We start from the raw sequence: 56,286 nt of genomic DNA, 5'->3' as shown, positions 1-56,286 counted from the left end.
GGGGGCGGGGGCGGGTTGCGCTTCTGCTCGATGACCGTCTTCATCGCGGCGTCGATGGCGGGGTGCTGCTTCACCCCCGGCTGGTCACCCCAGCCGGCGCGCAGCGCCTGGTCCTGGCCGCTGAGCTTGTCCTCGGCGTGCCAGTCCTGCTCGAACAGGCGCTGGTTGACGATGCCCACCTCGTACTGGCCCATGGCCGCGGGACGCGGCGGCGGCCCATCCGGCTGGATGTCGGCCATGGTCCGATCCTGGATGTAGTAGGCCCAGACGATGCCCACCGCGAAGATGGCGAGCGAACCCACGCCGATGCCCACCACCTTGCCCATGACCAGGTGGTCTTCTTCGGCCGCCACACCGTGCGCGCCGACGATGACGCGCGACTCGAGCTCAACCTGGGTCTTCTTCATGGCTGCACGTACCTCAAGGACTCGGCGATGTAGGGGTCCTTCACCGTCAGCGTGTACTGGCCACGCGCCAGGAGGAGGGCCGTGCCCACCGCGATGCCGCCCACCCCGAAGAAGGCCGTGAGCAGCGACCAGTGGAATGTCGGGCCGGCGTCACCCGTCAAGGCCGGCCACACCAGCCAGTACAGGTCCACCGCGTGGATGACGAGCAGGTACACCGCCACCACGGCCAGCTTCCGGGGCTGCAGCTTCAGGTTGCGCGACAGCAGGATGAAGAAGGGCAACAGGAAGTGCAGGAAGAACAGGGAGATGGACAGCGGCCGCCACGCGCCGAAGATGCGCAGGCCGTACCAGGGCGCCTCTTCCGGGATGTTCGCGATCCACACCAGCATGAACTGGGAGAAGGCGATGTAGGCCCAGAACGCGGTGAAGGCGAGCATCAGCTTGCCGAGGTTGTGGAAGTGGTCCAGCTTCACGACGCTGCCGTAGAGGTCCTTGCCCTGAGCGTTCACCGTGACGATGGTCAGGATGCAGAAGGCCGCCAGGAAGCTTCCGGCGAAGTAATAGACGCCGAAGATGGTGGACTGCCAGAGCGGCGTGAGGCTCATCAGCCAGTCGAAAGAAGCGAACGTGATGGTGAGGGCAAGGAAAGGCAGCACACCCGGGGAGAACTTGCGCTGCTTCACCGTGAAGTCGAGCCCGCCCAGGGTGTCCTGCTTCAGGCTCCAGGTCCGCAGCCGCCAGGCCGCGAACGTCCACAGGCCGAAGTAGATGATGTGGCGGACGCCGATGCCAATGGGCAGGTGGTTGTTCAGGTAGCCGTGCTGCTTGTGGCTCAGGTGCTCCAACTCCAGGCCGGAGTAGCCCTTCGTCAGCTCGGAGCCGGGCCACCAGGGGTAGAGGTAGGCGGCCATGGCCAGCAGCGGCAGGGCCAGCACGAAGAACACCGGAATCACCGCGGAGGCCGTCTCCATCGTCCGGCGCAGCACGATGAGCCACTTGGCCTTCGCCGTGTGGAAGATGGCCTGCATGATGAGGAAGGCGACGCTGATGCCCACCCAGTAGGTGAAGCCAATCAGGTAGGCGTGGGCCGTCTCACCCTTGGCGTCCGTGGCGAAGAAGCCGCCCAGCGTGGCCAGCAGGCCGAGCACGCCCACGGCGAACGCGGGCACCATCAGCTTCGGCGTGCCGTTGTAGGGCTCGAAGCTCGTGTGCGAGTTGGTGACGGGGGGACTCATCGGTTCTCCTGCGGAACGGGCTGCTGGCCGTCCGTGCGGGTATTGCGGGCCGTCTGGAGCGCGCGGACGTAGGCGACCACGGCCCAGCGCTCGCGCAGGTCGAGCTCACCGGAGAAGGACGGCATCACGCCGTAGCCCTCGTTGATGGCCATGTAGAAGTGGCCGTCCGGCTTGCTCTCCAGGTCCAGCAGCGAGGGAGGCAGGCGCAGGGCCATGTTCTCCGCGACGATGCTGTTTCCATCACCGAGCACGCCGTGACACTGCGAGCAGACGATGTTGTACTTCTTCTGACCCAGGGTCAGCAGGTTCTGGTCCACCGTGACGGGCAGGTGGGCCACCGGCTGGCCGTCGCTGCGGCCGGTGAGGGCCACCTGGCGCTGCATGGGGTCCTTGAGCTCGGGGAGCCTGTCGAAGCGCTCACGCGGAACCGTGCCCGCGGGAGGCGTGCGCATGGCGCGGCCGTCCGCCCAGAAGTCGGACGCTTCGTAGACCTCGTACTTCGCCTGGTGCTCCATGCGCTGGAGGAACTCCGAGCTGACGTTGCAGCCCGTGAGCGCGGCGAGTCCGGCGGCGGGGATGAGCCACCTCATTCCTTCTCTCCCGTGACGAGGGTCACCTGGGTCGCGCCCAGGGCCTTGAGCTGATCCATGACCGGCGCCGCGTCCGTGCCCGTCGCCTGGGGAACGCTCAGCCAGTAGCCGTGCGTGGAGGCGGTGCGGAAGTCCTCGGACTCGAAGACGGGGTGGTACGGCTGGGGCAGGCGGCTGAGCCCCAGCAGACCGAAGAAGATGCCGAAGGCGGCGAACAGCACCCCCAGCTCGAACGTGATGGGGACCCACGCCGGCAGCGACAGCAGCGGTCGGCCGCCGATGTTGAGCGGGTAGTCGATGGTGTTCATCCAGGTCTGCATGGCCAGCGCCGTGGCCACGCCCGTCAGGCCGCCGCACAGGGCGATGAAGGGCACGCGCGAGGGCGGCAGACCCAGGGCCTCCGAGCCGCCGTGAAGCGGGTACGGAGAGTAGGTGTCCATTCCCTCGAAGCCCTTCTCCCGCATCTGGCGGGTGGCATCCACGAGGGCGTCCGGCGTCGGGAACTCGGCCAGGACCCAGGATTCGAGAACGGTGGCTTCCATGGCTCTAGTGCGCTCCGTGGGTGTCGGCGCCGTGGTGGGCGTGAGCGGCGTGCTTGAGCTCCAACTGCAGCTCCTTCACCTCGCTGATGGCGACCGCGGGCACGAACTTCAGGAAGAGGAGGAACAACGTGCCGAACAGACCCAGGGTGCCCACGTAGATGCACCAGTCGACCCACGTCGGCGTGTAGATGCCCCAGGAGGACGGCAGGAAGTCCTGGCTCAGCGAGGTGACGATGATGATGAACCGCTCACACCACATGCCGATGTTCACCGCGATGGACGCGACCCACATGATGGCGATGTTGGTGCGGGCCTTCTTGAACCAGAAGATGTTCGGGGTGATGACGTTGCACGCAATCATCAGCCAGTACACCCCGGCGTAGGGGCCGGTGGCGCGGTTCACGTAGAAGGTCCACATCTCGTACTGGTTCTGCGAGTACCAGGCGACGAAGTGCTCCATCAGGTACCCGTAGGAGACGAGCAGGCCCGTCGCCAGGATGACCTTGTTCATGTTCTCCAGGTGCCGGTCCGTAATCACGTCCCGCAGGCCGAGGTACTTGCGGGCGGGGACGATGAGCGTGATGACCATCGCGAAGCCGCTGAACACGGCGCCGGCCACGAAGTAGGGCGGGAAGACGGTGGTGTGCCAGCCGGGCAGCAGGGAGACGGCGAAGTCGAACGAAACGATGGTGTGCACCGACACCACCAGCGGCGTGGAGAGGCCGGCTAGCAGCAGGTACGCGATCTTGTAGTTGTGCCAGTGCCGCCCGGAGCCGCGCCAGCCGAGCGCGAACAGGCCGTAGAGGGTCCGCTGCAGCTTCGTCTTGGACGAGTCACGCAGCGCCGCCAGGTCCGGGATGAGGCCCACGAACCAGAAGAGCGCGGACACCGTGAGGTACGTGGAGATGGCGAACACGTCCCACACCAGCGGCGAGCGGAACTGCGGCCACGCGCCCAGGGTGCTGGGGTAGGGGAACAGCCAGAAGGCGAACCAGGGGCGACCGGTGTGCAGCAGGGGGAAGAGACCGGCGCACATGACGGCGAACAGCGTCATGGCTTCGGCGAACCGGTTGATGCTCGTGCGCCACTTCTGCTGGAAGAGCAGGAGGATGGCGGAGATGAGCGTACCGGCGTGGCCGATACCGACCCACCAGACGAAGTTGATGATGTCGAACGCCCAGCCGACGGGCTGGTTGTTGCCCCACACGCCGATACCGCGGGCCAGCGTGTAGGTGACACCGATGACGAGCAGGCCCAGGGCGCTGAGCGACAGGCCGAAGAGCATGAACCAGCCCTTGCCCGGCTTGCGCCAGACATGGTCCAGCAGCGTCTCGTTCAGGGACGCGTCGTCATGGTGCGGCGCGACGAGGGGCCGCGGCTCGAGCGGATCGAGGGCAGCGTTGGCAGCGGTTTCAGCCATGGCTCAGTGGCTCCCTTGGTTCGCGGCGGCGGACGCGGCGGGCTCGAGGGCGGGGTTGGGATTTCGGACGCGGATGAGGTGCGCGGTGCGCGGGCGGGTGCCCAGCTCGTGGAGCAGCTTGTACGCGCGCTCATCTTCGTGGAGCTGCGTGACGCGCTGCTGCTTGTCGTTGAGGGAACCGAAGGTGATGGCCTGCGTCGGGCAGGTCTGCTGGCAGGCGGTCTGCAGTTCCTTCTCGTTGATGACGCGCTTCTCCACGCGGGCGTCGATGCGCACGCGCTCGATGCGCTGGACGCAGTACGTGCACTTCTCCATCACGCCGCGGTTGCGGACGGTGACGTCCGGGTTCATCAGCATCTTCTCGGTGGCCGTCTTGTCCGCCGTGTAGTGCAGGTAGTTGAACCGGCGCACCTTGTACGGGCAGTTGTTCGAGCAGTACCGGGTGCCGACGCAGCGGTTGTACACCATGTCGTTGAGGCCCTCGTCCGAGTGCACGGTGGCGTTCACCGGGCAGACGTACTCGCAGGGGGCCTTCTCGCAGTGCACGCACATCACCGGCTGCATCACCATCCGGGGGTCGCTCTCGCTGCCCTCGAAGTAGCGGTCGATGCGCAGCCACTGCATCTCACGGCTGACGGAGACCTGCTGCTTGCCCACGACGGGGATGTTGTTCTCCGCCTGGCAGGCAATCACACACGCGCTGCACCCGGTGCAGCGGGACAGGTCGATGGCCATGCCCCACTTGTAGCCCTGGGGGTTGCTGGGGCCCTTGTCGTAGTCGAAGGCCGGCAGGTTGTCCTGGACGCCGAACTTCAGCTCGCCCTTGACGCGGTGGAGCGTGTGCTCCGTCGCGGTGGACGGGTTCTTCAGCTCGGACAGCGGCATGTCCAGCGCCAGCGGGCGGTTCTCCATCCGCCAGTGCGTCTGGGTCAGGCTGAACTTGTAGCTGCCGCGCACCTTGGTGAGCGTGGCGCCGCCGTCGAACCAGGGCGCCTTCAGGGTGCGCACGGCGTTGGCGTTGAAGCCCACCGCCTTGGCCACCTGCTCGTGCAGGCCGTCGCGGCCGTAACCCAGCGACATCGTCACGGTGTCGTTGGCGTGGCCCGGCGTAATCCACACCGGCACGGTCAGCTTGCGGCCGCCGTAGCTCAGCTCCGCCAGGTCACCGGGCTCCAGGCCCAGGCCCTTGGCGGTCTCCGGGCTCAGCAGCGCGGCGTTGTCCCAGGTCATCTTGGTGATGGGGTCCGGGAGCTCCTGCAGCCAGGAGTTGTTGCCGAAGCGGCCGTCGAAGATCTTGTAGTCGTAGACGAAGTTGATCTCGAGCTCGCCCGCGGCGGGAGCCGAGTAGCCCGTCACCAGCGCGGAGGCGGCGCCGAAGTCCGGAGCGCCCTGCACCGGGGCGGCCTGCGTGCCGGGGATGGCGCCATCCGACACCCAGCTCTCCCAGCGGGCCTCGAAGTCACCCTGTCCTTCGGCCTGACCCTGCCAGTAGTCGCGCAGCATCTGGTACGCGGGGCGGTAGGGCTCGTCGAGGAACATCGCCAGCAGCTCGGACTCCGCCACGCCGTTGTAGAGCGGCTGGATGAGCGGCTGGGCAATGGCCACGGTGCCGTCGAACGAACGGCCGTCGCTCCACGTCTCCAGCGGGTGCGCCGCGGGGACGAACCAGTCGACGTACTGGCTGGTCTCGTCCTCGTAGAGGCCCGTATAGAGGACGGTGAGGTTGCCACGGTTGGGGTTGGTCGCCGGGTCCAGCAGCTCCTTCAGGCCCGTGTCCGCCGGAACCGAGAACACCGGGTTCCAGCTGGTGATGACCAGCGTGTCCACGCGGCCGGCCGTGAGGTCCTCCACCAGCGCGCGGACCTGGCTCAGGCCCTCCTGCTCCGCGATGGACGACTGCACGTACTTCACCGTGGTGCCGGTGTTGCCCAGCGCGGCGTTGATGGCGTGGGCCAGCGCGTGGACCGCAGCCGGCTGACGCTCACCCGCGACCACCAGGCTGCGGCCAGGACGCGCACCGCGCAGGTCCGCGACGACCGCCTGCACCCACTTGTCGTGGTCCGCCTTCAGCGACGCCTTGCTGGCGGCGGCGCCAGCCAGCGAAGCGGCGGGGCCCCCCACGGCCTGCGCCACCGCGGCGGCGACCGCGAGCACTTCCTGCGACTTCACGCGCAGGCGGTGGTCGGCCATGCCGCCGGTGATGGAGAAGCGGGCCTCGGCCACGTAGAGCCGGTTGAGCGGGCCGTTGTTCGGGTCGCGGCGGTTGGCGAACTGGCGCGCATAGGCCAGGTTCTCCGGGCGGCTCTCCAGGAAGTCCGCGTCCAGCGCCAGGACGATGTCCGCCTGGGCGAAGTCGTAGATGGCCGTGACGGGCTGTCCGCCGAAGAGCGCGCGGGCCGCCTCTGCCTGCGTGTCGTGCGTCTGCGCGGTGTAGCTGTGGAAGCGCGCGTTCGGCAGCTTCTTCAAAATGCGGTTGCGCAGGTCGCCGGTCAGCGGCGAGTTGCCGGGCTCGGACAGGAAGCGCACGCGGCTGCCACCGTCCCCGGCGGAGGCCTTGTTGGCGCGGTTGGCCAGCTCCTCGCGCAGGACGCGAAGGGCGCGGGGGCTCTTGCCCTGACGGAGCACGCGGGCGCGGCTCGGGTCGTACAGGGACAGCAGGAACGCCTGCTCCCAGGGGCCCGCGGCGCCCTGGTTGACCGGGTGGTCCGGGTTGCCCTCGATCTTCACGGGGCGACCCTCACGGGCGGTGATGAGCAGGCCGGAGGTGTGACCGGCCAGCGTCATGCCGGACGCGTAGTGGAGCGGGTTGCCCGGGACGAGCTCGGGAGGCGTCTTGGTGTACGGCAGGAGGCGCTCATCCACCGGACGGGTGCTGCACGCGGTGGCGCCGGCCAGGGCCAGCGAGGCACCCAGCAGGTGCATGAACTCGCGGCGGGCGAAGCCGGTGGGCGCCAGGTCCGCGCCGGCGGGGAACTCCGGCCGCGTCTCTTCCAGGTAGTCGGGCGCGCCGAGCTTCTCCTCCAGGCTGCGCCAGTACGTCTGGCCATAGCCGGGCTCGGAGGAGGAGGCATTGGCGGCCGCGTGCTCGAGCGCCTCGCCGACAACGTCGGACGCGGCGGCGGGCCGGTCCGTGACGACCGGGAGCGCGAAGGAGGAGGGGGTGTCCTGCGACGGGGCGCCGTCGCGCTTCGTGTTCATCGGTGGCATGTGGAGCAGCTCTCGCGCGAGTGGACGTCGTACGCTTCTGCCAACTGGCGGCCAAGCTCAGCGGCCTTGGCCTTGTCTTCGGGCGGGGTCCACGTCATGGACGTGATGAACTCCGCAGGACGCAGGTGGGGCTCCGGATTGCGGTGGCAATCCAGGCACCAGGCCATGGTGAGCGGCGCGGCCTGCTCCACGGCGGCCATCTGGTCGACGCGGCCGTGGCAGGTGGCGCAGCCGACGCCCTTGGCCACGTGGATGGAGTGGTTGAAGTAGACGAAGTCCGGCAGGTTGTGCACGCGGACCCAGGGGATGGGCTGGTCGGAGAAGAACGCCTTGCGGACCTCGGTGAGGTACGGGCTCTTGTTCCAGACCTGTGCGTGGCAGGACATGCACACCGTGGTGGAGGGGATGCCCGCGGAGGGCGACTCCTCGACCGTCCAATGGCAGTACCGACAGTCAATCTGCTCATCACCCGCGTGGTGGCGGTGATCGAACTCGATCGGCTGTTCAACGGGCCGCTGCTGGCCAGTGACGTACGGCGAGCGCACGTAGGCCATGAGACCGCCGATGCCGATGGCGGGCACGGCAAGGAGCGCCGCGGCTGACAGCCGCGACACCGTGTTCGTCCAACGTGGGAAGAGAGGGCCGCTCATACCAGGACCATGGGCAAGGGGGCTTCGACAGAAGCAGTGACGGGAACGAAAGGCGAGGCGTGGGCGTTGCCGGGCGCGGGGAGCGGAGGGGCGTTCCCGGCCCCAACGGGGCGGGTGGGCGGTGGCTCCTGGCGCACTGAAGGCGAAGCGGACACGTCCAACGAGACCTCTATTAGTAATGCCGTGGGCGGGGCCCTCCTTCTCTCCCTGCCCTAATGCGGCGCGGGACCATCGGGCATCGACACGGCAGTGTCAACCATTCAGATGTGGCGGTGCGGGGATACCACTTCCACGCGCGAGGGCGGAAAGTCGCCGTCGCGCGGTGATGAATCTCTCTTCTGGCGGGAGGTAGGGGTGATTGAGCAAAGCACCCGCCGGAGTGGATCACTCCGGGTGTTTCACGGCGCGTCGTCGGTCTCCGGCTGCCGCCAGCGCGCGAGGCGCCGGGCCAGCAGCCGTTCCACCAACTCCCGGGCGCGGGCGTCCCGGTGATAACGGGCGTCATGCCGGGAGCCCTTGCCTTGGTTGCACCGGGCGCAGGCCAGGCCCAGGTTGGTCAGCGCCTCGGTGCCCCCGGCCGTCTTCGGGAGGATGTGCTCGATGGTGGCGCGGCTGATCGGCTCGCCATCCAAGCCGACCCATAAGTGCGCGTTGCAGTGCAGGCACTTGCCGAGCCACGCCTCGCGGCCCCGGTGGTCGGCGCGCTCGAAGGTATTATCCGTTTCGATGATACCCAGTATCTTGCGACGCTTGGCGTAGCTCATCCTACACCTCGACGACTGCGGGGCCGGCGACGGCGAAGATGCGATCGCCCGCGCGGCGGGAGACGTTGGGTCCACCGGTGAAGGCACTGAAGGCCGGGAGCACGCCCACGCCGTGTCCCACCTGAAAGCAGGGAAGTCGCAGTGTGTCGCGCTTCCCACCCAGCCGCACCATGGGGTGGAGGTGACCTGCCCATACATAGCGGCCGGACACGGGCTCCGGATGGTGGGCGAAGTGGAACGGGCCTTCGTCGATGGCGGCCTCGCGGACGTCCAGGCGCCAGCGCTCGGGCAGCGTCTTCATGTGCCGGTCATGGTTGCCCCGCACCAGGACGCACGCCACGGAGGCGTGGGACTCCCGCCACACGGCCAGCCGCTCGACCACGGCGGGGGTGAGCCCCTGGCGGGAGTGGATGAGGTCGCCCAGCAGGAGCAGGCGGCGGGCACCGGTGGAGGTGAGCGCCGCGGACAGGCGGGTCAGGTCGTCCTCCAGCACGCCCGTGGGCAGGGGGATGCCGTGCTGCTGGAAGCTCTCCGTCTTGCCCCAGTGGAGGTCCGCCACGGCCAGGGTGCCGGTGTCGGGCCAGTACAGGGCGCGCTCCGGGAGCAGCTCCAGCAGGGTGCCCGCTATGCGGACCTGGCATCTTCGCGAGTCCATCGCTCCTTCAACCGCTCCACCCGCTCCAGCAGGGACTCGCTGGACAGGCTCGCGCTGATGCGCTCGACGACGAGGGGGAAGCCCAACGGCGTGGGCCGGCGGACCTGGATGAGCTCCAGGGGCGCGGCCTGAAGCCGCTCCAGGGTCCGCGCCAGGCGCCCCTCCTCGAACTGTTGCTCCAGCACCTCCCGGCGGGCCTGGACGAGCAGGAGGTTGTCCGGGTCGTATTTGATGAAGACGTCGTGCAGCAGCGACGCGCTGGCCTGGACCTGTCGCGAGGACTTGCGCGCGCCGGGCAGGCCCGGCGGCACCAGCCCGGCGATGCGGGCGATGTCTCGGAACTGGCGCTTCGACAGCTCGCCGACGTTGACGCTCTCCAGGACGTCCGCCTCCAGCCGCTCGCGGGTGAAGAGGGCGGGGCGCAGCGCCTCCTCGAAGGGGAAGGGCGTGGGCGTGAGCAGCTCCAGGCCGTAGTCATTCACCGACAGGGTGAAGGTGGCCTTGCGCAGGCGCGTCAGCCGCAGCGCGAGCAGCGCCGCCAGTCCCTCGTGCACCCGCCGTCCTTCAAAGGGGTAGAGGAAGAGGTGGTGCCCGTCGCGCGTCTGGCACGCCTCCGCCAGCAGGAGGTCCGCCGCGGGGATGCGGGACAGGCGGGCCTGCGCGTCCAGCACGGGCCAGGCCGCGGCCAGCTCGTCCGAGGTGACGTCGCCATGGCGCGCGGTGTCCAGCGTGCGCCGAACGGCGGCGGCCAGTGAGCTGGACAAGGGCAGGCGGCTGCCGCCCCAGCGCGGCGTCTGGGTGACCTTCGTCTTCGCGGGCCGCACGTAGGCGGTCATGTCCTGGAGGCGGCTGAACTCCAGCTTCTTCCCCGCGAAGATGAAGGTGTCGCCCGGCTTGAGGCGGCTGACGTAGGACTCCTCCACGCTGCCCAGGCGCCCGCCGCTCCAGTAGCGCAGCTGCACCACGGCGTCGGAGGTGATGGTGCCGATGTTGAGGCGGTGCATGCGGGCCACGCGCGCGTCCGCGACGACGCAGCGTCCCTCCTGCTCCACCACGCGGCGGAACTCCGGGTAGGCGCGCAGCGTGGGGCTGCCCTCGCGGACCAGGGACAGGGTCCACGCGAACGCCTCGTCAGTGAGGCTGGCGAAGGCCGCCGCGGTGCGCACCTCGTCACGCAGGGCATCGGGCGTGAAGCCGCCGCCCATGGCGCACGTCACCAGGTGCTGCGCCAGGACGTCCAGCGGCTTGCTCGGAGGCGTGCGGGCCTCCACCTCGCGGCGCAGGAGCGCGTCCTTGGCGGCGGCCATCTCCACCAGCTCCAGCGCGTGCGTGGGGACGAAGAGGATGTGGCAGGTGGCGCCGGGACGGTGGGCGCCGCGGCCCGCGCGCTGCATCGTCCGGCCAATGCCCTTGGGGCTGCCCACCTGCACCACGCGCTCCACCGGGCCGAAGTCCACGCCCAAATCCAGCGACGAGGTGCACACCACGATGCGCAGCGAGCCTTCCTTGAGGCCGCTCTCCACGCGCTCGCGCTCCTCGCGGTCGATGGAGCCATGGTGGAGCGCGATGAGGTGCTCCCACTCTGGACGGACGAAGCGCAGGCCCTCGAACCAGCGCTCGGCCTGGGAGCGCGTGTTGGTGAAGATGAGCGTGGAGCGCTCCGGGTCCAGCCACGCGCCCACGCGGGCGAGCATGGAGAAGCCCAGGTGGCCCGCCCAGGGGAACGCATCCACGGACTCGGGCAGCAGCGTCTCCACGACGACGGGCCGCTCCAGCGCCGCGCTCACAATCGTGGGCGTCAGGCCGGTGCCCACGGCGTGACGCGCGGCCTCGTCCAGGTTGGCCAGCGTGGCGGACAGCGCCCAGGTGCGCAGGCCCGGGGCGAAGTGGCGCAGGCGGGCCAGCGCCAGCTCCAATTGCGAACCCCGCTTCGAGCCGAGCAGCTCGTGCCACTCGTCCACGATGACGGAGCGCAGCGACGCGAACAGCTCCGGGGCCCGCTCATGCGTGAGCAGGACGCACAGCGACTCCGGCGTGGTGATGAGCACCTGCGGCAGCCGCTCCCGCTGACGCTGGCGCACCGAGGAGGACGTGTCGCCGGTGCGGCTCTCCACGGTGATGTCCGCGTCGAGCACGGTGAGGGGCTCCCGCAGCGCCTTCTCCACGTCCCGGGACACCGCGCGCAGCGGCGTCACATAGAGGAGCTGAAGCCCGGGCTGTCGATGCGCCGCCACGTCCGCGAGCGGGCCCAGGTAGGCCGCGTACGTCTTGCCCGCGCCAGTGGGGACGTGGAGGAGTCCGCTTTCGCCGCGCGCGTGGGCGGCCCAGGCCTCTTCTTGAAACGGATAGGGCGTCCATCCCTTCGCGCGGAACCAGGCGCGCAGGGCCTTGCGACTGGCGGCAAGCTGCGCCCGCGGCGAGCGAGGCCTACCCGCTGGCATGGAGCAGCGCCTTGAGCGAGTCCAGCGTGTCCGCGTCCCGCGGCTTCTTGTCCGTCCGCCAGCGGGCGATTCGGGGGAAGCGCAGCGCGACGCCCGACTTGTGACGCGGCGAGGACTGGATGCCCTCGAAGTGCAGCTCGAAGACCTGTTCGGGCTCCACCGAGCGCACGGGGCCGTACTTCTCCCGCGTGTGCGCGCGAATCCACCGGTCCAGCCGGCCCATCTCCGCGTCCGTCAGGCCGGAGTACGCCTTCGTCACCGGCTGGAGCTCCGTGCCGTTCCACACCGCGAAGGTGTAGTCGGTGTACAGCGACGCGCGCCGGCCGTGGCCCGGATGCGCGTACAGCAACACCGCGTCCACCGTGAACGGGTCAATCTTCCACTTCCACCAGTCGCCCCGCTTGCGTCCGGTGAGGTACGGCGACTCCAGGCGCTTGAGCATGAAGCCTTCGACGTTGCGCGCTCGCGCCTCGCCCCGCGCGGTGGCCAGGTCCTCCCAGGTGGCCGCTGGCACGACGGGCGAGACAGGCAGCCGCGGCACGTCCTTCAACAGCGCCTCCAGCTTCGCGCGCCGCTCGCGCAGCGGCTGGCTCCGGAGGTCCTCGCCTCCCAGCTCCAGCACGTCGTAGGCGATGAAGGCCGCTGGGGCTTCGGCCAGCACCTTGGGCGTCAGCTTCTGCCGGCCGATGCGCCGCTGGAGCAGGGCGAAGGGCAGGGGCGCTCCGTCCGCGTAGGCCAGCACCTCGCCGTCCAGCACCGTGCCCTCGGGCAGCGCCGCCGAGGCGTCCGCGATTTCAGGGAAGCGCTCGGTGATGAGCTCCTCGCCCCGGCTCCACAGGTGCACGCCGCCCTCGCGGCGGATGAGCTGGCCCCGGATGCCGTCCCACTTCCACTCCACCAGCCACTCCGCCCGGTCGCCCAGGTCTCCGGGTGGCTGCTCCAGCGGTGACGCGAGGTAGAAGGGGTAGGGCCGGGAGCTGTCGCCGTCCGACTCGTCCTGGGACACGAGCTGCCGGAAGAAGGTGGGCGAGGGCGTCCATGTCCCCATCAGCCGGTGCGCCACGCTGGGCGCGGGCAGGCCCGCCACCTGCGCCACCGCGCGGACCACCAGCGTGGAGGACACGCCCACGCGCAGCTCGCCGGTGAGCAGCTTGTTGAGCAGGAACAGCTCGCGCCGGGGCATGGCGTGCCACCAGGAGACCACCTGCTCGCGTTGCCCGGCGGCATCCAGTTGACGCAGCGGCAACAGGCGTTGCTCCAGCCACGTGGACAGGGGCAGCTCCTCGGTCCGCGCCGGGCGCTCGCGTGCGTCCAGCAGCAGGGCAATCACCTCCGCCAGGTCGCCCACGGAGGCGTAGACCTCCTCGAAGAGCCAGCCGGGGATGCCCGTCAGCTCCTGCGTCCACCCCACCAGCAGCTTCGTGGGAAGCAGCCGCTTCAGCTTCTGGCCCGTGAGGAAGTAGAGCGCCCACGCCGCGTCCTCCGGGGGCGCTTCCTGGAAGTAGCGCGCGAGCGCTTCCACCTTGGCGTTGGTGGAGGTGGTCTGGTCCAGCGTTTCATAGAGGTCCGCCAGTCGCCGCACGCGTCAGTCCTCCGCTTCGCCTTCGAAGGGCGTGGCCAGGGGCGCGGCGTCCACGCCCTGTTCGCGCAGGTAATGGGCCAGCGGCTCGGTGTAGCCGTGCGTCACCAGCACGCGCTCCGCCTGGGTGTCCTTCACCGTGCGCAGCAGGTCCGGCCAGTCCGCGTGGTCCGACAGCACGAAGCCGCGGTCGAAGCCCCGGCGGCGGCGGTTGCCGCGAATGCGCATCCAGCCGGACGCGAAGCCCGTCTCGTACTCACCGAAGCGGCGCATCCACGTGGAGCCGCTCGCGCTCGGCGGCGCCAGCACCAGCGCTCCCGCGAACGAGGTGCCCTTCTCCACCTCGGACACCCATTGCGTGGGCAGCATGCGGACGCCCGCGTCCCGGTACACGTCCACCAGGGCGTGCAGCGCGCCGTGGACGAACACGGTGCGGTCCGTCCGCTTCGCCAGCTCCGCGAGCAGCCGCTGCGCCTTGCCCAGCGCGTAGCAGAACAGCACCGCCGCGCGGCCCAGCGCGCGGTTGACGTCCCACCAACGCAGGATGTCCTCGGCCACCTGCTCCGTCGCGTCCCAGCGGAAGATGGGCAGGCCGAACGTCGCCTCGGTGATGAAGGTGTGACAGGGGACGACCTCGAAGGGCGCGCACGTGGGGTCCGGCGCGCGCTTGTAGTCACCGGACACGACCCACGTCTCCCCGCCGTGCTCCACGCGCAGCTGCGCGCTGCCCAGCACGTGGCCCGCGGGATGGAAGCTGATGGTGACGCCGTTGATGCTCAACCGTTCGCCGTAGTCGAGCGTGTCGATGGTGGCGTCCGCGCCCAATCTCCGGTGCAGCAGCCCCTTGCCTGCCCGGGCGCCCAGATAGTGGCGGCTGCCACCGCGGGCGTGGTCACCATGCGCGTGGGTGATGAGCGCCCGGTCCACCGGACGCCAGGGGTCGACGTGGAAGCCGCCGGGAGCGCAGTAGAGCCCCTGAGGCGTCACCGTCATCAATGGAGCGGAAGGCGCGGCACGCAAAGTCCCATTCAGATAGCGAGGGGCTCGGAGGCGGACCACCGGGGGTGGGACTTCGCCTCACCGGCGGGAGCTCCCCGGGCTGCTCTTCGGGCACCCGCTGGCCGGGGGGGCTTGCGCGACGGATGCAGAGGAATATCGGACCGCTTGGAGGACTCCCCTTGGACGGGGGATAACCCCAGTTCCCCCCTGCCGTGATGCGCGGTGGGAAGCGAGTCAACGACGATGGATGCACAGGAGCGGAAGTCAGCCTACCGACGGCGCGCGGAGCAGGGCGAGGCGGTGCCGGTGTCGGTGGAGCTGCCGGCGGACCTCGACACGCCGCTGTCGGCCTACCTGAAGCTGGGCGGTGGTTCGCGCGGCTTCATCCTCGAGTCGTGCTACGGCGGCGAGCGGTTCGGCCGCTACAGCCACATTGGCGCGGAGCCCGCGGGCCGCGTGCGGCTGGACCGCGGCGGCGCCACCTTGTGGCGGGGCTCGAACGAGGAGCGTCGGGACGGCAAGCCCCTGGACGTGCTGCGCCAGCTCTGGCGCGAGCTGGCCGTGGCGCGGCTCCCCGGTGAAGCGCCCTTCCTGGGCGGGCTCGTGGGGTACATGGGCTACAACTGCTTCTCGTGGCTGGAGCCCACGGTGCCGGACCGGCACCCCAGCGACCTCTCCTTCCCGGACTCGGAGTGGCTGGTGTGCGAGGACTTCGTCACGCACGACACCCGCACCGGGACGCTCAAGGCCACCGCCATTGCCCGGCCGTCGCTGCACGGCAGCGTGGCCGCCGCGCTGCAGGACGCGGAGGCGCGCGCGCGGGCCATGGCGGACCGGCTGCTGAAGCCGCTGCCTCCGGAGGCCTACGCGCCGGCGCCGCGCATGCGTGGGGACGTGGCGCCCACCGCGTGCTGGGAGCGCGCGGGGTATGAGGCGGCGGTGGCTCGGGCGCAGGAGTACATCCGCGCCGGAGACATCTTCCAGGTCGTGCTCGCGCGCCGCTTCGAGTCCCGGGGCGCGCCGCCGCCGCTGTCGCTCTACCGCGCGCTGCGGCGGGTGAATCCGTCGCCGTACCTCTTCCTGGTGGCGCTGGGCGAGGCCCGCGCGTTGGTGGGCGCATCGCCGGAGCTGCTGGTGCAGGTGCGTGACGGGGACGTGGTGGTGCGGCCCATCGCCGGCACCCGGCGGCGCGGCGCGTCCGAGGCCGAGGACCTGGCCCTGGAGAAGGAGCTGCTCGCGGACGAGAAGGAGCGCGCCGAGCACATCATGCTGGTGGACCTGGGGCGCAACGACGTGGGCCGCGTGGCGGCGCCTGGCTCGGTGCGCGTCGAGGACATGATGCTCATCGAGCGCTACAGCCACGTGATGCACATCGTGTCGCAGGTGCGCGGCAAGCTCGACGCGAAGTACGACGCGCTGGACGCGCTGGCCAGCACCTTCCCCGCGGGCACGGTGTCGGGCGCGCCCAAGATTCGCGCGATGCAAATCATCGACGAGCTGGAGGTCCAGCGGCGCGGGCCCTACTCGGGCGCGGTGGGCTACCTGTCCTTCTGCGGCACGCTGGACGTGGCGATTGCCTTGCGCACCTTCTTCGTGGACGGAGACCGGACGATGTGGACCGCGGGCGCGGGAGTGGTCGCGGACTCCGTGCCGTCGAAGGAGGCGGACGAGACGGAAGCCAAGGCGGGCGCCATGGCCGCCGCGCTGCGGCTGGCGCGCGAGGGAGGTGGCCGGTGATTCTGGTCATCGACAACTACGACTCCTTCACCTTCAACCTCGTGCAACTCCTGTACACGTTGGGGGCCGAGGTGAAGGTGGTGCGCAACGACGACCTGGATGCTCAAGGCGTGGCGGCCTCGGGCGCGTCCCACCTGGTGATTTCGCCGGGGCCCTGCACGCCGCACGAGGCGGGCGTCAGCGTGGCGGCCATTGCCCAGTCACGCGTGCCAGTGCTGGGCGTGTGCCTGGGGCACCAGTCCATTGGCGCGGCCTTCGGCGGCAAGGTGGTGCGCGCGCCAGCGCCGGTGCACGGCAAGGCGGCGCACATCCAGCATGGCGGCACGGGCCTCTTCGCGGGGCTCAGCGCGGGCTTCGCGGCGGCGCGCTACCACTCGCTCATCGTGGAGGCGCCGTCCCTGCCCGCTGAGCTGGAGGCCACCGCGTGGAGCCAGGATGGCCTCATCATGGCGCTGCGCCACCGCGAGCGGCCCGTGGTGGGCGTTCAGTTCCATCCAGAGAGCGTGCTCACACCGGATGGGCCGGCGCTGGTGCGCAACTTCCTGGAGGGGCGGCTGTAGCTCAAGCGCGCAGGTGCGTGGTGTCGTTCCACGACACGATGGCCGGGCGGCGCCTGTCGCCGTCGTGTCCGAGCACGCTGATGGACGCGGTGCTCAGCAGGAAGAGGCGGCCTTCCCACGGAGGCAGGCCCAGCCACCGCGCCGCGAGCACGCGGAGCAGGTGCCCGTGGGCGAAGATGAGCACGTCCCCGTCCGTCCGGAGCGCGTCGGAGATGACGCTGTCCACGCGCGTGGCCACCTGCGCCGCCGTCTCGCCGTTGGGGACGCCGTTCTTCCAGATGGTCCAGTCGGGCCGCTCCGCGCGAATCTCCGCGCCGGTGCGCCCCTCGTAGTCGCCGTAGTCCCACTCCATGAGGTCCTCGCGCGGCTGGGCCAGGTCGTCGTAACCGGCGAGCGCGCAGGTGTCCGCCGCGCGGCTCAGTGGGCTGGTGTAGACGGCGTCGAAGCGCCAGGCCTTCAGCGGCGCGCCCAGAAGGCGGCCCATCTCCCTTCCGGAGTCCAGGAGCGGAATGTCCGTCCGCCCTGTGTGCCGGCCGTTGTGGCTCCACTCCGTCTCTCCGTGCCGGACGAGTACCACCTGTTTCCCGGGGGTCTTCATGGCGCGCATTCTGGCAGGGCCCGGGCCCGCGCGCAGGCGAAAGCCCGAGGGGCCTCGGGGTGCCGGGACATTCAGTGGGCGATGTATGTCGACGGTAGGAGCGTCTTTCCGCCCCTGCCGTCGAAGAGGCTGTCCTTCAGGTGCAGGTGGATGACGACGCGTGAGCGCTGCTCCAGGGCGCCGCGCGTCGTCGAGAACTGGATGGTTCCGGCTTGGGCGTTGATGAGACCCGCGAGGCGGTCTTCCTTGAACGCTCCCACGTCGTCCAGGCGCACGGTGATGTCCACCTGCTTCACGTACCTGGGCAGGAAGAAGCGCCCCATCAGGTGGGCCTGGTCCGTCTTCGACAGGTCCATGGCGCGCGCGTTGGGCGAGGGCTCGAAGCGGATGGGCTCGCCGAAGGACGTGACCTCGACCTGGCCCATGCCCAGCAGGACCATCTCGTACTGTGCCGCGTCCTGGCCCCGCATGCGGATTTCGAAGGCGTCCAGCACGGGGTCTCCCAACGCTCGCATCAAATCGTCTTCGCTGCTGTCGCAGGCACCTGTCCCCAGCGCCACGAGCAGGCCCGGAACCCACCTGGATTTGGATGGAATCTTCATGACCGCGCTCCCTCTCAGAACCGAGGCTCCTCGGCGTGCTCCATGGCCCGCAGCGGGTCCACCGCGAAGATTCTCTTTCGCAGCGGAATCGCCGTCCGTTTGCCAGAATGGTTGTGCCGCTCCAGCCGCTGTCGCAGCTGCTCCATCCGGCCAGGGTCGAGCGGGGCCGGGCTCGCCAGCGCGGACAGGGTGGGCGCGCGCGTGTTGAAGACGCGCTCGTTGCAGACCGCCGTCAGCGCTTCGCGCGCCGTGCGGACCTTCAAGGACTCCGTGGCCGTGCGGCGCGCGTTGTCCGAGGCGATGGCGGGGTTGGCCCAGAGGATGCCCAGGGCACCTGGGAGGGTGGAGACTTCGCCGAGGGCGCCGAGGGAGATGGGGCCGTATGCCAGGCACTCCAGGAGGGCGCTCTCGCTGGCGCCGAAGAACCCGCGGCCCCGGGTCGTCGGCTGCGGGCGAGGCGAGCCCCAGAGGTAGAAGCCACACATCGCGCCGTTCGCGAGCTGCGGCACCGCCCGCGTGAGGAGGGTGGTCAGGTTGCCCGTCATCACGTCCACGGCATGGAAGCCGCTGGCCCTGCGGGTGTCGGGGCCGCTGGTCCCATGGAGGAAGAGCTCGCCGTCGCGTGTGAAGACGGCGGCGCTCATGTGCGGGTCCTCCGCGAGCTCGCCGTCAATCCGCGCGGGCGAGGGATGGTCCGTGGCCACGCCCGTGCGCGGGTCGATGGTGGTCAGCCGCTGGGTGGCGTTGTTGAAGGCGTAGAGCAGGCCGTCCCGGGGGCTCATCGCGAAGTCCGCCACCTGGAAGTCTCCCGGGGCGCTGACCACGTGCTCGGAGAGCGTCTCTCCGGTGCTGGGGTTGACGCGGATGAGGCGATGGGTGCTGGGCTCGAAGCCGGCGTAGGCGCCATCCTTGAGGACGGCGCCCGCGGTCCAGATGGCCGACTGAGGCGCCTCGGTGTCCAGCGGGGCGATGACGCTCGAAGCGCCCGTGGCGTCGACGCGGATGAAGTGGGGCGCGCTGACGCCGTCCGACGCGATGGCGTACAGGCTGTTGTCGAAGGGGTTGAACGCCAGCGCGTTGTAGGGGAGTGCTGCTTCACCCTGCAGCGTCAGCGTGCCGGTGGCGGGGTCGAAGATGTAGAGCCGCGAGGGGGCCGCGGGCCGTCCTTCCGGAGAGCGCGAGGCCGTGGAGAGGTAGACGGTGTCGTCGCAGAACAGGTCGGGCCGAGGGAGGCAGAGCACGTTGGTCCCCGCCTGGCTGGCGCCCGCGTCCCAGCCGATGCTGAAGGTGCTGGTGAAGGAGACCTCGTGGTTGGGCGTCACCGGATTCGCATCATGTATCCCCAACGTGAGACACGCGTCGTAGCTCTCCAGCGTGAGTTCGCATTGGTACGTGACGTGTCCTCCCTCCGGGACCACGAGGGGGGGCGTGGGCGAGCGCGTGCAGTCCTTCAGCAGGGGCGCGGTCGCGGAGCGCAGCTCGGAGGGGCGCTCCAGGTCGATGTTGGCGACGGTGAGCGTGAAGCGCAGCGTCTCCGGGTAGGTGCCGACCGTGTATTGCTTTCGTCCGTTCACGAGTTGCTCGGAGCGGAGGTTGTTGGCCCAGGCGTTCGAGGCCCAGACGGCCCCAATGAACAGGAGCCGGAGCCACTTCCTATCCATCATGGAGGTCTCCACGTCCGTGATTGCAGGGGGACGGGAGCCTGCGGGCTGCAGTCGATGTGCCAGTTATTCTCTTGTTTATTGTGATTCTTGGAGATTGGTGCGCGTGCCTTGGAGGGTGCTTGGATGTTGAGTCGCGTTGTCTGTGAATGCCTTCGGGACGGCGGGAGAATGGCCTGGAGGTCAGGTTTGTGTCCGCCGGGTGGAACTCGATGGCAGGAGGCGCTGACGCCAGCGCGGAGCGCCAGGTCGCGGCTGTGTAGGAATTACAAGAGGGCGGCTGGCATTCGTTCAGGGTTGCAGGCTGCCCGGCCGGACGACGGTGCGCCCGGCCGGGCATGTTCTCCGGCAGTGACTACTGCGTCACGATGATGAGCCGGTCCGCGCGGACGTTGTTGTCCTCGCGCAGTTCCTCCTGGTGATTCCAGGGGTCGGCGATGCCGCCCAGGTAGAAGAACCCGGTGGGGCCCGAGTCCGGAGGCGTGTAGGCCGTCACCGAGGCATTGCGCGTGACGCACTGCCCGGCGTCCAGGGTGTTGACCTGAACGGCGCCGATGACCGTCTGTGATTCGGGGGGGGCCCCCGGTCCGCCTTGAGGTGGGAGCTCGAGTGTGTCGCTGCTCGACAGATACAGGTCCACGGCGGTGTTGCTGGCGGTGGTGGTGCCCTGGTTGCACACGCGCACGGTGGCGGTGAAGGCGCTGCCTGTCCTCACGGAGGTGGGGCCGGAGAGGGAGGTGATGACCAGGTCGGGCCGGTCGCCCACGCCCATGAGTCCGCTCACGAAGGTGTTGTTGTCCTCGCGCAGCTCCGCCTCCATCTGAGAGGTGTCGACAGCGGCGCCCAGGTACAGGGGGTGATTGGGCGACGCCTCGGGGGGCAGCGTCACCCAGGCTGAGGCGGGCTCCGTGACGCACTGCCCTGGATTCAGTGGCTGCACGTTGACGTAGCCAAGGGGCATCTGGGTGTTCGGGTAGGGCATTCCCGGGCCATTCCACTGGGGCATGACCACCCGCGCCTGCGTGGAGAAGAACAGCTCCAGGGAGGTGCCGTTCGAGTACTGCGTCCCCTGATTACAGACTGTCACGGTGGCGGTGAAGGTGCCGTTGGACGGCACGCTCGCCGGTGCGCTCACGGTGGTGATGACGAGGTCCGGGCCGTACCCCACGCCGATGAGGCCGCCCACGAAGGTGTTGTTGTCTCCGCGCAGCTCGTCGTGCGGTGCATGTGCGCCGACGGTGGCGCCCAGATAGAGCGGGCCGTCCGCCACCGCCGCCGGGGGGCGCTGCGCCCAGGAGGGGATGTTCAACGTCACGCAGTCATCCACTTGCAGCGACGGGAGGCTCAGCTCGCCAACCACCTGCTGGGTGTCCGGCATGGGCGGGGCCGGCTCATTCCACGACGGCAGGTGCAGGGTGTCCTCCGTGGAGAGGTAGACCTCCACCAGGGTGGAGGACGACGCGCTCGTGCCCTGATTGCAGACCGACACGGTGGCGGTGAACGCATCGTAGCGCGCCACGCTCGCGGGGCCGGTGACGGAGGTGATGACCAGGTCGGGGCCTTCGCCCACGCTGAGCTGGCCGCTGACGAAGACGTTGTTGTCCTCACGCAACTCCTGCTCGAAGCGATTCGCGTCGACCAGGGCGCCCAGGTAGAGCGGCTGGCCGGGCGTCGCCGCGGGAGGCCGGCTGGCCGTGGCGCTGGCGCTCCCCGTGAAGCACCTGCCGGGGTTCAATGAGGGCACGCTCATGCCGCCGACAGGCTGTTGCGTGGCCGGCAGGGGATTGCCGGGGCTGTTCCACCGGGGCATGACCAACGCCGGCTCCGAGGCGAGGTGCACCTCCACGTCGTTGCCGGCCGAGGGGGCCGTGCCCTGGTTGCACACCGTGACGGTCGCGTGGAACGTGTCGTTGGGCAACACGCTGGCGGGGGCCTGGATGGCGGTGACGACGAGGTCGGGCCCGTAGCCTACGCCCACGAGGCCGCTCACGAAGGTGTTGTTGTCCTCGCGCAGCTCCAGCGTGCCTCCCCACCCGTCGACGATGGCGCCCAGGTAGAGGGGCTGGTCGGGCGTCGCCGCGGGAGGCTGCTGCGCGTGGCCCGGGACCGCCAGCGTGACGCACTGGCCGGCTTCCAGGTACGGGACGGGCAACATCCCGGCAGGCGCCTGCGTCTCCGGGAAGGGGGCGCCGGGGCCATTCCACCGAGGCAGCGCCAGGCCTGCCGTCGTGGAGAAGAACAGCTCCAGGTCCGAGGAGTACGAGGAAGCAGTGCCCTGGTTGCAGACGGTGACGGTGGCGGTGAAGGCGTCATTGGGCTGCACGCTCGCGGGGCCGGTGAGGGCGGTGACGACCAGGTCGGGGCCGTAACCCACGCCGATGCGGCCACTGACGAAGGTGTTGTTCTCCTCGCGAAGCTCTTCGACGTCTCTCCACACGTCGACGATGGCGCCCAGGTGGAAGACCTCGCCTGGAACGGCGGGCGGGAGGTAGGCAGAGCCGGAGGCGTTGCCCGTGAAGCATTGGCCGGCGCTCAACGAGGGAATGTTCAGCTCACCGGCGGGCGTCTGGCCCTCCGGGAGCGGGGCGCCCGGGTTGGTCCAGTCCGGAAAGAGCAGGCTGGATTCGGTGGAGAGGAACACTTGTGCCTGGCTGGGGCTGGACTGCGCGGTGCCCTGATTGCAGACGGTGAGGGCCGATGAGAACGGCTCGTTCCTCCGCACGCTGGCCGGGCCGGTGAGGGCGGTGACGACGAGGTCGGGGCCGTCACCCACGCCGATGACGCCGCCGATGAAGGTGTTGTTGTCCTCGCGCAGCTCCTGCACCGCCGACCACGGGTCGACGATGCCGCCGAGGAAGTAGGCCGTGTTCCAGTTCCCTCCTGGGGACTGGGCCACCGCGGTCCCGGAGAGCGCCCTGCACTCGCCGGGGTCCAGCGGTGGGAGCGTGAGCATCCCAATGGGGGTGCGCATGAACGGCTCGAAAGTGGGGCCACCCTCCGGCGTTGGCGCGTTTAGGAACGTGCTCGTGGAGAGATAGAGCTCCAGCACGTCGGAGTAACTGCTCTGGGTGCCCTGGTTGCAGACCGTCGCGGTGACGGGGAAGGTGCCTGTCCCGACGTTGGCGGGCCCCTTCAGCGCGGTGATGACCAGGTCGGGGCGCTCGCCCACGCCCATGAGTCCGCTCACGAAGGTGTTGTTGTCCTCGCGCAGCTCCGGGACGTTCGACGCCGTGCCGGCGATGGCGCCCAGGTAGAAGGACTCCATTCCGGGGGGCGCGTCGTGGGGTCGGCCCGCGTGGATGACGACGTCGCCAGTGACGCATTGGTCCGGGTCCAGCCCGGGGAGGGTCAGCAAGCCAATCGAGGCCTGGGTCCCATGGTGGCTGTACACATAGGACGGCAGGTCCAGCGTCGGCACCATGGAGAGGAACAGCTCGACGTCGACCATCGAGGTCGGCTCCGTACCCTCGTTGCAGACGGTGACGGAGGCGTTGGCGGAGCCCCAGGGGCTCAGGCTCGGGGGGGCCGTCATCGCGGTGACGACGAGGTCAGGCGCCTGCCCCACGCCGAGGGGGCCCTTCACGAAGACGTTGTTGTCCTCGCGCAGCTCCGGGACGTTCTGCGCGGCATCGACGAGGGCCGCCAGGAAGACGACCCTGTCGAGCGGGCCGCCGGGGGGCGGGGCCGCATCGGCCAGCACGTCGCGTGTGGCGCAGTGGCCAGGGCCGAGCGGAGGCAGGCCCGTCTGGCCCACCATCGTCTGTCCCGGTGGAGGCGGCGTGCCAGCGCCGGGCATGGCGAAGGCGCCATCCACGGAGAGGTGCAGCTCGACGGCGCTGGTGGGCGCGGGCTGGGTGCCCTGGTTGCAAACCCTCACGGTGGCCATGAGCGGGTGGCTGCCCCCGGTGTTGGCGGGCGCGTGGACCTCCGTGACGACGAGGTCCGGCGCGTCCCCCACGCCGATGGGGGCGCTCACGGTGATGTTGTTGTCCTCGCGCAGCTCCGGGGTGCTCTGCTGGGCGTCGGCGATGACGCCCAGGTAGAGCGGCTGCCCGGGTGAGGCGCCGGGCGGCAGCGTCACCAGGGAGGACACCTCGCGGAGGGCGCACCGGCCCTGGGACAGCTCCGGCATGGGGAACGAGCCAATCAGGAGCTGGCCCGAGGTGGGCGGCGGGTTCGGGACGGGCCAGGACACGGTGTCATCCGAGGAGAGGTAGAGGTCCACGGACCCCTGCTCCGACATCGCCGTGCCCTGGTTGCACACCTTGACGGTCGTCGTGATGCCCTGGCCGCTTCGGGCACTGGCGGGCGCGTGGACCTCCGTGACGACGAGGTCCGGCCGCGTCCCCACGCCCAGCACCGTCACGCCGACGTTGTTGGCTTCGTCCAGCTCGACGACGGTCTGCTGCACGTCGATGATGGCGCCCAAGTGGTAGGCGCCGTCCCCCTGGCCCTGCGCGGGCGGCGTGGCGTACCCGGTGAGGCCCCGCGTCTCACACTGCCCCGCCTCCAGCGCGTTCATCTGGACCGTGGCGACGAGCACCTGGTCCAGGGGCGGCGGCAGGCCCGGGTCGGGCCAGGACAGGGTGTCGTCCGTGGAGAGATAGAGGCCCAGCTCGAGCGCGCCGAAGGGCCCCTGGGCGAGCGCTGTCCCGTCGTTGCAGACCCGCACCGTGGCGGTGAACGTCTCTCCGAGCCGAACGCTCGCGGGGCCCCGTAGCTCCCGTATCACCAGGTCGGGGCCAAAGCCCTGGCGCTGGGACTGACTTCTTGTGGGGACAGGCTCGGTGGGGGCTGCGTCGCCCCCACAGCCCGTCCCTGCCAGCAGCCCCGCTGTCAGCAGGAACGCACCGCTCCAAGACGGCCTTCGCCGTTGCAACATATTGCCTCCGGATGGATGGCGCCGCGGACGAGCCCGCCCGATGCGGGTGTCCAGGGCGCTCCGGAGTGTTTATAGGGATGGCGAATTATTCCCGAAAATCGAATTAAGCTGGGGCGAAGCGGCTGGGCCTCAGCGGCGCAGCCCGCGCTTGATGTCGGCGCAGAGCGCCTTCGCCGCGGCGGGGCCCTCTGTGTGCGCGGCGCGCACCAGCGCGCTGCCCACCACCACGCCATCCGCATGGGCAGACAGGGTGCGTGCCTGCTCCGCCGTGGAGATGCCAAAGCCCGCCACCACGGGGACGGGCGCGGCCCTCCGCACCAACTCCAACCGCTGTGACAGGTCCGGCGGCAGCTCCGCGCGCATGCCCGTCACGCCGGACACGGACACACAATAGACAAAGCCACGGCCTTCCTTCGCGATGGCCCGCGCCCGCGCTGGGGGCGTGGTGGGCGCGCACAGGGGAATCAAGTCGAGGCCCTCCGCGTCGAACGTGGCGCGCAGGCTGGCGCTCTCCTCGGGGGGCAGGTCCGGGAGGATGGTCCCCGACACGCCGCGCTCGCGGGCGAGCTTCGCGTAGCGCGCCTCGCCCATGGCCATGATGACGTTGACGTACGTCATGATGACCAGCGGCGTCTGGGGGCAGCGCTGGCGCACCGCGGGCACCACCTGGTCCAGCACTCGCTTAAGCGTGGAGCCGGCCTTGAGCGCCCGCTCCGCCGCGCCCTGGATGACGGGGCCGTCGGCGATGGGGTCGCTGAACGCCACGCCCAGCTCCAGCACGTCCGCGCCGCCCTCCACCAGCGCGGCGAACACGTCCACCGAGCGGGGCAGGTCCGGGTCGCCCGCCATGGCGTAGGCCACCAGCACGCCTTCACCTCGCGCCTTCGCCTGGGCGAAGGCTTGTGCAATCTCGCCGCTCACGCCTTCACCCCCACCGGCGGAGGCACGCCCCGCGCGGAAATCGTGGCCACGTCCTTGTCTCCGCGGCCCGAGCAATTGATGACCAGGTGCTTGCCCGCGCCCAGCTCGCGCGCCAGCTCCTGGCCGCGCGCGAAGGCGTGGGACGTCTCCAGCGCGGGGAGGATGCCCTCCAGGCGCGCCACCTCGTAGAAGGCCGCCAGCGCCTCGTCGTCCGTGGCGATGCGGACCTCCATGCGGCCCGTCTTCGCCAGGTGCGCCAGCTCCGGGCCCACGCCTGGATAGTCCAGACCGGCGGAGATGCTGTGCGCCTCCTGAATCTGGCCGTCCTCATCCTGGAGCACCAGCGAGCGCGAGCCGTGCAGCACGCCCTCCGTCCCCAGCGTCAACGACGCGCCGTGCTGCTTCGAGTCCAGGCCGTGGCCTCCCGCCTCCACGCCCACCAGCCGCACGCTGGCGTCGCCAATGAACGGGTGCAGCACGCCAATGGCATTCGAGCCGCCGCCCACGCACGCGATGATGGCGTCCGGCAGGCCGCCAAAGGCCGCCTGGGCCTGCGTCCGCAGCTCGCGGCCGATGACGGCCTGGAAGTCGCGCACCACCGTGGGATAGGGATGCGGCCCCGCCGCGCTGCCGATGACGTAGTGCGTGTCCGACACCTGCGACACCCAGGTGCGCATGGCCTCGTTCATCGCGTCCTTCAGCGTGCGCGAGCCGGACTCCACGGGCCGCACCACCGCGCCCAGCGCGCGCATGCGGAAGACGTTGAGCGCCTGCCGCTCCACGTCCAGCGCGCCCATGTACACCTCGCAGGGCAGGCCGAAGAGGGCGCACGCGGTGGCGGTGGCCACGCCGTGCTGGCCCGCGCCCGTCTCCGCGATGATGCGCTGCTTGCCCATCCGCTTCGCGAGCAGCACCTGCCCCACGGTGTTGTTGATTTTGTGCGCGCCGGTGTGCGCCAGGTCCTCGCGCTTGAGCCACACGTTCGCGCCGCCCCAGGCCTCCGTGAGGCGCCGGGCGGGCGTCAGCGTGGTGGGGCGGCCCACGTACTCGCGCAGCACGCGGGCGACCTCCTCGCCGAAGGCCGGGTCCGCGCTCGCCGCGGCGTAGGCCTCTTCCAGCTCCTGCAGCGCGGGGACCAGCGTCTCCGGAACGTAGCGTCCGCCGTAGCGCCCGAAGCGGCCGGCGACAGTCTCCGTCGTCATGTCTGTCACTCCCAGAGGTTGATGGACTTCGCGGCGCGCACGAAGGCGCGCACCGCTTCCACGTCCTTGATGCCAGGGGCGGACTCCACGCCGCTGGCCACATCCACGCCGTACGGCCGCGTCGCGCGCACCGCCTCGGCCACGTTGGAGGGCCGCAGGCCTCCCGCCACCAGCACGGGCACGCCGCTCCCCGCCAGCCCCGCGACGAGCGACCAGTCAAAGCCCACGCCGCCGCCGCCATAGCCCGGGGCCGCGCCGTCCAGCAGCAGCCCCGCGACGTCTCCTACGCCCACATACGTCCGGGCCCGGGCCACGTCTTCCGGACCCGTGACTCGCAGCGCCTTGATGACGGGCACGCCGTACCCCGAGCAGGCCTCCGGGGGCTCGTCCCCATGGAGCTGCACGGCCGTCAGGCCACAGGCGCGCACCGCCTCCCGGATGGTGTCTGGCGCCGCGTTGACGAACACCCCCAGCACCGTGCCCAGGGGCGGCCGCGTGCGCGCCAGGGCCGCCGCCGTGGGGAGGTCCAGGTAGCGGGGGGACTTCGGGTAGAAGTTGAGACCCAGCGCGTCCACGCCCGCCTCCCACGCGGCCCGCGCGTCGGGCAGGCGCGTGACGCCGCACACCTTCACGCGGACGCTCATGGCGCCGCGTCCTCCACCCCGAGCAGCCGCCGCAGCGCGTGTCCAGGGTCGGGCGCTCGAAGCAGGGACTCGCCCACCAGGACAGCGTCCGCGCCCGCTTCCCGCGCCGCCTCCAGGTCCGCCAGGGACTTGAGGCCACTCTCCGCCACCAGCACGCGGGCCCGGGAGCGCAGCTTCGGCATCACCCGCAGCGCCGTGCCCGTGTCCGTCTTCAGCGTGGCGAGGTCGCGGTTGTTGATGCCCACCAGCTTCGCGCCCGCGGCCAGCGCGCGCTCGGCGTGCGCCTCCGTGTGGGCCTCCACCAGCGCGGCCACGCCCACCGCTCTCGCCGTGGCGACCATCTCCCGCAGCTCGCCGTCCTCCAGCGCGTCGGCGATGAGCAGCACCGCGTCCGCGCCCCACAGCGCGCTCTCCTCCACCTCGCGCGCCGCCACGAGGAAGTCCTTGCGCAGCACGGGCAGCGACACCGCCGCCCGCACGGCCACGAGGTCCTCCAGGCCGCCGCCGAAGTCCGGCCCATCCGTCAGCACGCTGATGGCGCTGGCGCCCGCGGCCTCATAGGCCCGGGCCACCGCCACCACGTCGGCGTGGGGGAAGTCCCCGCCCGAAGGGCTCTTGCGCTTCACCTCCGCGATGACGCTCAGCGGCCGCCCGGAGCGGTGCGTCACCAACCCCTGCGCGAAGTCGCGGGGGGTGGGCCGGGCGCGAGGCGCCATGGGAGGCCGCGCCGCCAGCTCCTGGCGTTTGCGCGCCATGATGCGGTCCAACGTTCCTGCCTGGCTCATGACAAGCCCCCCTCGATGAGGGCCGCCAGCTTGTTCCGGGCCGCGCCCGAGTCGATGGCGTGCTCCGCCTTGCGCACGCCGTCACGCAGGTCCGCCGCCAGTCCCACGACGACGAGCGCCGCCGCCGCGTTGAGCAGCACCGCCGTGCGCAGCCCGGAGCGCTCGCCATCCAGCAGCGCGCGCAGCCGCTGGGCGTTCTCCGCCGCGTCGCCCCCCGCGATGGCCTCGCGAGGCACCACGTCCAGCCCCGCGTCCTGGGGCGACACCGTGAAGGTGTGGACCGTGCCGTCCTCGCGCAGCTCCGCGACCTCCGTGGCGCTGCACGGGGAGACTTCATCCAGCCCGTCATGGCCGTGCACCACCCACGCGCGGCGGCTGCCGAGCCGGCCCAGCACGCGGGCCGTCTGCTCCACGCGCTTGCCGTCGAACGTCCCCAGGAGCTGGTAGCGCGCGCCCGCCGGGTTCGTCAGCGGCCCCAGCAGGTTGAACACGCTGTGGAACCCCATGTCCCGCCGCGCCTGCGCCACGTGCCGCAGGGCCCCGTGGTGGGAGGGCGCGAAGAGGAAGCCCACGCCGTGCTCGTCGATGTCCCGCGCCACGCGCTCGTGCGGACGCTCCATGGAGACGCCCAGCGCCGCCAGCACGTCCGCGCTGCCACAGCGGCTGGAGACCGCGCGGTTGCCATGCTTGGCCACCGTCACGCCCGCCCCGGCGGCCACGAAGGCCACCGCGGTGGAGATGTTGAAGGTGTGCGCGCCGTCGCCGCCGGTGCCGCAGGTGTCGAGCACCACGTTGGCGCGCGGGGACAGCTTCGCCGCGCAGGCCCGCATGGCCTCCGCCGCGCCGAGGATTTCATCCTCCGTCTCACCCTTCATCTTCAGCGCCGTCGCCAGCGCGCCAACCTGGGCAGGCGAAGCCTCCCCGGCGAGCATCAGACCCATGACGCGGGTCATCTCCTCGCGGGTGAGGTCGCGCCGGCCCACCACCTTGCCCAGCGCTTCCTTGAGGGTCATGGCCTATCCCAGACGGACGACTTCGCGGCCCATCACCTGGGCGATGGCGCGGACCTCGTTCATGGACTTCTCGAACTCGGAGAAGTCCAGGGACTGGGCACCGTCCGACTTCGCGCGCGGCGGGTCGGGGTGTACCTCGACGATGATGCCGTCCGCCCCCACCGCCGTCGCCGCGCGCATCATCGCCGGCACCGCCTTGCGCACGCCGATGCCGTGCGACGGGTCCACGAAGACGGGCAGGTGCGAGAGCGCCTTCAGCATGGGCACCGCGTTGAGGTCCAGCGTGTTGCGCGTCATCGTCTCGAAGGTGCGGATGCCGCGCTCGCAGAGGATGACCTGCGTGTTTCCGCGGGCGACGATGTACTCGGCCGCCATCAGCAGCTCCTTGATGGTGGCGCTCATGCCGCGCTTGAGCATCACCGGCTTGCGCAGGTCGCCCACGGCCTCCAGCAGGCTGAAGTTCTGCATGTTGCGCGCGCCAATCTGGAGGATGTCCGTGGCGTCGGCGACGGCCTGGAGCGTCGCGGTGTCCTTCACCTCGGTGGTGACGAGCAGGCCCGTCTCCTGGCGCGCCTCGGCCAGCAGCGCCAGCCCGTCACCCTTGAGGCCCTGGAATTCATAGGGGCTGGTGCGCGGCTTGAACGCGCCGCCGCGCAGCATGGTGGCGCCCGCCTTCTTCACCGCGTGGGCGGTGGAGAGGATCTGCTCGCGCGACTCCACGGAGCACGGACCGGCGATGACGTGGAAGGCCGAGCCGCCAACCGTCAGGTCGCCGATGCGCAGCTGCGTGTCGTCCGGCTTCACCTCGCGGCTGACGAGCTTGAACGGCTGGGAGATGGCCACGGCGTCAGCGACGCCAGGGAGCACGCGGAAGGGCTCTGGTTCCACCGCGCCCGGGTTCCCGGTGATGCCAACGGCCGTGCGGGTGCCCCCTGGAATCGCGTGCGGTTGCCAGCCACGGCGGCGGATCTCGTCGTTCACACGCTCGATGTCCTGGGCCGTCGCGTCGGGTCGCATCACGATCAACATGGGGCTGCCTGCTTTCTCTCGCTCCGAGGGGTGTTGGTGGGCCGGGAGCATTCCGGCGCCGGGTTAGACGGGTGGGACGGGCAACAGCCGGTGTTTCTGCATCAAGTGTCGGTTGCCCGCAACCGCCTCCGAGTCTCCCTTGCGCCTCCCACGCTTATCAAGCGAGCGTGGACGCTTTTCTTGAGCAGGAAGTGTGGAGGCGCGTGCGTGTCGACTCCGGAGGTCATCGTCGTCGGTGCGGGTCTCGCGGGGCTGGCGTGCGCGCGGGCGCTCGTCGCCTCACGGGTCAAGGTGATGGTGCTGGAGGGGAGTGACGCACCAGGGGGCAGGGTGCGCACGGATGTCCATGAGGGCTTCCTGCTAGACAGAGGCTTCCAGGTGTACCTGTCTGCCTATCCGGAAGGCCGGCGCACGTTGGACCTGGGGGCGCTGTCGCTGCGCAGGTTCATCCCCGGCGCCAAGGTGTGGCGGGGTGGCAAGCTGCACACGGTGGCGGACCCGCTGCGCCGCCCCGTGGAGGCGCTGGCGCACCTGTTCGCGCCCGTGGGGACGTTCGGGGACAAGCTGCGCATCCTGGAGCTGCGGCAACAGGCGCTCTCCGGTGAAGTGGAGGACGTGTGGCAGCGGCCGTCTCGCACGTCGCGGCGCTATCTGGACGAGCTGGGCTTCACGCAGGCGCTGCGGGAGTCGTTCCTGCGCCCCTTCTTCGCGGGCATCTTCCTGGAGCGGGAGCTGACCACGTCCAGCCGCTTCCTGGAGTTCGTCTTCCGCATGTTCTCGTCCGGGTACGCGGCGGTGCCGGAGGCGGGGATGGGCGCCATTCCGGAGCAGCTGTCGGCGCGCCTTCCGCCGGGCGTGCTGCGGATGCGCGCGCCGGTGGCGGACGTGTGGGGGCACCGCGTGCGGCTGGCGGACGGAGAGCTGATTGGCGCCAGGGCGGTGGTGGTGGCCACGGACCCGGCGAGCGCGGTGGGGCTGCTGCCGGGCATGGTGCCACCGGTGATGAACCGGGTGACGTGCCTCTACTTCGCCGCGCCGGAGCCGCCCGTGGAGGGGCCGTGGCTGCTGCTCAATGGCGAGGGCCGGGGCCGGGTGAACAACGTGGCGGTGATGAGCGAGGTGTCACCGGCGTATGCGCCGCGTGGACAGGCGCTCGTGTCCGTGTCCGTGGTCGGCGCCACGCCGGACCTGGACACGCTGCGCGCCGAGGTGCTCGCGGAGCTGACGGACTGGTTCGGTCCGGCCGTGTCCGCCTGGCGGCACCTGCGCACCTACGCGCTTCCGCTCGCGCTGCCCGCGCAGCCTCCGGAGGTGCTGGAGCCGCCTCACCGGCCGGTGCGGCTGTCACCGGGACTGTTCGTGTGTGGAGACCACCGTGACAATGCCTCCATCGACGGCGCGCTGGTGTCGGGCCGCCGCGCCGCGGAGGCTGTCATGAGAGAGTTGGAGCGCGAATGAGACACCCGGGGCGCTCCGTCATCGTGTTGGGCGCCGTCCTCTCGGCGGTGGCCTGCAAGTCCACCAAGAGCGCACCGGAGGCCTCGGGACCGCAGGCGGCGCAGGCGGCGCAGGCGGCGCAGGCGCGGGATGCGGGGCCGTCACTCCAGCCCGTGTCCGCGTTCGCCGCCATCACGGATGAGAAGCAGCGCTCCGCCGCGCTCTTCGTCGAGGCGGGGCGTGTGATAGCGCACCCGCGCTGCGTCAACTGCCACCCGGCCGATGGCGTGCCCCTGCAGGGCATGGACCAGCGTCGGCACGTGCCCGCCGTGACGGGCGGGCCCGCGGGACATGGCACTCCCGGGCTGCCCTGCACCTCGTGCCACCAGGCGCGCAACACGCCGCTGGTGGGCACGACGCTGCGGAGCGTGCCCGGCAATCCGAAGTGGGCCCTGGCGCCAGCGGAGATGGCGTGGGTGGGCGTGCCCCTGGGGAAGATTTGCGAGCAGCTCAAGGACCCCGCGCGAAACGGCGGGAAGTCCCTGGAGGCGCTGCATCACCACATGGCCGAGGACGTCCTGGTGGGGTGGGGTTGGGACCCGGGCCCTGGCTTGGAGCCCGTGCCAGGCACTCAGCGTGCGTTCGGTGAGCTCATCCGCGCATGGATTGACACGGGGGCCGCCTGCCCGAGCCCCTGACACGACCTGATGGGCCTGATAGACAGCCCATTGATGAGGGACCTTCCGGATTCTGGGAAGCAGGCATTCGGCTTCGAGGAGCACCGCTCGGCGCTCATCGGCCATTGCTATCGCATGCTGGGTTCTGTCGCGGAGGCGGACGACGCCGTCCAGGAGACGATGGTGCGCGCCTGGCGCGCGATGGACCGGTTCGAGGGCCGTGCGTCCCCGCGAACCTGGCTGTACTCCATCGCCACCCGCGTGTGCCTGGACGCCTTGTCGGCGAGCGGGCGCCGCGCGCGGCCGATGGAGCTGGGGCCCGCGTACTCCATTGACGGGCCGCTGACGCCGCTGCCGGCGAACAGCTGGATTGAGCCCATTCCGGACGCGCTGGCCGTGCCCTCGGACCTGGACCCCTCCGAGCAGGTGTCGCTGCGCCAGAGCATCCGGCTCGCGTTCCTCGCGGCGCTCCAGCACCTGCCCCCCAAGCAGCGCGCGGTGCTGCTGCTGGCCGAGGTCCTGGGCTGGCCGGCCACGGAGATTGCCCAGACGCTGGAGACGTCGGTGGCCTCGGTCAACAGCGCGCTCCAGCGTGCCCGGGCGACCGTGTCGGACCTGGGGCTGGAGGACTCCGAGTTCCGGGTGCCTCAGTCCGACGCGCAGGCCCTGTTGCTGAATCGTTACGTGGACGCGTTCGAGCGCTACGACATGGACGCCTTCACCGCGCTGCTTCACGAGGAGGTCACCCTGTCCATGCCCCCCTACACGCTGTGGCTCCAGGGGCACGCGTCCATCCGCGGCTGGTTCCTCGGGCGGGGGGCGGTCTGCAGGGACTCCCGGCTGGTGCGGACCGAGGCCTGTGGCGCACCGGCCTATGGCCAGTACCACGCGAGCAGTGACGGCGGGCCCTTCAAGCCGTGGTCGCTCATCGTCCTGGAGCTGTCCGGTGGGCGCATCGCGGCGATGACCCACTTCCTCGATACGGAGGCGTTGTTCCCGCGGTTCGGTCTTCCCCAGGAGCTCCCTCGGTAGGCGGGGCGCGGAAAATCTTTCTGAAAAAGGGCCGATGATTTCGGTCCGCCGCTGGAGTCAAAGCCTTCGTAACCCACCCGCCCTGGAGGCGAACATGAAGGTCAGCCGTCCCCGTAAGCTCTTCCTCAACCTGCCGGTGGCCGACTTGAAGCGGTCGGTGGACTTCTTCACGAAGCTGGGCTTCGAGTTCAACAAGGACTTCACCGACGAGCACGCCACCTGCATGGTGGTGGGCGAGGACGCGTTCGTGATGCTCCTCACGCATACCCGCTTCAAGGACTTCATCAAGAAGCCCCTGCACGACGCGACGCAGAGCACCGCCGGCACCTATGCGCTGTCCGCCAACAGCCGCGAGGAGGTCGATGAGCTGGTGAAGACCGCGCTGGCATCGGGTGGCTCCCCCGCGGGGGAGGCCATGGACCTGGGCTTCATGTACGGCGGGAGCTTCTACGACCCGGACGGCCACCACTGGGAGGTGGCCTGGATGGATCCGAACCAGATGCCTCCGCAGTAGCCAGCGGACGTAGCGTGCCGCGGGGAGGCCCTGGGCTTCCGCGCGGCGCGCGGGCGCTGTGTCAGGGCGCGTTTTCGGCGGCCACCACGGGGGGCAGCCACTTGCGCAGCACGCTGGGCGAGCTCTTCCGGTAGATGTTGTCGTGGCGCAAGTCGGGCCGGGGTTCGACTTCCCACTTGAGTCCCGGGGGAGCGCTGGTGCGGAGGACTTCCTGGAGCCTCGCCACGGCGGGGCCGATGTCCGTCTCATCCGCGGAGGACAGATAGAGCCCCGCGCACAGGTCCGGCCGTGCCGCGAACCATTCACCCGCCCCCTTCACCAACGACTCCGCGTTCCACCACAGGCTGGGGCTCAGCGCGAGGTAGGTGTCGAACAGGTCCGGCTGGAGGAAGAAGGTCTCCACGATGAAGTAGCCCGCGAGCGACTCGCCGATGATGGCTCGCTCCCGCGTCGCCCGGTAGCGGCGCTCCACCTCCGGCATCAGCTCTTCGTGGATGAAGGCACGGAACGTCGCCGAGCCTCCCGTGACAGGGGCGACCTCCAGGTCCGTCGCCACCGTGGTCGGGCCTGTCATGTCCCGCCGTCGCACGGTGTTTTCGATGCCCACGATGATGAGGGGCCGCAGTTCGCCCGCGCGGATGGCCATGTCGACGGTGGTGGCCAGGTGCGGGAAGTCTTCCTTCAGGCCGCCATCGGGCATGTAGAGCACCGGGAAGCGGTCCTCCGCCGACGTGGCGTAGCCCGGCGGAAGGTAGACGGTGATGCGGCGTGGCTCCTTCAGCTTCGCGGAGTCGATGGTGAAGGTCTGATGGGGCGGCACGGGCTCGGCCACGGCGGGCCGGGTGCTCGCGCACGCGCCCCCCAGGACGAGCAACAGCAGCCCCACGCACGTCATCGATGTCCGCATCACTTGCTCCCGCAGGGTTCGACGAGCCAAAGCGGCTCGTGGCCGGGATAGTGCCCGAGCCCTGGAGGCGTCGCCAGGAGGCGTCAGGGGGCTCCGGGGCCTGCCGCCGCGGGCGCGTTCTTCGCGTCGTCAATGGGGGCCGCGTTGAACAGCGGGTCGTCTGGCAACACCAGCGACAGGGACCGGCTGCTGTCGAGCTGGGCGGTGAGCGCGCTGGCGCGCACGTCCAGGACATGGCCCCCCAGCTTCCGGTCCGCGTCCACGAAGTGGAAGTGCCAGCCGGGGATGATGACCCCAGCGACATAGGTGGGAAATCGGAAACCCACCAGCGTGCCCGTGACGTCACGGGCGTCGTAGACGCGCTGCTGTGCAAGCAAGGCCTTCATGCTGGGGTAGGGCGGCTTCTGGCGCGGCACACTGCGCAGCTTCACGCGCTGGAAGCGGCCGTCGATGCACACGGCATGGAAGTGGTTGCGCGAACCGAGCCGTGCATCGAGCTCCCGCGCGAAGGCGCTGAAGTCCGCGACGGCGGGGAGTGTGAGCCGCCTGTCCGGGACGAACCGCTTGAGGGTGGCGAAGGACGTTCGCGCATCGTCGGGCAGGCGCCGCAGCTTCCCGGTGACGTCGGCGTGCCACACGACGCCGTCGAGGATGATGACCTCTCCATCCGTGGGGCTGAGCGCGCCCGTGCCGAAGTCCCCGAGCCGGAGCAGGTCGCCGAAGCGTGTCGGGCCTTCATGCACGCCCGCCATGAAGCCGGCCGCGGGGGCGAGCTGGTGAACCGTGTCCTCGTTCGCGGGCCGTGCGGCCTGCGCCAGGGTCGAGCACAGGAGGAGGGCGAGCCCCGAGGCGCGCAGGCGGTGCCGGGCGTTGTCACGAGGGGGAAGGGGCGAGTCGGGCATGGTGCGAAGCTCCTCGTTGGAACCGAAAACGGAAAGCTGACCCGCTGAGGGCTCCGGCACAATCGGGATGAATCGCACCAGGATGTTGCGTACGGTGCAGCAATGCCGATGCTCGATACCGATCGCCTCGGCGGCATGCGCGCCTTCGTCGCCGTCGCCACCCGGCACAGCTTCGTCGCCGCCGCGGACGAGCTGGGCCTCAGCGCCTCCGCGCTCAGCCGCCGCATCGCGCAACTGGAGCGGGCGCTGGGCTGCCGGCTGCTGCAGCGGACCACCCGGCGTGTCGCGCTCACCGAGGTTGGCGCGTTGTACCTGGAGCGCTGTCTGGATGTGCTGGCTCGCGCCGATGAGGCCGACGCGGCGGTGTCCGCGTTCTCCGCGCAGCCTCGCGGCCTGCTGCGCGTGTCGCTGCCCAACCTCTATGGCCAGCTTCGCGTCGCGCCCTTGCTGCCGGAGTTCATGCGCCGCTATCCGTTGCTCCGCCTGGAAGTGACGATGGAGGACCGCTACATCGACCTCGTCGAACAACGCATCGACGTGGGCGTTCGGATTGGCGACCTGCGCAGCGGCGACTACGTGGCGCGGCGCCTGACGCTGAACCGTCGCCGCCTGTGCGCGTCACCCGAATACCTGCGACGCAACGGGGCGCCGCGCACGCCGGCGGACCTTCGTGGACATGACTGCCTCCAGTTCGCGCCGCAGATGAAGGAGGTCCCCTGGGTCCTGACGCGGGGCGGACGGCGGACCCAGGTGGCAGTGGAGCCGCTCCTCCGCGTCGACAACGCCGAGGCGCTCCGGCAGGCGGCGCTCGGCGGTTGCGGCATCACGCTGCTCGCGGACTTCGTGATGGGGGCGGACCTGGAGGCGGGCCGCCTGGTCGAGGTGCTGGCGTCGTGGCGCGTGGCGGACAGCTGGGTCTGGGCCGTGTACCCACACGCGCGCTTCCTGCCGATGAAGACGCGCGTGTTCGTCGACTTCTTGAGTGAACGGCTGGGCGGCACGGGCCCGTCACCAGCGCAGCCTGTCACATCACCGTCGAGCGCTCCGCCTCCTCCACGGACGTCGCGGCGCCGGGCCTCGACGCGGTACTGAGGAGCAGCCGGCCCAGGAGGAGCGCCAGGATGGCCGCGGCGCCGCTCGCGCCCAGCACGCCCAGCTTCGCGGCGGCGAGCAGCTTCGCGTCCGTGAAGGCCAGCTGCGCGATGAACAGGGCCATGGTGAAGCCGATGCCCGCGGTGCACCCCAGCACCAGCACGTCGCGCATGCTCAGGCCGCGCGGCAACGTCGCCAGCCGCAAGCGCAGCGCCAGCCAGCAGGCCCCAATCACTCCCAGGGGCTTGCCCAGCAGGAGCCCGGTGGCCGCCGCGGCGACCACGGTCCATGAGGCCGCATCGAGCGGCTCGCTCGAAATCGACACGCCCGCGTTCGCGAGCGCGAACACCGGCATGATGCCGAACGCCACCCATGGATGCAGGGTGGCAATCAGGCTCTCCGAAGGCGACATGGCCTCGCGTCGCGCGGCGTCCACGCGGCGCAAGGTCGCGGACAGGTGATGGGAGGAGAGCGTGCCCGGCTGCGCCTGGGCGATGTGCTCGATTTCGCTCCGCGCACCGGTGACGAAGCCCTCGGTGCCGAGCCAGGCGCGCACCGGCGTGATGAGCCCGACGATGACGCCCGCGATGGTCGGATGAATTCCCGCGGAGTAGACGCCCGCCCAGGCGACGAACGCCGGAACGACGTAGGCCCACTTCGAGCGCACGCCCAGGCGCTGCATCGCGAAGACCCCCAGGACTCCCAGGGCCGCGACGAGCAGGCCCGTGATGGCCACTCCCGATGAATAGAACAGCGCGATGACGATGATGGCGCCCAGGTCGTCGATGACGGCGAGCGCGAGCAGGAGCACGCGCAGGGCGGGGGGCACTCGGCTTCCGAGGAGCGTGAGGATGCCCACCGCGAACGCGATGTCCGTTGCCATGGGGACGCCCCATCCGGAGCGGGTGGCCGGGGCGCCCCCCAGGAGGAGGTACAGGCCCGCTGGCACGACCATGCCCCCCAGCGCCGCTGCGGCGGGGAGCGCGGCGCGCCGCAACTCAGACAGCTCGCCCTGATGGACCTCGCGGCGAATCTCCATGCCCACGACGAAGAAGAAGATGGCCATCAACCCGTCGTTGACGACCCATTCGAGGCTGCGCTCGAACGTGAAGTCGCCCATTCGGATGCCGAGCGGCGTGTGCCAGAAGTGCGCGTAGCTCTCCGCCCAAGGCGAGTTCGCCCACAGGAGCGCGATGGCCGCCGCCACGAGGAGCAGGATGCCGCTGGCCGCCTCGATGTGGAGGAAGCGCTCCAGCGGCCGGCTCGCGAGCCGCGAGAGGCGATGCAGGGGGGCCCAGGCTTCGGGCGGAAGGGGGGCTTGCCCCGGTGGCGTGGCGGTCGACATACGCGGACCCTGTCGGCGGTGTTGCCGGCTGGGATGGCGGCCCGACCATCCATGTTCCTGCGGCGTGCATCGCCGCACCCTTCAGCTTTGGCGGCACATTCACATGGCGCGCGGCCTCCGTCGAGCGTTGTCGACATGCGCGCGGACCATGCTTGGGCTTGCCTCCTTGGTGCCGTCTCAGCGCGCTTGGAGCGCCGCCGCCAGCCGCTCTGGCGTCAGCGGCAGCTCTCTCAGCCTGGCCCCCGTGGCGTCGAAGATGGCATTGGCCAGGGCCGCCGAAGTGGGGCCCTGGGAGGCCTCGCCCACGCCCAGGAGGGGCTCCCCAGGGCGCTCGATGAGCGCGACCTCCACGGGGGGGACTTCGGAGAAGGTGAGGATGGGGTACGTGCCCCAGTCTCGCGAGGTGACGCGCTGGGCGTCGTAGCGGACCGCCTCCTTCAGGCTCCAGCTCAGCGACTGGATGAGCCCGCCTTCGAGCTGATTGGTGAGCCCATCCGGGTTGACGACCTCGCCCGCGTCGGCGGCCAGGACCGCGCGCAGCACCTGGATGGCGTGAGTTCCAGGGTCGACGCGCACCTCCAGGCAGACGGCGCAGTAGCTCGCGAGGTTCTTGTAGCGCGCGAAGCCGATGCCGCGCCCATGGCCCTGGGCCCTGGGCGCGGACGTCCAGCCGAAGCGCTCCGCCGCTTTCTGGATGACGGCCTTCGCGCGCGCGTCGTGGAGCTGCCGGAGCCGGAAGGCCACCGGGTCCACCTTCGCGGCGTGGGCCAGCTCATCCATGAAGGACTCGATGGCGAAGACGTTCCCGTAGGCCCCCAGGCCCCGAAGCGCGGAGACGCGCAAGGGCATCCGGGTGACGAGGTGGGTCGTCACCTTCCGGCCCGGGAAGTCGTAGAGCGGAATGGCGTTCCGGTCCGCGGCGTAGTTCGGCGGCCCGCCATTCCCGGGCATGGGCATGCGGAAGGGCGCCGCGAGCGAACGCCCCGCCAGCAGATTCCCTGGGTGGCCTCCAGGCCGGGTGCTGTGGGGCGTGGACCAGAGCGCGTAGTCCCAGTCCAGCACGTTGCCTTCCGCGTCCACGCCCGCGCGCGCCTGCATCACCATCGCGGAGCCATACGGCTCGCAGGCGTGCTCGTCCTCGCGGGACCACTGCACGCGCACGGCGTGGCCGGGGAGGGCGCGCGCGAGCAGCGCGGCATCGGCGGCGACGTCGTCCGCGCCGTTGTGGCCGTAGCAGCCGGAGCCGGGCAGGTGCTTGCCGTGGACCTGGCCCACCGGGAGGCGGAGCATCCTGGCGATGGCCGCGCTGGTCTCGAAGACGCTCTGGCTGTGGGTGTGCAGCGTGAGGCGCTCGCCGTCCCACGCCGCCACCGCGCAGGACGGGCCAATCGCGCCGTGCATCTGGTATGGCCGCAGGTAGCGTGCCTCCAAGGTGTGCGTGGGCGCGACGTCGGTGGGCCGGACCCTTTCCTCGATGACGCTGTCCTGGCTGGGTTGCTCCACCAGCCAGGTGTATGGGTCCGGGGGCAGGGTGGCCTGTTCGCGCCAGCGGGCGCTGCGCGCGAGCGCCGCCGCGGCCTGGATGGCCTGCCACTCCTTGGTGGCGATGACGCCCAGGAAGTCGCCGTCACGCACCACCTTCCGCACGCCCGGCAGCTGCTCCACCTTGGCGGCATCCACCTCCGTGAGCGAGGCGCCCTGGGACGGCGCGCGGATGATGCGGCCATGCACCAGGTTGGCGGGCCGGAGGTCGTGCACGAAGCTCGCCTCACCGGAAATCTTGCCCGGCAGGTCCACGCGCGGAACCGAGCGGCCCGCATGATGGCGCTCGATGGGCGGCTTGGGCTTCACCGTGCCCGTCGCCTCCCGGTTCAGCGCCTTCCCGCCGACGAGGCTCCAGTACGTGATGGAGGCGCCCTTCCCGCCGCCAACCCGGATGGTGCCGTCCCGGACGCGAAGCTGCTCCGCTGGGACGCCCAGCTGCTTGCTGGCCAGGTCCAGCAGGATGGCGCGAACCTCGGCGGCGGCATGGCGTATCGCGGTGCCGCTCTGGGAGACGGAGTTGCTGCCCGCGGTGGTGCCTTCGTATGGGGACAGCTCGGTGTCGCCGGAGAGGAAGGTCAGCCGCGAGACGCTGACGTCCAGTTCGTCCGCGCAGAGCTGCCCGAGCGCCGTCAGGATGCCCTGGCCCAGCTCCACCTTCCCCGTCTTCAGCGTGACGACGCCGTCCGCGCCGATGCGCAGCCACGCGTCGAGGCCGCGGGTGCGCCGCAGGCTCCCGGGGAGCCCGGCGCCTCCCGGTGCCGCGCCCAGGGCGCGTGGGCCCGTGAAGGCGAAGGCCAGCACCAGGGCGCCTTGGAGCACCTCGCGGCGGCTCGGGCGGAGGCTCATCGTGCCAGCGCCTCCGCGGCGCGCTGAATGGCTCGGACGATGCGGTTGTGTGAGCCGCACCGGCACAGGTTGGCATCCAGCGCCGCGCGAATCTCCGCCTCGGTGGGCCGTGGCTTCTCCTTCAGCAGCGCCGCCGCCGTCACCACCATGCCGGGGATGCAGTAGGCGCACTGGCCGGCCTGCTCGGCCACGAAGGCGTCGTGGAGCGGATGCGGTGTCCCATCCGGCGCGCGCAAGCCCTCCACGGTGGTGAGGTTCCGGCCGCGCAGGGTGGCCGCCGGCACGACGCAGGCGCGCAGCGGCGAGCCATTGCTCAGCACCGTACATGCGCCGCACTGGCCCACGCCGCAGCCATACCGGGCCCCGTGAAGTCCCAGCTCGTCGCGCAGGATGTAGAGGAGGGGCGTGTCCTCGGGCGCGTCGACGGCGTGCTCGCGGCCGTTGACGTTCAAGGTGAAGCTCATGGCGCCTGCTCCTCCCGCAAGACGGTGGCCCCGCAGCGTATCGCACGCATCCCCTGGCCCGGAGGAGATGTGGCCTGGCGCGGCGATATCCCGCCACCGGGTTGCCATGCCGTGAAGCAGTGCACATCCCGGTGTGGGCGGGTGCGGCGCGGGGGATGGACGTCGCGCGCGAGGGGCGGGTTGGGCTGCCCGTTCACGTCACGCATCGGGTAGGGTGGGGCTTTCCCCTGGAGGGCGTCATGCGGTTGCGGACCTTCCTCACCCTTGGAGCGGTACTCCTTGCGGTTCTGGGACTGGTGTCCGCGGGTGGGCTCTTCTGGATGACCACCCTGCTGCAGCGGCAGACCACCAGCCTCATCGACGCGGCGGAGCGGGTGCGCGCGGCGGCCGAGCTGGAAATCACCCTGCTGCTGCTCCAGTACGCCCACGAAGTGGAAGGTATTGGCCCCAGGGACATCGGGCCGCCCGTCGGGGTGGACGCGCTGGTGCGCGAGGTGCCGGAGCGGCTGGCCCATGTCGAGCTGTACACGGAGACGGAGGCGGAGCGCGGGCTGGTGGCGGCCTCCCGCGCGAGCGTCGAGGCCTATCTCAATGCGCCGGAGCCGGACCGGCGGCTCCGCCTGGCGCAGGCCGTGGATGCGACGCGGGCGGTGATGGACTCCAGCATCGCGCGGGCGCGCGCCGCTCGCGACGAGGCGACCGCCGTGCGCAGGACAGGGCGCTTCATAGGAACGTTGCTCGCGGTGTCGGTGCTGGCGGGCATGGTGTTGTTCCTCGCCATCGCGCAGACGCGCATCTACCGGCCGCTGGTGGCCATCCGCCGCGCGTTGAGCGCGTTCAAGTCAGGGCGGCGCGAATCCCGGGTGGCGCGCGCGGGGCCGCCGGAGCTCCAGGAGATTGGCGCGGAGTTCAACGACATGGCGGAGACCGTCGCCAGTCAGGACGCGCGGCAGCTCCAGTTCCTCGCGGGCGTGGCGCATGATTTGCGCACGCCGCTCAACGCGCTGAAGCTGTCGGCGCAGATGCTGCTGCGGGCCAGGACGGCGCCTCCGCCGGAGAAGGTGCGGGAGTCGCTGGTGCGCATCTCCAACCAGGTGGACCGGCTGGAGCGCATGGTGGGCGACCTGCTGGACAGGACGCGCATCGAGGCGGGGAACCTGGAGCTGCGGCTGGAGGAGTGTGATTTGCGCGGGCTGGTGGAGGAGGTGGTGGAGCTCCACCGGCCGTCCAGCGAGCAGCACCGGCTGGAGTACTCCGTGCCGGACTCGCCCGTGCCCTGGCGGTGTGACTCGACGCGGCTGGCGCAGGTGCTCACCAACCTGGTGAGCAACGCCATCAAGTACTCGCCAAAGGGCGGGGTGGTGTCGCTGCGGCTGGAGTCCTCGGAGCGCGAGGTGTCGGTATCCGTGACGGATGAAGGCGTGGGGATTCCGCCTGGAGACCTGGACACCCTCTTCGAGCCCTTCAAGCGCAGCGGATCCGCGGCGAAGGACATCCCCGGCGTGGGCCTGGGCCTCTCCGTGTCCCGCCGGATTGCCCGGGCGCACGGGGGAGACATCGAGGTGGAGAGCGCCGTCGGCGCGGGCTCCACGTTCCGGCTCCACCTGCCACGCTGATGGGGCTGTCCACGCCCGGAAAGGTGCTCCGGGCGTGGTGCAACCGTGTCGGGAGCCGGAGGCCGTGCTCCCGGCCCCACGGGACGTCAGTGCGTCGGCGAGGCGACGCGGCCGCGGCCCGGCGGCGGCGGCCGTGCACCGGGCGGCTGTGCACCGGGCGACGGCGCGGGCACCACATGCGCCATGCCGGCGTACGGGCCCGGCTGACGGCCGTCACCGCCGGTGCTCAGCGTCAGCGCGATGACCGAGCGGCCCTTCAGCGACACCTCGCGGTGCTCCACCAGCTCGCGCATGGGCACGTCCACCGAGCCCAGCAGCTCGCTCCCGTTCGGCCCGTCCATGTACACCTGGAAGCCGACCCGCCGGTCGTCGAAGGCATTGGCGACCGCGACGAACTCCGCGTCATACGCCGTGTAGATACCGTCACGCCCGTGCGTCGTCAGGTGCATGCCATCCGGGTGGTGGACCTCGATGCGCAGCCGCGGGCGATTCTCATGCGGGATGCTCATGGCCAGGTCCTTCACCAGCCCCGACATCCCACTCTGCCGCGCCATCTGGGTCAACCGGTTGGCCAGCCGCGTGAAGATGTCGTTCGACGCGCCCACCCACGCCCGGCCATCCGGCCGGCCCGGCGTCACCAGCACCGAGCGCAGGACGATGCGGTAGGGCCGCAGCTGCACCCGCTCCAACTGCTGGTTGGCGTAGCCGTCGTCCTGACCCGTGCGCAGCGCCACGTGGTAGGCCTCCGCCGCTCCGTTCCAGTCCCGGCCCGCGATGCGCTGGTCGGCCATGGCCATGTGGCGCACGTACTCCTCCAGCGGCGCGGCGCGGCCCCCCTGCCGCAGGCTCAGCGCGGCGACGTAGCTCTGCTGCGCGCGCGCCCAGTCGTGCTGCGCCCGCGCGGCGTCACCCTCGCGCGACAGCCGCTCGACCTCCTCGGTGACGAAGTGCTCGTACTCCGCGGCGATGTTCTGCGCCCACCCCGACGCGGAGGCGTCCAGCCGCAGCACCAGCTGCGCCAGTTCGTGGGCCGCGATGAAGTTGCCCTCATGCAGGTGCCGGTCCGCCTGGGCACGCCCCTGGGTGATGATGATGCTCCGCACGTCCTCCGCGTGCGTCTTCACCTCGGGCGCCGGGGACAGCTGCAGCGCCCGGTCCATCAGCGAGGCGGCCTCCGCGTACTGCCCCTGCTGCGCCTGCTCGACGGCCGTGTCCAACTGGCCCATCGCCACCTGCTGCGCCGCGTTCGCGCGGAACGAGGCAATCTCCGCGTTGCCTGGCTCCACCGACAGCGCGAAGTCGGACTCGGCGAGCGCGCAGCCCCAGTCCTTCACCTGCGCGCACGTCTGCGCCCGCTGCTGCGCATCCTGGAGCGCCTTGGTGCGGGCCTCGTCGAACTTGAGCTTGATTTCGGGGCTGTCCGGCTCGCTGGCCAGCGCTTGCCGGTAGGACGCATACGCGGACTTCCAATCCCCCACGGCCGCGGCGCGGTCTCCCGTCTTTTCGTGCGCTGCGCACGCACTGAGGACCACCGCTGCGAACAACCCCAGAACCACTCGCTTCATGTCGTCGGACTCCCCTCGATATTCCGAGCGACAATAGCCGACGCGCCCAGGAGAAGCCGAACCCCCCATCCTGGGTCGGGAATGCCCCGTGCGAGGGCCGCCGGAGCAGCCAGCCGCACTGGGCGCTCGCTCGGACCGGGGCGCCCCCTCTCAAAGAAAGCACGAGGGGGCGCCGGGGCCCGCGGCTCAGCTCGCCGGCGGCGCCGAGGCCTGGGCGGGCGCGGCCGCCAGGGCCGCCACCTGCGTCAACAGCCCCGTCATGCGGCGGGCGAAGCGGTTGGGGTCGGCGATGGTGCTGCCCTCGGTGAGCAGCGCCTGGTCGTGGAGCAGCTCAATCCACTCCGCCACCTGGGCCGCGGCCGGGTCGCGGTCATGCACGGCCTTCAGGTGCTCGATGACGGGGTGCTTCGGATTCACCTCCAGGATGCGCTTCACGCGCGGCGCGCCCATGCCCCGGCCGCGCTGCTGGAGCAGGCGCTCCAGGTAGGCCGGCGAGCCGCCCTCCGGCACCACGAGGCACACGGGCGAGTCCGTCAGGCGGTCCGACACGCGCACCTCGCGCACGGACTCCTGGAGCACGTCCTTCATCTTCTCCGTGAGCGTCTTCAGGCCTTCGGCGTGCTGCTCCTGCGCCTTCTTCTGCTCGTCCGTGGACTGGAGCTTCAGGTCCGCCTGGAGCGCGGACACCAGCGGCTTGCCCTGGAACTCGCGCAGGCCCTGCGCGGCCCACTCGTCCACCGGGTCCGTCATGTAGAGGACCTCGAAGCCGCGCTGCTTCAGCGCCTCCAGGTGGGGGCTGTCCGCCACCGCCTTCCGGGACTCGCCGTAGACGTAATAGATGGCCTCCTGGCCTTCCTTCATGCGGCCCACGTAGTCCGCCAGGGACGTCAGGCCCTCATCGCGCGAGCTCTCGTAGCGCAGCAGGCCGCCCAGCTTGTCCTTCTGCTCGGCCTCCGTGGCCAGGCCCTCCTTCAGCACCGTGCCGAAGGCCTTCCAGAAGGTGAGGTAGTCGTCCGGCTTGTCCTTGGCCAGCTTCTCCAGCAGGTCCACCGACTTCTTCACCACGTGCTTGCGGATGGCGCGCACCACCTGCGAGTCCTGGAGCAGCTCGCGCGACACGTTCAGCGGCAGGTCATCCGAGTCGATGACGCCGCGCACGAAGCGCAGCCACTGCGGCACCAGCTCCTCGCAGCGGTCCATGATGAACACGCGCTTGACGAACAGCCGCACCCCGCGCTGCTGCTGCGCGTCCAAGTCGAACGGAGGCTGCTTGGGCACGAAGAGCAGGCCGGTGAACTGGGTGTTGCCGTCCGCCTTGAAGTGCGTCCACGCCAGCGGTGCCTCCCAGTCGTGCGTCAGGTGCTTGTAGAACTCCTGGTACTGCTCGTCGGTGATTTCGGACTTGGAGCGCTGCCACAGGGCGCTGGCCTTGTTCACGACCTCCAGCGACGTCTCAGTCTTCGCCTCGTCGCCCGTCCCCGTCGTCTTGCTCACCTGGAGCTTGATGGGGTGGCCCACGTAGTCGGAGTACTGCGTAATCAGCGAGCGCAGCCGCCACTCACCCAGGAACTCCTTCTGGTCCTCCTTCAGGTGCAGGGTGATGGAGGTGCCACGCGAGGCGCGCTCGGCGGGCTCCACCGTGAAGGAGCCCTTGGCCTCCGACGTCCACCGCCAGGCGGACTGGCCCTGACCGGCGGCGCGGCTGACCACCTCCACCCGGTCCGCGACCAGGTAGGCGCTGTAGAAGCCCACGCCGAACTGGCCGATGAGCTGCATGTCCTTCTGTCCCTTCTGCGCCAGCGCCTCGATGAACTCACGCGAGCCAGAGTGGGCGATGGTGCCCAGGTTCTTCACCAGCTCGTCATGGGACATGCCGATGCCGGTGTCCTCGATGGTGAGGGTGCCCTTCGCCTCGTCGGGGATGAGGCGCAGCTCCAGGGACGGCTCGTCCGCCAGCAGCTCCGGCTCCGTAATCGCGCGGAACCGGAGCTTGTCGAGCGCGTCGGACGCGTTGGACACCAGCTCACGGAGAAAAATCTCCTTGTGGCTGTAGAGCGAATTGATGACCAGGCTGAGGAGCTGGTTGATTTCCGCCTGGAAGGCGTGGGTCTCCCGCTGAGGGGCGTTTTCGACGGTCATGGTGACAGGGGCCTCCGGGGCGCCCGGTGGGGCGCCAGCGTCGCTCTCCCTTAACCATGGAAAGCCGCTTGTCGAGTCCAGAGCGTCCGCCCGCCTGCTCAGGGCCGGGTGTGCTGGTGGTCCACGCCGAAGTTGTTGTCCCAGTACGTCTGGCCACCGACCTCGTAGCGCACGGCGAAGAGCACCCCGTTGCCGGGGAGGGCGGGGATGTGGGCCTGCCAGCGCTCCACGCCCTGCACGTTGGGGCTGGAGATGTAGGCGTACCCGAAGGTGTAGCCGGAGACGTAGGCCGCGGGCGCCTCGTGCGCGGTGGCCCAGCCGTCCGTGGAGTACACCACCGTCACGTTCTTGGCGTAGTCCAGGTTCTTCACGTCGATGCTGACGTCCAGGTCGCCATTGTCCCGCCAGAAGCTGGCGGCCACCAGCACCGGGGCGTAGGGCTGGTAGGGCCCGTCACCGCGGCCCACGTGGTGGTGGTTCCATTGATGGGTGTCCCAGTACGTCTGGCCCGCCACGGTGTATTTGGCCACGAACTCCAGGTCGCGTGAGGGCTGTGGGTCCACGCCCCAGCTGGCGTACATGCGCGTCACCTTCCAGATTTCACGCCCGGAGGCGCCGCTGCCCGCGGGCCCCACGTAGGAGGCGGCCAGGTCCGCCCAGGTGCCGTCCGGCTGCTTCATGCTGACGGAGACCTCCTTGTGGTACGCGAGGTTCTGCACCAGCAGGGTGATGGAGACGTCCTGCCAGCTCTGGCCATAGCGGCTGCTCACGGTGCTGACCGCCTTCTGGACCCGGATTTCCTCGCCGGCCTGGGCTGGGGGAGCGACGAAGCCCAGGGCCAGCGCGGCCAGCGCGCCCAGCAGGGCCTGCCAGCGGAAGGGGGACACGGCGGGGGCGTGGGATGCGGGCGTCATCGAGGGCCTCGAAGGAAAGAGGGAGCACGGCGGCTGCCACCGCGCATGGTGGCATGGGCCCCCGACTTCCGGGTGTGCGCGAATGGCGGGGAAGTGTCGGACGTTGGGTTTCCAGGTGTGCGGAACGCTGGGAGGGGGGGCTGGGTTGGAGTAGGGAAGGGGACATGAACCGTACCCTCCTGTCCCTGCTCGGCGCGGCGCTGCTGTCGAGCGCCGCCACCGCCGCGGAGAAGACGCCCCCCGCCCGGTTCCCGGATGCCGCGGAGCTCCAGCGCCTGACGGCGCGCTTCGCCCCCGTGGAGCTCCGGGTGGACCTGAAGGCGCTGCCGGAGTCCGAGCGCCGCGCCCTGGCTCGCATCGTCCAGGCCTCGAAGCTGATGGACGCGCTCTTCCTGCGTCAGCGGTGGGCGGGCAACGAGCCGCTGCTGCTGGACCTGGTCGGGGATACGACGCCGCTGGGCCGCGCGCGGCTGCAGGCGTTCCTGTTGGACAAGGGGCCCTGGAGCAGCCTCGACGAGGCGCGGCCTTTCCTCCCCGGCGTCCCGGCCAAGCCCGCGTCCGCGAACTTCTATCCGGCCGGCGCCACCCAGGCGCAGGTGGAGGCGTGGGTGAAGTCGCTGCCCGAGGCGCGGCAGAAGGAGGCCACCGGCTTCTACACCACCATCCGCCGCGGCACGGACGGCGGCTTCATCGCGGTGCCCTACAGCGTGGAGTACCAGGGCGAGCTGGCCCAGGCCGCCGCGCTCTTGCGCGAGGCCGCCGCGCTCACCCGGCAGCCCACGCTGAAGGCGTTCCTCACCTCGCGCGCGGACGCGTTCCTGTCCAACGACTACTACGCCAGCGAGGTGGCGTGGATGAAGCTGGACGCCAGCATCGAGCCCACCATCGGGCCCTACGAGGTCTACGAGGACGAGTGGTTCAACTACAAGGCCGCCTTCGAGGCCTTCGTGGGCCTGCGCGACGACGCGGAGACGCAGAAGCTGGCGAAGTTCAGCGGGCAGCTCCAGGGGCTGGAGGACCACCTCCCCATCGACCCGAAGCTGCGCAACCCGAAGCTGGGGGCGCTGGCGCCCATCCGCGTCATCAACAGCCTGTTCTCCTCCGGTGACGGCAACCGGGGCGTGCAGACGGCCGCCTTCAACCTGCCCAACGACGAGCGGGTGTCGGAGAAGATGGGCTCCAAGCGCGTGATGCTGAAGAACGTGCAGGAGGCCAAGTTCGAGCGCGTGCTGCTGCCCATCGCCAAGGTGGCCCTCACCCCGGCGGACCAGAAGGACGTCTCCTTCGAGGCCTTCTTCACGCACATCCTGATGCATGAGCTGATGCACGGCCTGGGGCCCAGCAACATCACCGTGGGCGGCAAGGCCACCACCGTGCGCAAGGAGCTCCAGGCGGCCTCCAGCGCCATCGAAGAGGCGAAGGCGGACATCTCCGGCCTGTGGGCGCTCCAGCGCCTGGTGGACACCGGCGTCATCGACAAGTCGCTGGAGCGCACCATGTACACGACGTTCCTGGCCTCCGCGTTCCGCTCCATCCGCTTCGGCGTGGACGAGGCGCACGGCAAGGGCATCGCCGTGCAGCTCAACCACTTCCTGGACACCGGCGCGGTGAAGGTGAACGCGGACGGCACCTTCTCCGTGGTGCCGGCGAAGATGAAGTCGGCCGTCACCTCGCTGACGAAGCAGCTCATGGAGCTTCAGGGCCGCGGCGACCGGAAGGCCGCCGAGGCGCTGCTGGCGAAGCACGGCGTGGTGCGCCCGCCCGTGCAGCGCGTGCTGGAGCGCCTCAAGGACGTGCCGGTGGACATCGCGCCGCGCTACGTCACCGCGGAGGAGCTGGTCCGCGACGTGAAGAAGTAGCCACCGGTCCGTTGCCCCGCCCCGCCGCCTGGGCTTTTCCCGTGCGCGGCGAGCTGGCGATGGCCAGAAAGCAGGAGAGATGGAGACTTCCGCCCGCCAACTCCGTCCAGCGCCGCCCGGTCCCTGGGGCGTCGTCATCGCGCTCGTCGTCATGGGCGCGTGGGGCGGGCACCTGGCCTGGGCGCTGACCCGGGCGGAGCTGCCATGGGTGGAGCCGCTCACCTGGCTGCACGTCGCCCTCCAGGCCTGGCTGTGCACGGGGCTCTTCATCACCGGCCACGACGCCATGCACGGCACGGTGTCTGGCCGGCGCTGGGTGAACGAGGCCGTGGGCACGGTCGCCTGCTTCCTCTTCGCGGGGCTGTCCTACCGGCGGCTGGTGGTGAACCACCGTGCCCACCATGTGCGGCCCACGAGCGAGGAGGACCCGGACTTCTCCACGCACAGCCAGTCCTTCTGGCCGTGGCTGGGCACCTTCATGGCCCGCTACACCACGCTGCCCCAGCTTGGGGTGATGGCGGCCAAGTTCAACGTGCTGCTCTTCCTGGGCGTCTCCCAGCCGCACATCCTCGCCTTCTGGGTGCTGCCCTCGGTGCTGGGCACGTTGCAGCTCTTCTACTTCGGCACCTACCTGCCGCACCGGCGCCCGGAGACGCCGGACATGGCCCCGCACCACGCGCGCACCCTGCCGCGCAACCACCTGTGGGCCCTGCTGTCGTGCTTCTTCTTCGGCTACCACTGGGAGCACCATGAGTCCCCGGGCACGCCCTGGTGGCGGCTGTGGCGCCTGAAGGACGCCCGTGCCCGGGAGGCCGCGCTGGCGCAGGGCGCCGGGACGCTCCCGGGACAGGAAGGCACTGCCCGGTAACGCACGGGCGGCCTGGGCCGTTATACAGGGGCCATGCGTGACAAGCCGCCCGCCGAGCCGCCCAGCTCCGAAGTCACCCCCGAGAAGACGTACCTGCGCCGGCGCGAGCTGCTGAAGAACGCGGGCCTCTTCGCGGGCACGGCCGTCGCCGTCGCCGGAGGGCTGCACCTGCTGGGCCGCAAGCAGACGCGCCCCATGGACCGCTTCGTCCCGGACGCGGGCCTGGTGGAGCAGCCGGTGGCGAAGGCGATGGGCCCCTTCGACACGGACGAGCCGCGCACGCCCTACGAGGACGTCACCACCTACAACAACTTCTACGAGTTCGGCTTCGACAAGAACGACCCGGCCCGCTTCGCGCACACGCTGAAGCCCAGGCCGTGGAGCGTCGTCATCGACGGCGAGGTGCACCAGCCGCGGACGGTGGACGTGGAGCAGCTCACGTCCTGGTTCTCCCTGGAGGAGCGCGTCTACCGCATGCGCTGCGTGGAGGCCTGGTCCATGGTGATTCCGTGGCTGGGCTTCCCGCTGGCGGCGCTGCTCCAGCGCGTGGAGCCCACCCGCCAGGCGAAGTACGTCGCCTTCACCACGCTGCTGGACCCGGAGCAGATGCCGGGCCAGCGCCGCGCCCTGCTGGACTGGCCGTACACGGAAGGCCTGCGCCTGGACGAGGCGATGAACCCGCTCACGCTCATGGCCACGGGGCTCTACGGCCGGCAGCTGCCCAACCAGAACGGCGCGCCGCTGCGGCTGGTGGTGCCGTGGAAGTATGGCTTCAAGGGCATCAAGTCCATTGTCCGCATCACCCTCACGCGGGAGGAGCCCATGACGACGTGGCGGTTGTCCGCGCCGCGCGAGTACGGCTTCTATGCCAACGTGAATCCCGCAGTGCCCCATCCGCGCTGGAGCCAGGCCAGCGAGCGCCGCATCGGCGACTTCGAGCGCCGCCCCACGCTGCCCTTCAATGGCTACGCGGAGCAGGTGGCCCACCTCTACACCGGCATGGACCTGCGCCGGTTCTACTGAGTCCCCGCGCCATGGCCTCGTCTCCATACCCCTGGCTCAACCCCGCGCTCGTCGTGGGCGGCCTGTCGCCGCTGCTGATGCTCGCCGTCCAGGGCCCCCGGGGCGAGCTGGGGCCCAACGCGATTGAAGCCGCGCTCCACCAGACGGGGCTGTTGGCGCTGGTGCTGCTGCTGGCCTCGCTGGCGTGCACGCCGCTGCGGCTGGTGGCGGGGTGGACGTGGCCCGCGCGCGTGCGCCGCACGTTGGGCCTGCTGGCCTTCACCTACGCGGCGGCGCACTTCCTCGTGTACGCGGTGCTGGACCAGGGGCTGGCCTGGGGCACGCTGTGGGCGGACGTCACCGAGCGCCCCTTCATCACCGTGGGCTTCGCCGCGCTGGTGCTGCTGGTGCCGCTGGCCGTGACGTCCACCCAGCGGTGGGTGCGGCGGCTGGGGTTTCCGCGCTGGCAGCGGCTGCACCGGCTGGCCTACGTGGCCGCGGCGCTGGGCGTGGTGCACTTCGTGTGGCGCGTGAAGAAGGACGTCACCGAGCCGCTCATCTACGGCGCGGTACTGGCGCTGCTGCTGGCCATCCGCGTGGGTGAGGCCCTGCGAAAACGCCGGGCCCGCGCCGCCGCGGCGGCCCGGAACCCGGCGTGAGTGAAGCGGCGCCCAGCGGGGCGCGGCGCGCTACTTGCGCGGCAGCGGGAGGATGGTGTCCACCAGCGTCATGAGCTGCGCGCAGCTCACCGGCTTGCGGACAAAGGCGCTGATGCCGGCCTTCTGTCCCAGCGCGCGCACCTCCGCCACGTTCGGGTCGCCCGTCATCATCAGGATGGGCACCTTGGCCAGCCTCGGGTTGGCGCTGGCGCGAATCTGCGCGGCGAAGTCCGCGCCGTTCATCCCATCCATGTGGAAGTCCGTGAGGACCAGGTCCACCGGCTCCGCCTCCGACACCTTGAGGCCTTCCTCGGCGGACTCCGCTTCGAGGAACTCGAAGTTGCGAGCCATCAGGTAGATCTTCAGCAGCGTGCGGATGGAGCGGCTGTCATCCACCAACAGCACGCGCTGCGGAGCGGTGCCCGCGGCGGGGCGTGCGCCCAGGGGGCGGGTCGTCTCCGTCGTGGTGCGGAGGGGGAGGGGCTCGGGGAGGGTTCCGGCCTTCATCGGATCATCAACCTCAATTGGGGCAGTTCCCCGGGGAACGGCGATCATGTTGGCGGATGGAGCCTCCGAAGTCAAAGCACCACCACTCAGGGAACCTCCAGGAAGAAAGCCTGACTTTCCACAGCGGGAAGCCCCAGTCCAGACGCCAGGGTGGGTGCCAGTTCATTGGGCATACGCCATGTCTGGCCACTGGGTTGGATCAACACCACCGCGTAGCGACCTCGGGGCAGCGCCAGCAGTGGCACTGGGTTCTCGGGCACCCGGACGTCCAGTGCCTGGGGTCGCACCACCACCTGCAGCTCCGGAACGCTGGCGCCTTCCATGCGCGGGTTGCCATTCTCGTCGGTGAGCGCGGCGATGGGGCCGTCCGGGACGAGCCCCGCGGCGAGCACGACGACATCCGGCTGGCCGTCCAGGGCGCCGGTGTCCGCGCGTGCGTAGTCCACACCCAGCGCGTCCGGGACACCATCGCGGTCCAGGTCGTTCTCGTCCACCAGGTTGCTGGCGTCATTCGCCAGCTTGCGCACCACCACGCGCGGCCAGAGGTCGGGGACGCCGTCCTGGTTGGCGTCGTCGGGAATGCCGTCGTGGTTGGCGTCCACGTAGCTGACGGCGAAGCCGTCCGGGCGCTGGTTCACCGCGCCGTCATGCAGGGACAGCGGCTGGAGGCGCAGCTGCTTCTGCGCGCTGCCCAGCTGCCCGTCGCCCTGCACCACCTGGAACGTGGGCCGATCCCTTGGCACGCGCGCGGTGTCGGAGAAGCTCACCGCCACGCCGGTGACGGGCTGCGGCTGGCCGTTTGCGTCCACGACGACCTCCACCGTGAGCGGCCTGCCAGTGGCGTCCACCGCCGCGCCGCCCACGTCACCCGCGTTGGGCTCGCTGGTGACGCCGTACCAGGGGTTGAAGTCGGAGCGGCGGCAGGAGGCGTCCGCGCCCGGACCGCAGCCGTTCACGTCAATGAAGCCGCGGAGCAGGTAGCGGCCCGCGGGCACCAGGCTGAAGCTGAAGGGCGCGACGAAGGGGCCGGGCGTGTCACCCGCCAGCGCCGGGCCGAAGAGCTGCTCGGCGGAGACGACGGTGAAGGTGACGGGGCGGCCGGTGCCCTGCGGCGGCGGGGGCCGGTCCGCGTCGTAGAGGAACACCACCGCGTTGCCACGCGCGCGTGACTGCACCACCAGGTGGCCGTCGATGCGCGCGGTGCGCGTGTTCTGCCGCACGTCGGCGGTGGGCACCACGGGCGGTGAATCACAGCCGAGCCCGAGCACGGACGCGAGGGCGAGGCCACCGGCGGCCCGCTTCCAGGAGGACAGGAGGGGGCGGCTCATGGAGTCACCGTCAGGGTCGCGTAGACGCGCCGCTCGATGCGATTGCCGAAGGGGTGCTGCGAATGCGCGCCGCCCAGGTGGCTGCCCACCAGCGCGACGGTGACGGTGTCCTTGACGGCCATGTAGCCCACGCGCGCGTTCACCACGGTGTAGGCGCGCAGCGGGTTGGACACCAGGTCGATGCGCGTGGGGTCCGCGGCGGCGGGCTCGCGCTCAATCCACGTGGAGGCGGAGGTGTAGGCCGCGTCCACGCCGAACTCCAGGTCCGCGCGAGAGCGGTAGGTGAGGCCGCCGTACAGCCGGAACTGTGGCGCCTGGTTGCACGGGCCGCACTCGGCCGTCGACTCGCGGTCCGACGTCACGTCCTGCAGCGACGCGCTCAACTTCAAGCCCAGGCCGTCCACCGGCGCCAGGGTGACGCCGGCCTCGGCGCCGCGCGCGGTGTAGACGGCGTCCTCGTTCTGGAAGGACGAGCTGCCCAGCAGGTACGAACCAGTGCCCGCGTCGTACGACTGGCCCGGCGGCAGCCGCGTCACCCCGGACAGGCCGATGAGGTCTCTCACCCGGTTCTGGTACACGGCCACGTCCAGGTCCATGCCCAGCTCCGGGGACTCGCCGCGCCAGCCCAGCTCGAAGGCGGTGAGGCGCTCGGGGCGCAGCTGCGTGTTGCCGGTGGTGAGCGTGCTCACGCCGTTGATGCCCGGCACGGGCACCGTCAACTGCGTGTAGCTCTCCAGGAACGTGGGCTCGCGGAAGGCGGAGGCCGCGCTCGCGCGGAAGGCGTGGTTTTCGAAGGGCTTGAACAGCGCGGAGATGCGCGGCGAGTGCGCCAGGCCCGGGCTGCCCAGGTTGAGCAGCGGGTGCCGGTCCACGCGGTAGCTGGCCACCAGCGCCAGCGGCTCCACGATGCGCCACTCGTCCTGGACGAAGAAGGCCGCGTGCACCTGCTCGCGCAGCGGCCCCAGGTAGTCTCCCCAGTCCACGCGCTTGAGGCGGCCCTCCACGCCGATGTTGAGCTGGTGCGTGCCCGCGAGCTCGAAGTCGCGCGCGAAGAGCAGCTCCGCGTTGAAGAGGTTGGAGCTGAGCGACGTCACCAGCGAGCGCTGGCCGGTGGCTTCATACTGCGGGCCCGCGTCGCTGGAGATGTGGTTCCAGAACGTCTTCAGCTTCAGCGGCCCCAGCTCCACGTCGCCCTTGGCGAAGGCGTTGACGCCGTCAATGAAGTAGTTGCGCAAGAGGCCCGGCGGATAGATTTCCGTGGTGAAGCGATTCACGCCGCCGGACAGGCCCACCTGCCGTCCTTCGGCGAAGGTGTACACGGCGGACAGCGACGCGCGCGCGCCGCGGGCGCCCAGGTCCGGGTCGGGGCCGCGCAGCGTCACGTCCGGCAGGCCGCTGGCGTAGTCCCGGCTCCACTTGTCCGTCTGCGAATAGCCCGCCGCCGCCCGGTAGCGCATCGCGCCCGAGCCGCCATGGCTGACGAAGGAGCCCGCGGCGGTGTTGCCGGTGCCGCCGGTGACGTTGAACCGCGCGCGCGGTCCGGTGCCGGGCGCGCGGGTGATGATGTTGACCACGCCCAACATGGCGTTGGCGCCGTACAGCGCGCTGCCCGGGCCGCGGATGACCTCGATGCGCTCAATCTCCTCCAGGCCGATGGGGATGGAGGACCAGATGGTGAGGCCCAGGAAGTCCTGGTACTCCGTGCGGCCGTCCACCAGCACCAGCACCTTGTTGGCGATGCGCTGGTTGAAGCCGCGCAGCGACACGTTGGCGCTGCCCACGCCCAGGGCCATGACGTCCGCGCCGGGCACGCGCCGCAGCAGCTCCGGCAGCGACGTGGCGCCCGACAGGCGGATGTCCTCGGCGGTGATGACGGTGGTGGCGTTGGGCGCGTCCAGCGAGGACTGCGCGCGGCGGCTCGCCGTCACCACGCGCTCCTCGTAGGGCACCGCGCCCAGGTCCACGCCGCCGGCCGCGTCGTCCGCGCTGGCGGGGGCGGCGCCGGTGGGCGTCAGGCCGGGGATGGTGGCGCTCCCCACGGGCATGGCCTCGGCCCGCTCAATCGCCTTCTCCAGCCGCTCCAGCAGCGCGCTCAGCTGCTGCTGGGACTGCATGCCCGCGGGGGGCGGCGGCATGGGCAGCGACGCCGGGTCCTGCGCGGCGGCCTGCGCCTCCCCGGCCTTCAGCTGCTCCTCCAGCGCGGCCACCATGGGCAGCACGGAGGCCGCGTCCGGCGGGTTGCTGGCCAGGTAGCGCTGGTACACCTCCAGCGCCTCCCTCGGCCGGGCCGAGTCCTGGTAGGCGCGGGCGATGTTGAAGAGGACGTTGGGGTGCGGCTTGATGGCGTAGGCGGCTTCGAGCTCGGCGATGCCCGCGTCGTATTGCTTCTGGGCGATGAGGCTCATGCCGCTGCGGAAGTGGCGGCGGGCCTCAAGGCGGGCGTCCGCCAGGGCCTCCCCCGCGCACAGGCACATCGCGAGGAGGCCCGCTCGTTTGAGGGCTGTCAGGGTTTTCACTAGTACGGGTCGTCCTTGTAGGGCGACGAGTCTGGGGCCTTTCCAGGCCGCGTGCTCGCCTTCTTCTTGAGCTGGAGCTTCTGCGTGAAGCGCTCCTCGGGGCCCGCGCCCTTGGCGACGGCGCGGGCGCGCTGGTAGCCGTCCAGGGTGAAGGTCAGCGCCGCTTCCGCCACGCCGCTCGCATCCGGAGCCACCTCGAGGTTCAGGGGCGTCTCGCCCAGGTCCTTCCCCTGGTACGTCACGCGCGCGCCCAGGGGGTCGCTGACGATGAGGAAGCGCACCGGCTCCAACTTGGGCCGCGTCAGCGGCGCCAGGGCCAGCTCCTCGTCGGACGCGCTCATCGCGGGCGCCTCGGGCGGGCTGGCGGCCTCGGGCACGTTGGCTTCGGGCACGGCCTGGGCGGTGGCGGGCGGTGGCGGTGTGACGGCG

At 70.5% G+C, this 56,286-nt stretch carries 46 protein-coding genes; 12 read left to right on the top strand and 34 right to left on the bottom strand.

The annotated features are described in order from the left end of the window. The 12 genes from HV826_RS24315 to HV826_RS24260 form a co-directional block, all read right to left on the bottom strand. Window positions 1-407 (bottom strand): hypothetical protein (locus HV826_RS24315; RefSeq protein WP_176419389.1); only part of this gene is annotated, 407 nt, incomplete at its 3' end. After that, window positions 404-1,642, bottom strand: a complete 1,239-nt coding sequence (locus tag HV826_RS24310) for a hypothetical protein (RefSeq protein WP_176419388.1) — start codon at window positions 1,640-1,642, stop codon at window positions 404-406. The genes HV826_RS24310 and HV826_RS24315, both read right to left, overlap by 4 nt. Next, entirely contained in the window at window positions 1,639-2,232 is a 594-nt protein-coding gene (locus tag HV826_RS24305; protein ID WP_176419387.1) for a cytochrome c, read from the bottom strand. Before HV826_RS24305 ends, HV826_RS24310 begins: the two co-directional genes overlap by 4 nt. Beyond that, window positions 2,229-2,774, bottom strand: a complete 546-nt coding sequence (locus tag HV826_RS24300) for a DUF3341 domain-containing protein (protein WP_176419386.1) — start codon at window positions 2,772-2,774, stop codon at window positions 2,229-2,231. The genes HV826_RS24305 and HV826_RS24300 overlap by 4 nt, the downstream gene beginning before the upstream one ends. A 4-nt stretch (window positions 2,775-2,778) precedes the next feature. Then, a complete protein-coding gene (nrfD, locus tag HV826_RS24295; RefSeq protein ID WP_176419385.1) occupies window positions 2,779-4,194 on the bottom strand; it encodes an NrfD/PsrC family molybdoenzyme membrane anchor subunit in 1,416 nt (471 codons plus the stop codon). Between the two features lie 3 nt (window positions 4,195-4,197). After that, the gene (locus HV826_RS24290; RefSeq protein ID WP_176419392.1) at window positions 4,198-7,392 is read right to left on the bottom strand and encodes a TAT-variant-translocated molybdopterin oxidoreductase; all 3,195 of its coding nucleotides are present in this window, start codon (window positions 7,390-7,392) and stop codon (window positions 4,198-4,200) included. After that, window positions 7,389-8,051, bottom strand: a complete 663-nt coding sequence (locus HV826_RS24285) for a cytochrome c3 family protein (protein WP_163779600.1) — start codon at window positions 8,049-8,051, stop codon at window positions 7,389-7,391. Before HV826_RS24285 ends, HV826_RS24290 begins: the two co-directional genes overlap by 4 nt. Window positions 8,052-8,449: 398 nt before the next feature. Continuing rightward, window positions 8,450-8,815, bottom strand: coding sequence for an HNH endonuclease (locus HV826_RS24280; protein ID WP_176419384.1), 366 nt, complete (start codon window positions 8,813-8,815; stop codon window positions 8,450-8,452). Between the two features lies 1 nt (window position 8,816). Then, window positions 8,817-9,470 carry a ligase-associated DNA damage response endonuclease PdeM gene (gene pdeM, locus HV826_RS24275; protein WP_176419383.1) on the bottom strand — a complete coding sequence of 218 codons (654 nt, stop codon included), beginning with the start codon at window positions 9,468-9,470 and terminating at the stop codon, window positions 8,817-8,819. After that, on the bottom strand, window positions 9,440-11,911 hold the full coding sequence (locus tag HV826_RS24270) for a ligase-associated DNA damage response DEXH box helicase (protein WP_176419382.1): 2,472 nt from the start codon (window positions 11,909-11,911) through the stop codon (window positions 9,440-9,442). The genes pdeM and HV826_RS24270 overlap by 31 nt, the downstream gene beginning before the upstream one ends. Continuing rightward, window positions 11,898-13,493: an ATP-dependent DNA ligase gene (locus HV826_RS24265; protein ID WP_176419381.1), complete on the bottom strand. Its 1,596-nt coding sequence runs from the start codon at window positions 13,491-13,493 to the stop codon at window positions 11,898-11,900. The genes HV826_RS24270 and HV826_RS24265 overlap by 14 nt, the downstream gene beginning before the upstream one ends. Window positions 13,494-13,496: 3 nt before the next feature. Then, on the bottom strand, window positions 13,497-14,549 hold the full coding sequence (locus tag HV826_RS24260) for a ligase-associated DNA damage response exonuclease (RefSeq protein WP_176419380.1): 1,053 nt from the start codon (window positions 14,547-14,549) through the stop codon (window positions 13,497-13,499). Between the two features lie 183 nt (window positions 14,550-14,732). Between HV826_RS24260 and HV826_RS24255 the strand changes: the two genes are divergently transcribed. Next, on the top strand, window positions 14,733-16,226 hold the full coding sequence (locus HV826_RS24255; RefSeq protein ID WP_176419379.1) for an anthranilate synthase component I family protein: 1,494 nt from the start codon (window positions 14,733-14,735) through the stop codon (window positions 16,224-16,226). Then, on the top strand, window positions 16,223-16,786 hold the full coding sequence (locus HV826_RS24250; protein ID WP_163779614.1) for an aminodeoxychorismate/anthranilate synthase component II: 564 nt from the start codon (window positions 16,223-16,225) through the stop codon (window positions 16,784-16,786). The genes HV826_RS24255 and HV826_RS24250 overlap by 4 nt, the downstream gene beginning before the upstream one ends. 1 nt (window position 16,787) lies before the next feature. Here the strand turns inward: HV826_RS24250 and HV826_RS24245 are convergent, their stop codons facing one another. The 10 genes from HV826_RS24245 to aroF all read right to left on the bottom strand — a co-directional run bounded on the left by HV826_RS24245 (window position 16,788) and on the right by aroF (window position 30,123). Next, a complete protein-coding gene (locus HV826_RS24245; protein ID WP_176419378.1) occupies window positions 16,788-17,393 on the bottom strand; it encodes a histidine phosphatase family protein in 606 nt (201 codons plus the stop codon). 62 nt (window positions 17,394-17,455) lie between these two features. Next, entirely contained in the window at window positions 17,456-17,986 is a 531-nt protein-coding gene (locus HV826_RS24240; protein WP_176419377.1) for a hypothetical protein, read from the bottom strand. A 14-nt stretch (window positions 17,987-18,000) separates the two neighbouring features. Then, window positions 18,001-19,650 (bottom strand): DUF6923 family protein, encoded by a 1,650-nt coding sequence (locus tag HV826_RS24235; RefSeq protein WP_217918764.1) that lies wholly within the window; start codon window positions 19,648-19,650, stop codon window positions 18,001-18,003. Between the two features lie 352 nt (window positions 19,651-20,002). Continuing rightward, on the bottom strand, window positions 20,003-24,529 hold the full coding sequence (locus tag HV826_RS24230) for a CARDB domain-containing protein (protein WP_176419376.1): 4,527 nt from the start codon (window positions 24,527-24,529) through the stop codon (window positions 20,003-20,005). 129 nt (window positions 24,530-24,658) lie between these two features. Continuing rightward, window positions 24,659-25,450: a tryptophan synthase subunit alpha gene (gene trpA / locus HV826_RS24225; protein ID WP_176419375.1), complete on the bottom strand. Its 792-nt coding sequence runs from the start codon at window positions 25,448-25,450 to the stop codon at window positions 24,659-24,661. Next, window positions 25,447-26,652, bottom strand: coding sequence for a tryptophan synthase subunit beta (trpB, locus tag HV826_RS24220; protein ID WP_176419374.1), 1,206 nt, complete (start codon window positions 26,650-26,652; stop codon window positions 25,447-25,449). The genes trpA and trpB overlap by 4 nt, the downstream gene beginning before the upstream one ends. Window positions 26,653-26,657: 5 nt before the next feature. Next, window positions 26,658-27,296 carry a phosphoribosylanthranilate isomerase gene (locus tag HV826_RS24215; protein ID WP_176419373.1) on the bottom strand — a complete coding sequence of 213 codons (639 nt, stop codon included), beginning with the start codon at window positions 27,294-27,296 and terminating at the stop codon, window positions 26,658-26,660. After that, complete coding sequence (locus HV826_RS24210; RefSeq protein WP_176419372.1) at window positions 27,293-28,081, bottom strand: indole-3-glycerol-phosphate synthase; 789 nt, start codon at window positions 28,079-28,081, stop codon at window positions 27,293-27,295. Before HV826_RS24210 ends, HV826_RS24215 begins: the two co-directional genes overlap by 4 nt. Further along, a complete protein-coding gene (trpD, locus tag HV826_RS24205) occupies window positions 28,078-29,094 on the bottom strand; it encodes an anthranilate phosphoribosyltransferase (protein WP_176419371.1) in 1,017 nt (338 codons plus the stop codon). The genes HV826_RS24210 and trpD overlap by 4 nt, the downstream gene beginning before the upstream one ends. A 3-nt stretch (window positions 29,095-29,097) precedes the next feature. Then, window positions 29,098-30,123 (bottom strand): 3-deoxy-7-phosphoheptulonate synthase, encoded by a 1,026-nt coding sequence (gene aroF / locus HV826_RS24200; RefSeq protein ID WP_176419370.1) that lies wholly within the window; start codon window positions 30,121-30,123, stop codon window positions 29,098-29,100. A gap of 207 nt (window positions 30,124-30,330) precedes the next feature. Here aroF and HV826_RS24195 point away from each other — a divergent pair, with 207 nt between their 5' ends. The 4 genes from HV826_RS24195 to HV826_RS24180 all read left to right on the top strand — a co-directional run bounded on the left by HV826_RS24195 (window position 30,331) and on the right by HV826_RS24180 (window position 33,783). Beyond that, window positions 30,331-31,581, top strand: a complete 1,251-nt coding sequence (locus tag HV826_RS24195; RefSeq protein ID WP_176419369.1) for an NAD(P)/FAD-dependent oxidoreductase — start codon at window positions 30,331-30,333, stop codon at window positions 31,579-31,581. Next, window positions 31,578-32,258, top strand: a complete 681-nt coding sequence (locus HV826_RS24190; protein WP_176419368.1) for an Isoquinoline 1-oxidoreductase subunit — start codon at window positions 31,578-31,580, stop codon at window positions 32,256-32,258. The genes HV826_RS24195 and HV826_RS24190 overlap by 4 nt, the downstream gene beginning before the upstream one ends. Before the next feature lie 33 nt (window positions 32,259-32,291). Next, complete coding sequence (locus tag HV826_RS24185) at window positions 32,292-33,269, top strand: sigma-70 family RNA polymerase sigma factor (protein WP_176419367.1); 978 nt, start codon at window positions 32,292-32,294, stop codon at window positions 33,267-33,269. Between the two features lie 94 nt (window positions 33,270-33,363). Continuing rightward, entirely contained in the window at window positions 33,364-33,783 is a 420-nt protein-coding gene (locus HV826_RS24180; protein ID WP_176419366.1) for a VOC family protein, read from the top strand. Window positions 33,784-33,844: 61 nt separating this feature from the next. Here HV826_RS24180 and HV826_RS24175 read toward each other — a convergent pair whose 3' ends face one another. Then, window positions 33,845-34,690 (bottom strand): alpha/beta hydrolase, encoded by an 846-nt coding sequence (locus HV826_RS24175; protein ID WP_176419365.1) that lies wholly within the window; start codon window positions 34,688-34,690, stop codon window positions 33,845-33,847. 83 nt (window positions 34,691-34,773) lie between these two features. Continuing rightward, complete coding sequence (locus HV826_RS24170) at window positions 34,774-35,592, bottom strand: acetolactate decarboxylase (RefSeq protein ID WP_176419364.1); 819 nt, start codon at window positions 35,590-35,592, stop codon at window positions 34,774-34,776. A 108-nt stretch (window positions 35,593-35,700) separates the two neighbouring features. Between HV826_RS24170 and HV826_RS24165 the strand changes: the two genes are divergently transcribed. Then, window positions 35,701-36,684, top strand: a complete 984-nt coding sequence (locus tag HV826_RS24165; protein ID WP_255208024.1) for a LysR family transcriptional regulator — start codon at window positions 35,701-35,703, stop codon at window positions 36,682-36,684. Here the strand turns inward: HV826_RS24165 and nhaA are convergent. The 3 genes from nhaA to HV826_RS24150 all read right to left on the bottom strand — a co-directional run bounded on the left by nhaA (window position 36,617) and on the right by HV826_RS24150 (window position 40,884). Continuing rightward, window positions 36,617-38,029: a Na+/H+ antiporter NhaA gene (gene nhaA, locus HV826_RS24160; RefSeq protein WP_176419362.1), complete on the bottom strand. Its 1,413-nt coding sequence runs from the start codon at window positions 38,027-38,029 to the stop codon at window positions 36,617-36,619. The two genes, HV826_RS24165 and nhaA, sit on opposite strands and share 68 nt — an antisense overlap. Window positions 38,030-38,206: 177 nt before the next feature. Next, window positions 38,207-40,420, bottom strand: a complete 2,214-nt coding sequence (locus HV826_RS24155) for a molybdopterin cofactor-binding domain-containing protein (RefSeq protein WP_176419361.1) — start codon at window positions 40,418-40,420, stop codon at window positions 38,207-38,209. Next, on the bottom strand, window positions 40,417-40,884 hold the full coding sequence (locus HV826_RS24150) for a (2Fe-2S)-binding protein (protein ID WP_176419360.1): 468 nt from the start codon (window positions 40,882-40,884) through the stop codon (window positions 40,417-40,419). The genes HV826_RS24155 and HV826_RS24150 overlap by 4 nt, the downstream gene beginning before the upstream one ends. 239 nt (window positions 40,885-41,123) lie before the next feature. On the opposite strand from HV826_RS24150, the gene HV826_RS24145 reads away from it, so the two are divergent. Continuing rightward, entirely contained in the window at window positions 41,124-42,500 is a 1,377-nt protein-coding gene (locus HV826_RS24145; protein WP_176419359.1) for a sensor histidine kinase KdpD, read from the top strand. An 86-nt stretch (window positions 42,501-42,586) separates the two neighbouring features. On the opposite strand, the gene HV826_RS24140 is transcribed toward HV826_RS24145, so the two are convergent. The 3 genes from HV826_RS24140 to HV826_RS24130 form a co-directional block, all read right to left on the bottom strand. Next, window positions 42,587-44,065 carry a hypothetical protein gene (locus HV826_RS24140; RefSeq protein ID WP_176419358.1) on the bottom strand — a complete coding sequence of 493 codons (1,479 nt, stop codon included), beginning with the start codon at window positions 44,063-44,065 and terminating at the stop codon, window positions 42,587-42,589. 186 nt (window positions 44,066-44,251) lie between these two features. After that, entirely contained in the window at window positions 44,252-46,204 is a 1,953-nt protein-coding gene (gene htpG / locus HV826_RS24135) for a molecular chaperone HtpG (RefSeq protein WP_176419357.1), read from the bottom strand. A gap of 98 nt (window positions 46,205-46,302) precedes the next feature. Continuing rightward, complete coding sequence (locus HV826_RS24130) at window positions 46,303-47,118, bottom strand: carbohydrate-binding protein (RefSeq protein WP_176419356.1); 816 nt, start codon at window positions 47,116-47,118, stop codon at window positions 46,303-46,305. Between the two features lie 164 nt (window positions 47,119-47,282). Between HV826_RS24130 and HV826_RS24125 the strand changes: the two genes are divergently transcribed. The 4 genes from HV826_RS24125 (at window position 47,283) to HV826_RS24110 (ending at window position 51,506) form a co-directional block, all read left to right on the top strand. Continuing rightward, on the top strand, window positions 47,283-48,977 hold the full coding sequence (locus HV826_RS24125) for a dipeptidyl-peptidase 3 family protein (protein ID WP_176419355.1): 1,695 nt from the start codon (window positions 47,283-47,285) through the stop codon (window positions 48,975-48,977). Between the two features lie 79 nt (window positions 48,978-49,056). Continuing rightward, window positions 49,057-49,845: a fatty acid desaturase gene (locus HV826_RS24120; protein ID WP_176419354.1), complete on the top strand. Its 789-nt coding sequence runs from the start codon at window positions 49,057-49,059 to the stop codon at window positions 49,843-49,845. 33 nt (window positions 49,846-49,878) lie between these two features. Next, window positions 49,879-50,868: a protein-methionine-sulfoxide reductase catalytic subunit MsrP gene (gene msrP / locus HV826_RS24115; RefSeq protein ID WP_176419353.1), complete on the top strand. Its 990-nt coding sequence runs from the start codon at window positions 49,879-49,881 to the stop codon at window positions 50,866-50,868. Between the two features lie 11 nt (window positions 50,869-50,879). Further along, window positions 50,880-51,506 (top strand): sulfite oxidase heme-binding subunit YedZ, encoded by a 627-nt coding sequence (locus tag HV826_RS24110; RefSeq protein ID WP_176419352.1) that lies wholly within the window; start codon window positions 50,880-50,882, stop codon window positions 51,504-51,506. A 30-nt stretch (window positions 51,507-51,536) separates the two neighbouring features. Here HV826_RS24110 and HV826_RS24105 read toward each other — a convergent pair whose 3' ends face one another. The 4 genes from HV826_RS24105 to HV826_RS24090 form a co-directional block, all read right to left on the bottom strand. Continuing rightward, window positions 51,537-52,013 carry a response regulator gene (locus HV826_RS24105; RefSeq protein ID WP_176419351.1) on the bottom strand — a complete coding sequence of 159 codons (477 nt, stop codon included), beginning with the start codon at window positions 52,011-52,013 and terminating at the stop codon, window positions 51,537-51,539. 86 nt (window positions 52,014-52,099) lie between these two features. Then, complete coding sequence (locus HV826_RS24100) at window positions 52,100-53,341, bottom strand: hypothetical protein (RefSeq protein ID WP_176419350.1); 1,242 nt, start codon at window positions 53,339-53,341, stop codon at window positions 52,100-52,102. Next, window positions 53,338-55,815 (bottom strand): TonB-dependent receptor domain-containing protein, encoded by a 2,478-nt coding sequence (locus HV826_RS24095; protein WP_176419390.1) that lies wholly within the window; start codon window positions 55,813-55,815, stop codon window positions 53,338-53,340. Before HV826_RS24095 ends, HV826_RS24100 begins: the two co-directional genes overlap by 4 nt. Before the next feature lie 41 nt (window positions 55,816-55,856). Continuing rightward, window positions 55,857-56,286 (bottom strand): PEGA domain-containing protein (locus tag HV826_RS24090; protein WP_176419349.1); only part of this gene is annotated, 430 nt, incomplete at its 5' end.

Origin of the sequence: Myxococcus sp. AM010 (assembly GCF_013372585.1) — a bacterium.
In the GTDB taxonomy this organism is placed as follows: domain Bacteria; phylum Myxococcota; class Myxococcia; order Myxococcales; family Myxococcaceae; genus Myxococcus; species Myxococcus vastator.
This window is presented reverse-complemented; position numbering and strand designations above follow the sequence as displayed.

Coding starts and splice junctions, on each gene's coding strand:
- HV826_RS24310 (WP_176419388.1), bottom strand. CDS start 1,642: ATGAGTCCCCCCGTCACCAACTCGCACACGAGCTTCGAGCCCTACAAC.
- HV826_RS24305 (WP_176419387.1), bottom strand. CDS start 2,232: ATGAGGTGGCTCATCCCCGCCGCCGGACTCGCCGCGCTCACGGGCTGC.
- HV826_RS24300 (WP_176419386.1), bottom strand. CDS start 2,774: ATGGAAGCCACCGTTCTCGAATCCTGGGTCCTGGCCGAGTTCCCGACG.
- nrfD (WP_176419385.1), bottom strand. CDS start 4,194: ATGGCTGAAACCGCTGCCAACGCTGCCCTCGATCCGCTCGAGCCGCGG.
- HV826_RS24290 (WP_176419392.1), bottom strand. CDS start 7,392: ATGAACACGAAGCGCGACGGCGCCCCGTCGCAGGACACCCCCTCCTCC.
- HV826_RS24285 (WP_163779600.1), bottom strand. CDS start 8,051: ATGAGCGGCCCTCTCTTCCCACGTTGGACGAACACGGTGTCGCGGCTG.
- HV826_RS24280 (WP_176419384.1), bottom strand. CDS start 8,815: ATGAGCTACGCCAAGCGTCGCAAGATACTGGGTATCATCGAAACGGAT.
- pdeM (WP_176419383.1), bottom strand. CDS start 9,470: ATGGACTCGCGAAGATGCCAGGTCCGCATAGCGGGCACCCTGCTGGAG.
- HV826_RS24270 (WP_176419382.1), bottom strand. CDS start 11,911: ATGCCAGCGGGTAGGCCTCGCTCGCCGCGGGCGCAGCTTGCCGCCAGT.
- HV826_RS24255 (WP_176419379.1), top strand. CDS start 14,733: ATGGATGCACAGGAGCGGAAGTCAGCCTACCGACGGCGCGCGGAGCAG.
- HV826_RS24245 (WP_176419378.1), bottom strand. CDS start 17,393: ATGCGCGCCATGAAGACCCCCGGGAAACAGGTGGTACTCGTCCGGCAC.
- HV826_RS24240 (WP_176419377.1), bottom strand. CDS start 17,986: ATGAAGATTCCATCCAAATCCAGGTGGGTTCCGGGCCTGCTCGTGGCG.
- HV826_RS24235 (WP_217918764.1), bottom strand. CDS start 19,650: ATGATGGATAGGAAGTGGCTCCGGCTCCTGTTCATTGGGGCCGTCTGG.
- HV826_RS24230 (WP_176419376.1), bottom strand. CDS start 24,529: ATGTTGCAACGGCGAAGGCCGTCTTGGAGCGGTGCGTTCCTGCTGACA.
- trpB (WP_176419374.1), bottom strand. CDS start 26,652: ATGACGACGGAGACTGTCGCCGGCCGCTTCGGGCGCTACGGCGGACGC.
- HV826_RS24215 (WP_176419373.1), bottom strand. CDS start 27,296: ATGAGCGTCCGCGTGAAGGTGTGCGGCGTCACGCGCCTGCCCGACGCG.
- HV826_RS24210 (WP_176419372.1), bottom strand. CDS start 28,081: ATGAGCCAGGCAGGAACGTTGGACCGCATCATGGCGCGCAAACGCCAG.
- trpD (WP_176419371.1), bottom strand. CDS start 29,094: ATGACCCTCAAGGAAGCGCTGGGCAAGGTGGTGGGCCGGCGCGACCTC.
- aroF (WP_176419370.1), bottom strand. CDS start 30,123: ATGTTGATCGTGATGCGACCCGACGCGACGGCCCAGGACATCGAGCGT.
- HV826_RS24190 (WP_176419368.1), top strand. CDS start 31,578: ATGAGACACCCGGGGCGCTCCGTCATCGTGTTGGGCGCCGTCCTCTCG.
- HV826_RS24185 (WP_176419367.1), top strand. CDS start 32,292: ATGAGGGACCTTCCGGATTCTGGGAAGCAGGCATTCGGCTTCGAGGAG.
- HV826_RS24180 (WP_176419366.1), top strand. CDS start 33,364: ATGAAGGTCAGCCGTCCCCGTAAGCTCTTCCTCAACCTGCCGGTGGCC.
- HV826_RS24175 (WP_176419365.1), bottom strand. CDS start 34,690: ATGCGGACATCGATGACGTGCGTGGGGCTGCTGTTGCTCGTCCTGGGG.
- HV826_RS24170 (WP_176419364.1), bottom strand. CDS start 35,592: ATGCCCGACTCGCCCCTTCCCCCTCGTGACAACGCCCGGCACCGCCTG.
- HV826_RS24165 (WP_255208024.1), top strand. CDS start 35,701: ATGCTCGATACCGATCGCCTCGGCGGCATGCGCGCCTTCGTCGCCGTC.
- nhaA (WP_176419362.1), bottom strand. CDS start 38,029: ATGTCGACCGCCACGCCACCGGGGCAAGCCCCCCTTCCGCCCGAAGCC.
- HV826_RS24155 (WP_176419361.1), bottom strand. CDS start 40,420: ATGAGCCTCCGCCCGAGCCGCCGCGAGGTGCTCCAAGGCGCCCTGGTG.
- HV826_RS24150 (WP_176419360.1), bottom strand. CDS start 40,884: ATGAGCTTCACCTTGAACGTCAACGGCCGCGAGCACGCCGTCGACGCG.
- HV826_RS24145 (WP_176419359.1), top strand. CDS start 41,124: ATGCGGTTGCGGACCTTCCTCACCCTTGGAGCGGTACTCCTTGCGGTT.
- HV826_RS24140 (WP_176419358.1), bottom strand. CDS start 44,065: ATGAAGCGAGTGGTTCTGGGGTTGTTCGCAGCGGTGGTCCTCAGTGCG.
- htpG (WP_176419357.1), bottom strand. CDS start 46,204: ATGACCGTCGAAAACGCCCCTCAGCGGGAGACCCACGCCTTCCAGGCG.
- HV826_RS24130 (WP_176419356.1), bottom strand. CDS start 47,118: ATGACGCCCGCATCCCACGCCCCCGCCGTGTCCCCCTTCCGCTGGCAG.
- HV826_RS24125 (WP_176419355.1), top strand. CDS start 47,283: ATGAACCGTACCCTCCTGTCCCTGCTCGGCGCGGCGCTGCTGTCGAGC.
- HV826_RS24120 (WP_176419354.1), top strand. CDS start 49,057: ATGGAGACTTCCGCCCGCCAACTCCGTCCAGCGCCGCCCGGTCCCTGG.
- msrP (WP_176419353.1), top strand. CDS start 49,879: ATGCGTGACAAGCCGCCCGCCGAGCCGCCCAGCTCCGAAGTCACCCCC.
- HV826_RS24110 (WP_176419352.1), top strand. CDS start 50,880: ATGGCCTCGTCTCCATACCCCTGGCTCAACCCCGCGCTCGTCGTGGGC.
- HV826_RS24105 (WP_176419351.1), bottom strand. CDS start 52,013: ATGAAGGCCGGAACCCTCCCCGAGCCCCTCCCCCTCCGCACCACGACG.
- HV826_RS24100 (WP_176419350.1), bottom strand. CDS start 53,341: ATGAGCCGCCCCCTCCTGTCCTCCTGGAAGCGGGCCGCCGGTGGCCTC.
- HV826_RS24095 (WP_176419390.1), bottom strand. CDS start 55,815: ATGTGCCTGTGCGCGGGGGAGGCCCTGGCGGACGCCCGCCTTGAGGCC.